The organism is Mesorhizobium sp. STM 4661 (assembly GCF_000359125.1).
In the GTDB taxonomy this organism is placed as follows: domain Bacteria; phylum Pseudomonadota; class Alphaproteobacteria; order Rhizobiales; family Rhizobiaceae; genus Mesorhizobium.
The window spans coordinates 219,031-276,701 of record NZ_CAAF010000073.1 but is presented as its reverse complement, the minus strand read 5'-3'; the positions used below and the strand labels follow the sequence as shown (position 1 = coordinate 276,701).

The 57,671-nt window shown below is 61.4% G+C and carries 48 protein-coding genes; 19 read left to right on the top strand and 29 right to left on the bottom strand.

Annotation, left to right across the window (positions count from 1 at the left end):
- Positions 1–461: 461 nt before the first annotated feature.
- The 4 genes from MESS4_RS25555 (at position 462) to MESS4_RS25535 (ending at position 4,265) form a co-directional block, all read left to right on the top strand.
- Complete coding sequence (locus tag MESS4_RS25555) at positions 462–1,124, top strand: hypothetical protein (RefSeq protein ID WP_244441215.1); 663 nt, start codon at positions 462–464, stop codon at positions 1,122–1,124.
- Between the two features lie 792 nt (positions 1,125–1,916).
- Entirely contained in the window at positions 1,917–2,108 is a 192-nt protein-coding gene (locus tag MESS4_RS25550; RefSeq protein ID WP_036242091.1) for a CsbD family protein, read from the top strand.
- A 63-nt stretch (positions 2,109–2,171) separates the two neighbouring features.
- A complete protein-coding gene (locus tag MESS4_RS25545) occupies positions 2,172–2,504 on the top strand; it encodes a hypothetical protein (RefSeq protein WP_244441214.1) in 333 nt (110 codons plus the stop codon).
- A 1,128-nt stretch (positions 2,505–3,632) separates the two neighbouring features.
- The gene (locus tag MESS4_RS25535) at positions 3,633–4,265 is read left to right on the top strand and encodes a hypothetical protein (protein WP_006337245.1); all 633 of its coding nucleotides are present in this window, start codon (positions 3,633–3,635) and stop codon (positions 4,263–4,265) included.
- A 678-nt stretch (positions 4,266–4,943) separates the two neighbouring features.
- On the opposite strand, the gene MESS4_RS25530 is transcribed toward MESS4_RS25535, so the two are convergent.
- Both MESS4_RS25530 and MESS4_RS25525 read right to left on the bottom strand, forming a co-directional pair.
- Positions 4,944–8,147 carry a multidrug efflux RND transporter permease subunit gene (locus tag MESS4_RS25530; protein WP_006337242.1) on the bottom strand — a complete coding sequence of 1,068 codons (3,204 nt, stop codon included), beginning with the start codon at positions 8,145–8,147 and terminating at the stop codon, positions 4,944–4,946.
- A complete protein-coding gene (locus MESS4_RS25525; protein WP_051070926.1) occupies positions 8,144–9,250 on the bottom strand; it encodes an efflux RND transporter periplasmic adaptor subunit in 1,107 nt (368 codons plus the stop codon). The genes MESS4_RS25530 and MESS4_RS25525 overlap by 4 nt, the downstream gene beginning before the upstream one ends.
- A gap of 670 nt (positions 9,251–9,920) precedes the next feature.
- On the opposite strand from MESS4_RS25525, the gene MESS4_RS25520 reads away from it, so the two are divergent.
- The 9 genes from MESS4_RS25520 (at position 9,921) to MESS4_RS35060 (ending at position 21,741) form a co-directional block, all read left to right on the top strand.
- Positions 9,921–10,901 (top strand): helix-turn-helix domain-containing protein, encoded by a 981-nt coding sequence (locus tag MESS4_RS25520; protein WP_006337240.1) that lies wholly within the window; start codon positions 9,921–9,923, stop codon positions 10,899–10,901.
- Between the two features lie 104 nt (positions 10,902–11,005).
- Complete coding sequence (locus MESS4_RS25515; protein WP_006337239.1) at positions 11,006–13,033, top strand: hydantoinase/oxoprolinase family protein; 2,028 nt, start codon at positions 11,006–11,008, stop codon at positions 13,031–13,033.
- 3 nt (positions 13,034–13,036) lie between these two features.
- The gene (locus tag MESS4_RS25510) at positions 13,037–15,004 is read left to right on the top strand and encodes a hydantoinase B/oxoprolinase family protein (RefSeq protein WP_006337238.1); all 1,968 of its coding nucleotides are present in this window, start codon (positions 13,037–13,039) and stop codon (positions 15,002–15,004) included.
- 163 nt (positions 15,005–15,167) lie between these two features.
- Entirely contained in the window at positions 15,168–16,019 is an 852-nt protein-coding gene (locus tag MESS4_RS25505; protein ID WP_006337237.1) for an FAD binding domain-containing protein, read from the top strand.
- On the top strand, positions 16,016–16,513 hold the full coding sequence (locus tag MESS4_RS25500; RefSeq protein ID WP_006337236.1) for a (2Fe-2S)-binding protein: 498 nt from the start codon (positions 16,016–16,018) through the stop codon (positions 16,511–16,513). The genes MESS4_RS25505 and MESS4_RS25500 overlap by 4 nt, the downstream gene beginning before the upstream one ends.
- Positions 16,506–18,854, top strand: a complete 2,349-nt coding sequence (locus tag MESS4_RS25495; RefSeq protein ID WP_006337235.1) for a xanthine dehydrogenase family protein molybdopterin-binding subunit — start codon at positions 16,506–16,508, stop codon at positions 18,852–18,854. Before MESS4_RS25500 ends, MESS4_RS25495 begins: the two co-directional genes overlap by 8 nt.
- Before the next feature lie 12 nt (positions 18,855–18,866).
- On the top strand, positions 18,867–19,598 hold the full coding sequence (locus MESS4_RS25490) for a LamB/YcsF family protein (protein WP_006337234.1): 732 nt from the start codon (positions 18,867–18,869) through the stop codon (positions 19,596–19,598).
- A 95-nt stretch (positions 19,599–19,693) separates the two neighbouring features.
- Positions 19,694–21,076 (top strand): aspartate aminotransferase family protein, encoded by a 1,383-nt coding sequence (locus MESS4_RS25485; RefSeq protein WP_006337224.1) that lies wholly within the window; start codon positions 19,694–19,696, stop codon positions 21,074–21,076.
- Positions 21,073–21,741 (top strand): nuclear transport factor 2 family protein, encoded by a 669-nt coding sequence (locus tag MESS4_RS35060; protein ID WP_006337222.1) that lies wholly within the window; start codon positions 21,073–21,075, stop codon positions 21,739–21,741. Before MESS4_RS25485 ends, MESS4_RS35060 begins: the two co-directional genes overlap by 4 nt.
- A gap of 174 nt (positions 21,742–21,915) precedes the next feature.
- On the opposite strand, the gene MESS4_RS25475 is transcribed toward MESS4_RS35060, so the two are convergent.
- From MESS4_RS25475 to MESS4_RS25430, 10 genes are all read right to left on the bottom strand, one after another.
- A complete protein-coding gene (locus MESS4_RS25475) occupies positions 21,916–23,109 on the bottom strand; it encodes an ABC transporter substrate-binding protein (protein ID WP_006337221.1) in 1,194 nt (397 codons plus the stop codon).
- Between the two features lie 41 nt (positions 23,110–23,150).
- A complete protein-coding gene (locus MESS4_RS25470) occupies positions 23,151–24,242 on the bottom strand; it encodes a branched-chain amino acid ABC transporter permease (protein WP_006337220.1) in 1,092 nt (363 codons plus the stop codon).
- Between the two features lie 4 nt (positions 24,243–24,246).
- Entirely contained in the window at positions 24,247–25,152 is a 906-nt protein-coding gene (locus MESS4_RS25465; protein WP_006337219.1) for a branched-chain amino acid ABC transporter permease, read from the bottom strand.
- A gap of 1 nt (position 25,153) precedes the next feature.
- Complete coding sequence (locus MESS4_RS25460; RefSeq protein ID WP_006337217.1) at positions 25,154–25,888, bottom strand: ABC transporter ATP-binding protein; 735 nt, start codon at positions 25,886–25,888, stop codon at positions 25,154–25,156.
- Entirely contained in the window at positions 25,885–26,637 is a 753-nt protein-coding gene (locus MESS4_RS25455; protein ID WP_006337215.1) for an ABC transporter ATP-binding protein, read from the bottom strand. The genes MESS4_RS25460 and MESS4_RS25455 overlap by 4 nt, the downstream gene beginning before the upstream one ends.
- A 251-nt stretch (positions 26,638–26,888) precedes the next feature.
- Positions 26,889–27,860: a 5-oxoprolinase/urea amidolyase family protein gene (locus MESS4_RS25450; protein WP_006337212.1), complete on the bottom strand. Its 972-nt coding sequence runs from the start codon at positions 27,858–27,860 to the stop codon at positions 26,889–26,891.
- Positions 27,850–28,725 (bottom strand): carboxyltransferase domain-containing protein, encoded by an 876-nt coding sequence (locus MESS4_RS25445; protein WP_006337209.1) that lies wholly within the window; start codon positions 28,723–28,725, stop codon positions 27,850–27,852. Before MESS4_RS25445 ends, MESS4_RS25450 begins: the two co-directional genes overlap by 11 nt.
- A 10-nt stretch (positions 28,726–28,735) precedes the next feature.
- Entirely contained in the window at positions 28,736–30,100 is a 1,365-nt protein-coding gene (locus MESS4_RS25440; RefSeq protein WP_006337207.1) for an acetyl-CoA carboxylase biotin carboxylase subunit, read from the bottom strand.
- On the bottom strand, positions 30,100–30,333 hold the full coding sequence (locus MESS4_RS25435; RefSeq protein WP_006337206.1) for an acetyl-CoA carboxylase: 234 nt from the start codon (positions 30,331–30,333) through the stop codon (positions 30,100–30,102). Before MESS4_RS25435 ends, MESS4_RS25440 begins: the two co-directional genes overlap by 1 nt.
- 66 nt (positions 30,334–30,399) lie before the next feature.
- Positions 30,400–31,122, bottom strand: coding sequence for a LamB/YcsF family protein (locus tag MESS4_RS25430; protein WP_006337205.1), 723 nt, complete (start codon positions 31,120–31,122; stop codon positions 30,400–30,402).
- A 135-nt stretch (positions 31,123–31,257) separates the two neighbouring features.
- Between MESS4_RS25430 and MESS4_RS25425 the strand changes: the two genes are divergently transcribed.
- Positions 31,258–32,163 carry a LysR family transcriptional regulator gene (locus MESS4_RS25425; RefSeq protein ID WP_006337204.1) on the top strand — a complete coding sequence of 302 codons (906 nt, stop codon included), beginning with the start codon at positions 31,258–31,260 and terminating at the stop codon, positions 32,161–32,163.
- An 886-nt stretch (positions 32,164–33,049) separates the two neighbouring features.
- On the opposite strand, the gene MESS4_RS25420 is transcribed toward MESS4_RS25425, so the two are convergent.
- The 6 genes from MESS4_RS25420 to MESS4_RS25395 all read right to left on the bottom strand — a co-directional run bounded on the left by MESS4_RS25420 (position 33,050) and on the right by MESS4_RS25395 (position 40,986).
- Positions 33,050–34,765 carry an ABC transporter permease subunit gene (locus tag MESS4_RS25420; RefSeq protein ID WP_051070921.1) on the bottom strand — a complete coding sequence of 572 codons (1,716 nt, stop codon included), beginning with the start codon at positions 34,763–34,765 and terminating at the stop codon, positions 33,050–33,052.
- Entirely contained in the window at positions 34,758–35,837 is a 1,080-nt protein-coding gene (locus MESS4_RS25415) for an ABC transporter ATP-binding protein (protein ID WP_006337187.1), read from the bottom strand. The genes MESS4_RS25420 and MESS4_RS25415 overlap by 8 nt, the downstream gene beginning before the upstream one ends.
- Before the next feature lie 36 nt (positions 35,838–35,873).
- Positions 35,874–36,986, bottom strand: coding sequence for an extracellular solute-binding protein (locus MESS4_RS25410; RefSeq protein ID WP_006337184.1), 1,113 nt, complete (start codon positions 36,984–36,986; stop codon positions 35,874–35,876).
- A 234-nt stretch (positions 36,987–37,220) separates the two neighbouring features.
- Positions 37,221–38,495, bottom strand: a complete 1,275-nt coding sequence (locus MESS4_RS25405; protein WP_006337183.1) for an FAD-dependent oxidoreductase — start codon at positions 38,493–38,495, stop codon at positions 37,221–37,223.
- Positions 38,496–38,503: 8 nt separating this feature from the next.
- Positions 38,504–39,028, bottom strand: coding sequence for a flavin reductase family protein (locus tag MESS4_RS25400; RefSeq protein ID WP_006337181.1), 525 nt, complete (start codon positions 39,026–39,028; stop codon positions 38,504–38,506).
- A gap of 161 nt (positions 39,029–39,189) precedes the next feature.
- Positions 39,190–40,986 carry a sigma-54-dependent Fis family transcriptional regulator gene (locus MESS4_RS25395; RefSeq protein ID WP_198292800.1) on the bottom strand — a complete coding sequence of 599 codons (1,797 nt, stop codon included), beginning with the start codon at positions 40,984–40,986 and terminating at the stop codon, positions 39,190–39,192.
- 525 nt (positions 40,987–41,511) lie between these two features.
- Here MESS4_RS25395 and MESS4_RS25390 point away from each other — a divergent pair.
- From MESS4_RS25390 to MESS4_RS25375, 4 genes are read left to right on the top strand one after another with little or no spacing between them, the layout of a single operon-like run.
- Positions 41,512–42,621, top strand: coding sequence for an LLM class flavin-dependent oxidoreductase (locus tag MESS4_RS25390; protein WP_006337176.1), 1,110 nt, complete (start codon positions 41,512–41,514; stop codon positions 42,619–42,621).
- Positions 42,622–42,646: 25 nt separating this feature from the next.
- Complete coding sequence (locus MESS4_RS25385; RefSeq protein ID WP_006337174.1) at positions 42,647–43,912, top strand: D-arabinono-1,4-lactone oxidase; 1,266 nt, start codon at positions 42,647–42,649, stop codon at positions 43,910–43,912.
- Positions 43,913–43,950: 38 nt separating this feature from the next.
- Positions 43,951–45,426 (top strand): aldehyde dehydrogenase family protein, encoded by a 1,476-nt coding sequence (locus tag MESS4_RS25380; protein WP_036242086.1) that lies wholly within the window; start codon positions 43,951–43,953, stop codon positions 45,424–45,426.
- An 11-nt stretch (positions 45,427–45,437) separates the two neighbouring features.
- Entirely contained in the window at positions 45,438–45,797 is a 360-nt protein-coding gene (locus MESS4_RS25375; RefSeq protein ID WP_006337170.1) for a RidA family protein, read from the top strand.
- A gap of 194 nt (positions 45,798–45,991) precedes the next feature.
- Here the strand turns inward: MESS4_RS25375 and MESS4_RS25370 are convergent, their stop codons facing one another.
- From MESS4_RS25370 to MESS4_RS25350, 5 genes are all read right to left on the bottom strand, one after another.
- Complete coding sequence (locus MESS4_RS25370) at positions 45,992–46,780, bottom strand: SDR family oxidoreductase (protein WP_006337168.1); 789 nt, start codon at positions 46,778–46,780, stop codon at positions 45,992–45,994.
- A 14-nt stretch (positions 46,781–46,794) separates the two neighbouring features.
- Entirely contained in the window at positions 46,795–47,754 is a 960-nt protein-coding gene (locus MESS4_RS25365) for an ABC transporter permease (protein ID WP_006337166.1), read from the bottom strand.
- On the bottom strand, positions 47,751–49,277 hold the full coding sequence (locus tag MESS4_RS25360; RefSeq protein ID WP_006337165.1) for a sugar ABC transporter ATP-binding protein: 1,527 nt from the start codon (positions 49,275–49,277) through the stop codon (positions 47,751–47,753). Before MESS4_RS25360 ends, MESS4_RS25365 begins: the two co-directional genes overlap by 4 nt.
- Positions 49,274–50,284, bottom strand: coding sequence for an ABC transporter permease (locus tag MESS4_RS25355; RefSeq protein ID WP_157385670.1), 1,011 nt, complete (start codon positions 50,282–50,284; stop codon positions 49,274–49,276). The genes MESS4_RS25360 and MESS4_RS25355 overlap by 4 nt, the downstream gene beginning before the upstream one ends.
- A gap of 111 nt (positions 50,285–50,395) precedes the next feature.
- Positions 50,396–51,493 (bottom strand): sugar ABC transporter substrate-binding protein, encoded by a 1,098-nt coding sequence (locus MESS4_RS25350; protein ID WP_006337163.1) that lies wholly within the window; start codon positions 51,491–51,493, stop codon positions 50,396–50,398.
- Between the two features lie 305 nt (positions 51,494–51,798).
- On the opposite strand from MESS4_RS25350, the gene MESS4_RS25345 reads away from it, so the two are divergent.
- A complete protein-coding gene (locus MESS4_RS25345) occupies positions 51,799–52,884 on the top strand; it encodes a LacI family DNA-binding transcriptional regulator (RefSeq protein WP_006337161.1) in 1,086 nt (361 codons plus the stop codon).
- Positions 52,885–53,084: 200 nt separating this feature from the next.
- Here MESS4_RS25345 and MESS4_RS25340 read toward each other — a convergent pair whose 3' ends face one another.
- From MESS4_RS25340 to MESS4_RS33765, 6 genes are all read right to left on the bottom strand, one after another.
- The gene (locus tag MESS4_RS25340) at positions 53,085–53,630 is read right to left on the bottom strand and encodes a cytochrome b (protein WP_006337159.1); all 546 of its coding nucleotides are present in this window, start codon (positions 53,628–53,630) and stop codon (positions 53,085–53,087) included.
- A 97-nt stretch (positions 53,631–53,727) separates the two neighbouring features.
- A complete protein-coding gene (locus tag MESS4_RS25335; protein ID WP_006337158.1) occupies positions 53,728–54,270 on the bottom strand; it encodes a VTT domain-containing protein in 543 nt (180 codons plus the stop codon).
- 6 nt (positions 54,271–54,276) lie between these two features.
- Positions 54,277–54,858, bottom strand: a complete 582-nt coding sequence (locus MESS4_RS25330) for a methyltransferase domain-containing protein (protein ID WP_006337156.1) — start codon at positions 54,856–54,858, stop codon at positions 54,277–54,279.
- A gap of 85 nt (positions 54,859–54,943) precedes the next feature.
- On the bottom strand, positions 54,944–56,434 hold the full coding sequence (locus MESS4_RS25325; RefSeq protein WP_006337154.1) for a HAMP domain-containing sensor histidine kinase: 1,491 nt from the start codon (positions 56,432–56,434) through the stop codon (positions 54,944–54,946).
- A complete protein-coding gene (locus MESS4_RS25320) occupies positions 56,431–57,174 on the bottom strand; it encodes a response regulator (RefSeq protein ID WP_006337152.1) in 744 nt (247 codons plus the stop codon). The genes MESS4_RS25325 and MESS4_RS25320 overlap by 4 nt, the downstream gene beginning before the upstream one ends.
- Before the next feature lie 175 nt (positions 57,175–57,349).
- Positions 57,350–57,538 (bottom strand): hypothetical protein, encoded by a 189-nt coding sequence (locus MESS4_RS33765; protein WP_006337148.1) that lies wholly within the window; start codon positions 57,536–57,538, stop codon positions 57,350–57,352.
- Between the last annotated feature and the right edge of the window lie 133 nt (positions 57,539–57,671).

Sequence of the window (57,671 nt, the reverse complement as noted above, 5' to 3'; positions counted from 1 at the left end):
GAAACATCCGATCGAATTAAGCGCCGACAGACAACGCTGACCCGAAATGGGTCACATCGCTTGGCATCGCAATTGCAAGGATTTTGTAGGGGGCTTTGCGGGGTGGAGGGCTCGTCGGTTCGCAAATGGGCCGGCGGGCTCTCTCGCAGATAGGCAGCAGAGCAGCATTTGCCCCAATGATCGGAGTTTAATAATGCCAAGCTACGTCGTCGAAGAAATACACGACAGTGCGGTAACAGCGTCTCAAGGCATTGTCGCGCCTTCGGCGTTGAGAGCTGCCGCCAACGCGACTGGCCGCCTGATCACCCTGTGGTCTGGCGAACCAGCTTGTGTGCGGGTGACTGAAATAGGGATGCGGCGCTCACACACTTACGCTTATTGCACTAGTTTCTAAGGGCGAGCCTCTTGACGCTATGCCCTTCGGCTGCGCCTTCAATTAACCGCTTGTTGAAGTCCAGTAGATGAAAGACCTATTTAACGCCATGACCGGGCGTCAGAAAATGGGTTTGGCTGAGACACTGATCAAAGAGTGGACGCTACCCGCCGCCTCCACGCTTGGATCGTCGGTGAGGGCCAAAGGAATTCTTCTCGAAGTTCGTACCCGTCTTCCATTGGCAGCGAGAAAGTGGCTCAAAGTCGAGGCTGGAGCACTCGTCTTGCGCGTGGCGGAGGGCGCCGATGATGATGATATTCAGTCGTCTTCGGCAAAAGTGTCCAAGACGCTCGAGGACATCGAAGGCCTGCCCGTCATTCCCCGTGAGGTTGAGGACATCCTGACGATCTCAGCGACCGAACGGCATCGGTGGCTTAAGGATGGTCGCTTGCAAACCGCCGGCACACGGACGGTGAAACTTCGAGGGCGCGCAAGGAAGATAACCTTTCACGTGTTCGACCCACGTCACATCGAGGACGTGCTTGATCGTGACCTGGTTGCAGTCTGGCGCGAAGAAGACGCCAAGACTGCTGCGGAGAACAGGCGAAGGGCCGCCGGGAAGGCGGCCTTGACCAAGGCGCGAAAGACCAGCCGCAGTGACCCATCTCCAACTGACAACATGCGGGACGAGATTTCGCGTCAGAAACTGCGGGGCTGGGAAGAGTTCGATAGCGATGGGCTACTCCGCTGACCCTGCGTCGGTGGCGAAGAAGACACATGCACCGTTTGAACGATGCACATCGACGCCGCTATTGGGTACAGTAAGGGTTGCCCTCCTTTCATCGCTCGAAAGGCGAAGCCGGCATGCGAGAAACGTAACTCAGAATGGTAAGCGAATCTCGTCGGTCGGCGCGGGCAATGGCCAACCGATGTCCTTCTGAACCTCAGGCGGCAGGCTGTTCAATGCGCGTATCGTCTTTTTGTTGGCGCGAGCACGCCGAAGCGCGGCCCTAATACGACTGAGGCTTTTAAACATGGACCCGTTAGCTCCTAGGTTCGGGGGCGAAGAGCCTTCCCTGTGATCTTGGTGCTGGATTTGCGCCGAGTTTATATCCAAGCAATTGCGCGAAAGCGGTGAAGCGCTTCACAAAACAGGTACTCACAATGAAATTTGCTCACGAACAACGAAATTGATTGCGCCCTTGTAGCGGGACGTCGCCAGACAAGGCTTGTTGAGGCCGTGTGGCATATGAGGACGAGGTTGACCGCTTCTTAGCTAGGCCAGCGCCATATTAGCGGCAGTGAAAGTTGGTCAGCGTCTCACAGGGATCCAAGCCGCCTGCTACCTTCCCCGCCAACACAGATTTCGCATCCGTTGGGCTACCATATGCGGGACTTAGACCTCCCAATTGGGGTCGTTGCAGATGATGTCACACTGGGCTGTTCGCTAACGGCTCATGCTTTTGGGAAACGGAACCAATTGCCGATCTCCAGCTTTCATTCAGGCGCACTACTCGCCGCAGCAACAAAAAGGGGTCCCTGCATGGCAAGCACATCCGACAAGATCAAAGGCAAAGCTAATGAGGTCGCCGGTAAGGCACGTCAGGTTGTTGGGAAAGCCGCAGACAATCATGAGGAGCAGATGAAGGGCAAGGTCCGGGAAACCAAAGGCAAAGCCCAGGTCCTCAAGGGCGAAGTAAAGGATGCGGTGAAAAAGGTCGTCGATAAGGCTTAGGTTACAAGCTGCTTTCACCTTCCAGCCCGCGGAGACGCGGGCTTTCATTTAAGGACCGACATGTTGAATCAAAAACTGGTGGCAGCATCCCTATTTTTCGCACTCACTACAGGGATCTGCTCTGCACAGTCCTCCGACCCAGCTGTTGCCGCCTGCAAATCCACCGGTCTGTTGGCTTTGCAGGAGAAGTCAAAGGACATTAGCGATCTGGTCGTTGATATGGAAAGCGTTGCCGTGAGCAAGGCCGATACTCGGGTGGAAGATGTGCAGGTCAAAACTGTCGTTCTCGGTGAGGCCTACATTGCTCGAAACGGCAAGACCGGCACCCCCGACCGCTTTGTTTGCCTACTTGGGGAAAAAGGCAAAGTCCTCCTGACGTTTTTCACTGCTCAATGATGGACTTTGCACACCTGGTGTCGTGACGTAACCAAGCGATGACACATCGGCGTAACATCTAGCTCCAACCTTCACATGGACAACTGACGCGGCGCTAACATCGCACTGCTGCTTAGGTCGGCAAAGCCATCGCCCGGGACCACGTCGAGAATTACACCGCCCCTAACGCCAGCATTGTCACTCCGGGACTATTCCAACGAATTGTGACGTCTGCTTTTAGGAACCTGCATAACAGTCCGCTATGACCGACATGACGCGCATATCAGACATCAGCAGCTTACCTTCTGCGCGCCGGTCGCCTCATTCGTTCCGCATCATCGATCGGAGAACGGCTTGCATATGCTCTGCGAGGTCGAGTTCACCGCGCGCCTCAACCTCTAAAAGATATCGGGCCTTGGCCAGGCGATCCCTTTCCCTAACCGCAGCGTAGCCGCAGATGGCGAGCAGCGCCCTCTCCTCCTCCCGGCTGGCTCTGTGGGAGCCGCTGCTACCACCGCCTATGTCATGCAGGGCCTTACCGAACGCAGCATAAGCTGTCTTGTGCGCCTCAACCAGCGCTCGCAGATTATTGGAGGGCTCTTGGTGTCGGCCCGGCGGCTCTGCACCGGGCGCCGTTGCCGCAACCGTCGAGGCGACCACTGCGCTGCCGGAGTGGAAGAGCAAGACGCGGCGATTGATCCTAGACGTGGCAAACTCTCCCATTTCCTTGATAGCGATCAGGCCAGTGACGTAAAACCACTAGACCGTAACACGACGGGTTGCGCATTAGTGTCAGGATGGATGGACCCCTGGCAGCCGACAGCCAGTGCGGCTGCCCCCGCGTTTGCAGAGCTGCCAGCCATGGCGGAGCAATCATCACCGACAACGAGGAAAGACTCGCCACGTTCTTTCATACGCCGCGACCGGCACATGACGCATATTACGGACCGCGAGCTAAAACCCCATCAGTTTAGAAACGACTTCTGCGACGGCCAGAGCAGCAAAAGCGTGTGCGAGGCAGAAAATTCGAAGGGCTTCCTAGAACCCGTAGCCAACAAATTCACAACAAAAATAATGATATGATGGGGAAATTCTCCCTTAATTTTTTGCATCTCTAAGCTTATGAGAGGTCCTGCACGAGGCCGCGTCATGCCCACCGATAGCCAATACATTCTCGAAAGCATCAACCAGGGATGCGCGACGCTTACGGATGACGAGTTCGTCATCGACAGGCTGGTAAAGTACTTCGGTAACGGGAGGATCCGGTGGCACGTCGAAGTCCGTGGGCATCGCATCGAACTAACGACGGGCCAGATCAAGAATCAGCCTACCTTTCGAAGGAAGATACTCGAACAGGCTGGTGTGCTGCCGCCCCAGCGTGTCGGGGCCAACTACCGGCGATGGGCTATCGACCTGAGGAAGAATGCCATCGAGCTTCCCTGGCGGGACAGGCCGGTCGATGCCGGTTTCGCCATTGATAGGCTCGCCAGCCATGGGGATGGGCGCTGGACGGTTGAATACGAAGGCAAGGCGATCAAGTTCACGACGACCAAACTTCGGAGGCAAGTCAGTTTCCGCAAACGCATGCTAGCCAAGGCCAAGGTGCTGCCGCCTCAACTGGACCCGGCTGCCTATCGGAAGTGGGTGGACTGGCTCATTCAAAACACCACTGAGGCTGCATCGCAGGCCGAGGATGCCTCGATGACAGAGAAAAGCTGGCTTGATGACCTACCGGAGCTAGCCGGCTGGCGAAATGAAGCACCGCCCGAAGCGACCAGCTAGGGCGGCAGTTTCCTAAGCAGAAGCAATCGAGCCAAAGGCAGCGGACGGTGTCCTGATCTCTAAAGAACAGCTTGATCTGGTGCTCCAGACAGCGCGCCTGACTCGTCCATATGCGTCCGACCTTTCCATTATGCCCGTCTAGAAAAATCGCCCGAAAGCCACCTATCTACGGAGCGTGCGTTTCGTCCGTGCTTCGTGCGTGGGTGACGAATTTCGTTTAAGAAGCGACTTTTACATTCACTGCAACGGAGACAGTTTTCCCTGCTTTTCAAGACAAATTCCCTGATCGTTTTGCAAGGGAATTTGATGTCTAAGCAATTGAAATTATGTGCAATTCTCGACTGGAATCAGCCGGCTCATTGCCTTTTTGCCAAATTTCCCTGATTTTCGGCCGTTATCAGGGAATATCAGCCAGAGACGGGTTCGCTGCAGACTGCCTCCACCACCAAAACGACCGCGTAAGTGGCTGATTTTTATACTATTTTCTGAAGGGGGCCACGACGTGGACTCGACCCCCCCTATTTCTGACCAAGCACTTATTGGTCTCACGTCCGCCAGTAACGAAGATGTTGAGGCAGACAACTGACCCCAATCTGATCGTTTGTTGGGGGCGTGTGCAGCGCGTCGCGCCGATTTTCTGGAGTGATAAGCCGCGCCCGACGCGGCGAATTCGTAACCCTACTCGGCGGCCGTCTCCGATGGCGCCTCTGCCGGCTCCGAAGGCTCGGCCTCGGCACAGGGCTTGCGCCGTGAAAACAGCGACCTGAGCGTGACGTAGAACACCGGCGTCAGGAACAGGCCGACGAAGGTGACGCCGAGCATGCCGGAGAACACCGCGGTGCCGAGCGACTGGCGCATTTCTGCGCCCGGGCCCGTTGCGATCATCAGCGGCACGACGCCGAGGATGAACGAGAAGGCGGTCATCAGGATCGGCCGCAGCCTGAGCCGGCAGGCTTCGACGGCAGCCTCGGCGGCCGACAGGCCGCGTTCCTGCGCCTGCCGCGCGAATTCGACGATCAGGATCGCGTTCTTGGCGGCAAGCCCGATCAGCACGATGAGGCCGATCTGCACGAGGATGTTGTTGTCCAGCCCTCGGAACGACACGCCGAGCAACGCCGCGAGCACGCCGAGCGGCACCACCAGCACAATGGCGAACGGCAGCACCCAGCTTTCATATTGCGCCGCCAGCGCCAGGAACACGAACAGCACCGACAGTCCGAAGATATAGACAGCGGCATTGCCGGTGTTGCGCTCCTGATAGGCGAGCTCGGTCCATTCATAGGAGGTACCGGCCGGCAGCGTCTTTGTCGTGATCCCTTCCATCAATGCCAGCGCGTCGCCCGTGGAAACGCCGGCCGCGGCGTTGCCTTGCAGCGGCACCGAGACGTACATGTTGTAGCGCTGGACTAGCGCCGGGCCGGTGACGTCGCGGATCTCGATCAACGTGCCGAGCGGAACCAGCGCGCCGGTCGCCGAGCGCACCTTCAGTTTCAAGATGTCGGCGCGATCGAGGCGGAACGCCTGGTCGGCCTGCGCCCGCACCTGGTAGACGCGCCCGAAAGCGTTGAAGTCGTTGACGTAGGCGGTGCCCAAATTGATCGACAGCGTCTCGAAGATGTTGGGGATCGGCACGTTCAGGATGCGCGCCTTGTCGCGATCGATCGCCAGGAAGAATTGCGGGCTCGACGCGGAGAACGTGGTGAACACGCCCGTCAGCCCCGGCGTCTTGTTGGCGTTGCCGGCGATTTCGTAGGCAAGCGCCAGGATCTGCCGCATGTCGGCGCTGTTGCGCTCCTGGATCTGCAGCTTGAAGCCGCCGGCATTGCCGACGCCGCGGATCGGCGGCGGCGGCAGTGCGATAATGAAGGCTTCCTTGATGCCTTGCAGGCTGCCGAACAGATTGCCGATGACCTGGGTCGCCGACTGGCCGGCTTTCAGTCGCTCGTCAAACGGCTTGAACCTGGCGAAGATCACGCCCGCGTTGCTGGCGTTGGTGAAGGTCGCGCCGGAGAAGCCGGCGAAGGCGACTGCGTAGTCGACGCCTGGCGTTTTCTGGATGATCTGCGACGCCTGCTGGATGACCGCATCGGTCCTCGACAGCGAGGCGCCGTCCGGCAACTGGACGACGACGATCGCATAGCCCTGGTCGAGCGACGGAATGAAACCGCGCGGCACCGTCTGCACCATGTAGACCGTGGCGTAGATGAGGGCCGCGAAAACGGTCAGCATGGCGGTGATCGCTATCCACGAGCCGACTAGCACGCGGATGATGCTCGAATACCGATGGGCGACCCTGTCGAAGCCGCGATTGAAGCCGTCGGCGAGCGCCCGTCCGAACCGCGCCAGGAAAAAGCGCGGCGGCGCCGCCGCGGCGTGGTGCGGCTTGAACAGCAGTGCGGCCAGCGCCGGCGAAAGCGTCAGCGAATTGAATGCCGAGATCGCCGTCGACACCGCGATGGTGATCGCAAACTGCAGGTAGAACTGCCCGGAAATGCCGGGGATGAAGGCTGTCGGTACGAACACGGCTATCAGCACCAGCGAGATCGCGATGACCGCCGTTCCGACTTCGTCCATGGTCAGGTGCGATGCCGGATTGGGCGCCAGCCCTCTGGCGATATTGCGCTCGACGTTTTCGACCACGACGATCGCATCGTCGACGACGATGCCGATCGCCAGAACGAGGCCGAACAGCGTCAGCATGTTGAGCGAGAAGCCGGCGGCGTAAAGCACTGCCAGCGTGCCGATCAGCGACACGGGGATCGCCACGATCGGCACGATCGCCATGCGCCACGATTGCAGGAAGACGATGATGACGATGATGACCAGCACCATCGCCTCGAGGATCGTCTTGTAGACCTCCTCGATCGACTCGGCGACGAACTCGGTCGGATTGTAGACGATGTCGTAGCTCAATCCCTTCGGGAAGTCGCCTGAAAGCTCCTTCATCTTGTCCTGGATCTCCGCGGCTGCGGCGAGCGCATTGGTGCCCGGCCGCTGGAAGATGGCGAGCGCCACCGCCGGTTTGCCGTTGAGATAGGAGTTGGTGACATAATCCTTGGCGCCGAGCTCGATGCGCGCCACGTCCTGCAGCGAGATCAGACGGCCGTCGTCGGTCGATTTGACGATCACGTATCGGAAGTCGCGTGCGTCGTTGAAGCGGCCTTGCGTGGTGACCGTGTACTGGAACGCCGTGCCGGTGTTGGTCGGCGGCGCGCCGATCGAGCCGCCCGACACCTGGACGTTCTGGTCGCGCAGCGCCTGCACCACATCGCCCGAGGTCATCCCCAGGGCGGACAGTTTTTCCGGATCGAGCCAGATGCGCAGCGAATATTCGCGCTCGCCGAAGATGATGAGGTCGCCGACGCCGTCTAACCTGAGCAGTATGTCGCGCACCCGCGAGCGGGCGTAGTTCGAGACGTAGAGCTGGTCGTAGGTATTGTCGGGCGACAGCATGTGCACGACCATCATCAGGTCGGGCGAGCTCTTGGTGGTGGTGATGCCGAGGCGGCGGACTTCTTCGGGCAGGCGCGGCTCGGCGACCGAAACGCGGTTCTGCACCAGCACCTGCGCCTGGTCGAGATCGGTGCCCAGCTTGAAGGTGATGGTCAGCGCCATCGCTCCGTCGCCCGACGAATAGGACGACATGTAGAGCATGCCCTCGACGCCGTTGATCTCCTGCTCGATCGGCGTTGCCACCGTCGCTGCGACCGTCTCGGCGTCGGCGCCCGGATACTGCGCGCGAACGACGATGGTCGGCGGCGCGATCTCGGGATATTGCGCGACCGGCAGCTGGGTATAAGCAATCCCGCCGAGGATCAGCAGGACGATCGAAACGACCGATGCGAAGATCGGACGGTCGACGAAGAAATGTGCGAACCTCATGGCTGCAACTCGGCGGTCTCGGCCTTGGGCGGCAACGTCACCATCTCGACCTTCACCTTGGTGCCGGGCCTGGCGTGCATCAGCCCGTTGACGATGATCGTCTCGTCGCCGGTCAGGCCCCCGCGGATCACCCGGTAGCCGTCGAGAAGCGGGCCGGTGCGCACGGGCTTCGCCGACACCATCCCGGCCTCATCCACCAGGAACACGATGCGGCGATCCTGATCGGCGCCGATCGCCTCGTCGGGCACCAGCACGCCGCTATGCGGCAGCGACCCCGGCACGTTGATGCGCCCGAACATGCCTGGCTGGAGAATGCCGTCGGGGTTGGGAAACCTTGCACGCACCCGCATGGTGCCGGTCGCGTTGTCGATCCGGTTCTCGGCAAAATCGAGCTTGCCTTTGAATACCGCCTCCGCGCGGTCGGCGACGCGAACCACCACCTCGAGCCCGCCGGCGCCTTCCTGCATGCTGCCGCCGCGCTCCTTCGCGTCGCGGGCGTAGCTGAAATACAGGCGCTCATCAACGTCGAAATAGAAGTCGATCGGGTCGCGCGTAACGATGGTCGTCAGCAAGGTGGAATCCGGCTGCACAAGGTTGCCGACTGACACCAGCCGGCGGTCGATGCGGCCGGACAAGGGCGCCTTGATCTCGGTGAATTCCATGTTCAGGCTGGCCGTCGTCAGCGCAGCCGTCGCGCCCTGCATCTGCGCCTGCGCCGAAAGGTATTCCCGCCGGCGGTCGTCGACCGTCGCGGTTGAGATATTGCCGGTCTTAGCGAGTTCGTCGGCGCGATCCAGCTGCATCTTGGAGAATTCGAGCAGACTCTTGGCGACGTCCACTTGCGACTTGGCGGCATCATAAGCCGCCTGGTACGGACGCCGGTCGATGGTGAAGAGCAGGTCGCCCTTGTTGACCAGTGCGCCGTCCTGGAAGCTGACCTTGTCCAGATAGCCGCTGACGCGCGAGCGGATGGCGACCTGGTCGACGGCTTCGAAGCGCCCGACGAACTCGTCGTCTTCGACGATTTCACGGACCACCGGCTTGGCCGCCGTCACCTCGGGTAGCTGCTGGTCCTGCGCAAACGCGGTGCTGCTGGATGCCATGCCGAGCAGGAATGCCGCCGACACGGCGGCGCGGGCAAGCCAGCCGGCCGATCGACAGGGTCGCCCGCCCGCGTCGCCATGCAATTGCCCATTCTCTGGGGTGTCCATTTGCGTCCTCGCTCGCTGGACCCGGAGGTCAATTGATCCGCTTCTACGCTCAGGCTTTTCGTCGAGATCAGAGCACTGCAGTGTTGTGCATGGCAACATGATCATTTTCCATGTGGGCTGAAATGTCCACCCTGTGGCTGCCCCGCCACCGGCCCAATTGCCGCCGGTCTGGAGCGTGTCTCCGAACGTTCGCAAACGAGGTTAGCTACAGTCGACTGTTTGGCGTCACGGGAGCATGCGGAACGATACGGGAAGATTTCTGATTTTGGCCCACGAAAAGCCAACAAAATCAACGATGTTGATACGCCCTCCGGGCCCACCATTATCGTTATTTTTCAATAATTTAGCTTAATTTATTTGCCTCGGTTAGCCAATTCAGGTTGGCGAACCACCATACATCCCATTGAATTCCTTGATCTATGGTGGGCTCCCGAGGACCACGCCATTGGCAGCTGCCAAACGACCACATAAATTTATTCGTTTTTGACCAATACGCGCCGGTGGATTCCTGTAATCTTCAGAAAAACACCGGAACAACCGGGCCAAACAGAAAGGTCGGGGAATGAAATACGTCGTCGATACGATCGGCGGTCCCGCAGGCGGTGATGCCTGGCAAGCCGCTGTTACCGAAGCCTATTTTCCGCTCGACACCGAGTATCGGAACCGTCGTGAATTTTCAGGCACGCTGGAAACCTTCTCCCTCGGGCTCGTCAGCGTGTCTAAAATGCGCTGCGATGCTGTAAGCTATCGCCGCCATCGCCGCCACTTCCTCAACGAGCGTGACGCCAGCCTGCTCATCACCATCCCGGAGATGTCGGAGGTGAATTTCTCGCAAGGGTCGAGGACCGTCAATTGCGGTCCGGGGGGCTTCCTCCTTGAGAGGGGAGATGCGCCTTACGAATTCTGGCACGGCAAGCCAAACGCGCTGTGGGTCCTGAAGGTGCCGTCATCGAGCGTTCGGGCACGGATCGGATCCGCCGAACGGCTCAGTGCGCTCAGTTTCGACGCGACCCAAGGCATCGCCGCGCTCTTTCTCGATACGGTGCGAACCACGATCGGCCATGTCGATGAGATCACTGAAGTCGCTCGTGAGATGATGGGCAGGCACATCCTGGAAATGCTGTGCCTGTCGATCGTGAGCGACGATCGCGTGCTGGACAGCAGCATCTCGTCGATCCGGGCCGGCCATTTGCATCGCGCCGAGCAGTATATTCGCGACAACCTGAAGAATTCTGGCCTCGGCCCGCAGGCGGTGGCTGATGCCTGCGGCATCTCCCTGCGTTACCTGCAGGTTCTTTTTCAGGACAGCAACCAGTCGATCAACGGCTTCATCCGCGACGCCCGGCTTGAACTTTGCTCCGAGGAGCTGATGTCGGTGACCAACATCAGCAGCGTTGCCGAGATCGCTTACCGCTGGGGCTTTGCCGACCAGTCTCAGTTCTGCAAGCACTACCGGACGCGGTTCGGTTGCGCACCGACCGATACCCGTCGCGAAGCAGCGAACCGGGCAGGCCGCACTTCGACCTCAAGAGACCGGCACTAGACCCGACGAAATCCGGGCCAATTCCACCATGTATTACGACGTCACCCCGGCAAGCGGCGGCGAAAGCCGGGCCTTGCCCGCAAAGCCCCTGCGAAGGAACTGTCATGAGCCGAATAAGAGTTGCCGTCGATGTCGGAGGGACCTTCACCGACATCTGCATCATGGACGAAGATAGCGGCGCGATCCGCATAGAAAAGACCGCCTCCACGCCTGACGATCCCATGCAGGCCATCATGAACGGCGTGGAGCAGGGCCGCATCGATCTTTCCCAGGTGACGATGTTCTCTCACGGTACGACGGTCGCCACCAATGCGTTGATCACCCGCCGCCTGCCACGCACCGCAATGATCTGCACCGAGGGTTTCCGTGACGTTGTCGAGATACGTCGCGCCAACAAGGAAGACCTCTGGGACACCTACAAGGATGTCGCCAAGCCCTATATCCCGCGCCGCGACCGGCTGACAGTCCGGGAACGGGTCAGTGCCGAGGGCACGATCCTGGAAGCGCTGAACGAGGAGGCTGCGCGCCGCGTCGCGGAAATTCTCGTGAAACGGCAGGTCAAGTCCATCGCCGTCTGTTTCATGAACTCCTATGTCAACGGCGCCAATGAGCGCCGCATGCGTGAGATCCTGAAGGAGGCAATGCCGGATCTGCCGGTCTCGATCTCCTCGGAGGTCATGCCGGAAATCTTCGAGCACGAGCGTTTTTCCACCACCATGGCGAACGCCGTCTGCGCCCCGGTCGTCGTCGACTACGTGTCGCGTCTGGGAGAAAAGCTTGCCGCGGCCGGATACAAGCGAGATCTCCTGCTCCTGCACAGCGGTGGCGGAGTCATGACACCCGCAAGCGTCAGGGATTTCTCAGCCCGGCTCGCAGGATCGGGCATCGCTGCCGGCGCGATCGCAAGCCGCTTCATCGGAAATCTCTGTGGCTTCCCAAACTCGATCGGCTTCGACATGGGCGGCACCAGCACCGACGTCTCGCTCGCATGGAACGGGGAGTCGCGCATCACAAAAGACTGGTACATCGAATTCGGATATCCGATCCGCTTCCCCTCCATCGAGGTGCTGACCATCGGTGCGGGCGGCGGGTCGTTGGCATGGCAGGACGAAGGCGGCAGCTTGCGCAACGGACCGCAGTCCGCCGGTGCCATTCCAGGTCCGGCCTGCTACAAGAATGGCAACCGCACTGCCACCAACACCGATGCCAATGTCGTGCTCGGCCGTCTCGGCACCAGCCTTGCCGGCGGCAAGATCACGCTCGACCCTGCCTTGGCCGCCCGGGCGGTGCAGGAGACGGTGGCGGCACCCTTCGGCATGGAACTTCACCAAGCGGCCGAGGCGATCATCGCCGTCGCCAACGCCAATATGGGCAATGCCGTCCGGCTTCTCTCCATCAGCCGAGGCTATGACCCACGAGACTTTGCACTCGTCGCGTTCGGCGGTGCAGGCGCTTTGCACGGAGCGGCCGTGGCGAAGGAGCTTTCGATTCCAACCGTGATTGTGCCGCCCAATCCCGGCGTCACCTCCGCGCTCGGTTGCCTTCTCGTCGACGTGCAGCACGATTTCTCCGAAAGCTTCATGGCCGATGCTTCGACTGTCTCGCCTGCCGAGATGCAGATAGCGTTTGTTCTAATGGAGGAACAGGCCGTTGAGCGTCTGGCCCATGAGGGCGTGGCGCAGGAAGACATGGCGCTGCAGCGTACGGTCGAGATGATGTACCAGGGCCAGTGGCGCTCGCTTGCGGTGTCGGCGCCGGCGCGGATCGAGAGCATCTGCTCACTGATCGAGGCGTTCCACAACGAGCACGAACGCGAGTTCAACTACCGCCGCGAAGAGGCGCCGGTGTCGATCTTCCGCATCGCGGTCAAGGCGATCGGCATCGTCCCGAAAGCCGAGATACCGCGCCACGAAGTCTCGCAGCATGTGCCCGAGCCTCTCGGCCGCCGCGGCGTCTGGTTCGACGGCGTATCTCATGACGCGGCCGTGTATGAGCGTGACCAACTCAGCGCCGGCGCTGCCTTTACCGGGCCTGCCATTGTCGAACAGTTCGATTCCACCACCGTGGTTCCGCCGGGAATGAGCGCGACCGTCGATGGCTTCCTGAACATTCTCATCGTGACGAAAGGCTGAGACATGACAAAGCTGATTGAAACGAGCCCTGGCCTCGATCCGGTAACGTTCGAGGTGCTGAAGAACTCCTTCATCACCACCGTCGACCAGATGGCCGAACAGATGCTTCGCACCTGCTATTCCTTCGTCATCTACAACCGAGACTTTTCGAACGCCCTGCACGACGCCGATGGCAACTCCGTCGCCCAGGGCAACTACGACATCGCGGTCCATGTCGGCACACTGCACAACACGTGCAAGGAGGTGATCCGGGTCTTCGAAGGCGATATGGCACCCGGCGACGTCTACGCAATCAACGATCCTTATGCCGGCGGTACGCATTTCAGCGACGTTCGGCTCGTCCGGCCGATCTTCGACGAAGACAAACTGATCGGCTTCTCCCAGTCGAACGGCCACTGGTCGGATCTCGGGGGCTCCGTGCCGGGTTCCTTCGACGTCACCGCCCGCGACATGTTCCGCGAAGGCCTGCGGATCACGCCGGTGCGCCTTTTCCAGCGTGGCCGCTTCTGCTCCGATGTCGCCAACATGATCGCGGCCAATACGCGCGATCCGGCATCGATCATTGGCGACATCCATTCCCAGGCGCAGGCGACGCAGGCGGCCGAGCGTGAACTGTTGCGGCTGGTCAAGAAGTACGGGCGCGACCAGGTCATGCGCGGCATGGAGGAGGTTCAGGACTACGTCGAACGTGCCGTGCGAAAGCGTCTCTCGGAGCTGCCCGACGGCACTTGGGAGACGGTCGACTACATCGATCGGGATCTCGGTGCCGGCGAAGGCATGATCCCGATCCGCATTAAAATGACGATCAAGGGCGACACGATCCACTACGATTTTACGGGAAGCCATTCGACCATTGCCTCGATGTACAATTCCGCGCCGGGCGCGACCTTCTCGGCCGTGGTCGCCGGTATGAAGACCTTCTTCCCGGACCTTCCACTCAACAGCGGGTTTTACCGGATGATCGAGGTGACCGCGCCGAAGAACAGCGTCGTCAGCGCGGAATGGCCGGTGGCGGTGACCGGGTTCCTGATGCCGTTCGAAAAGATCATGAACGCGATCTTCGAGATGTGGTCGAAGATCATGCCCGAACGCGCTATCGCCTGCGCCTTCAACCTCGAATATCTGCTGGCCGGGGGACGGGACGCGCGTAAACCCGAAAAGCCGATCTTCATGTTCTACGAATGGCTGCCCGGCGGCTGGGGCGGGCGCAACGGCAAGGATGGTGCCGATGTCACCACTGCCTGCTTCGGAACGGGGCTGATGTCGCAACCGAACGAAGGCAACGAGCGGGTGAATCCGACTCGGACGATCGAGTTCCAGATCAAGCAGGATTCAGCCGGTCCCGGCAAATGGCGGGGCGGCGTCGGCGTGCAGAAGACCTCGTTGTTGCTTGAGGCCGAAAATGCCGTCATGTCCTATATTTGCGACCGCGAGCGCGCTGTCGTCTGGGGTGTCGAAGGAGGCCTGCCATCGATGCCCCACGGCTTGACCATGAAGCGCGCCGGAGAAGAGACCGAGACCTGGCTCGGCTCCGTGTTCTCCGATTACTCCGTCTACACAGGCGACCAGTTCGCTCGTCCGACGGCCGGCGGCGGTGGTTTCGGCGATCCGCTGGAGCGCGAGCCCCGCAAGGTGATGGAGGACGTGATCGACGACTACGTTTCTCTGGAGCGCGCCAAGACTGACTACGGCGTGGTGATCCGCGAAATCGACCGCGACCTGTGCCAGTACGAAATCGACGAGACGGCAACCGAAGCCTACCGTGCCGACATCCGGGCGAAACGGAAGGACCGGGCACGTATGGATCCTGAGGTGGTCGCGCGCAAATACCGCTCCGGCGAGATCGATACGCTCGATGCGGTTCGGCACTATGCCGTGATCCTCGACTGGGAGACTGGCGAACTCCTTCCCAAAACCACCGCCCAGTTCCGTGAGAGCTTTGAGAAACGGACGGTCGCCCACTGGGCCTGAGCGCTAAAGAGCGCGCCGCAAACCTTGGGGGCGCTCGCAGGATGCCAGAGTTATCTGTTTTTTCGATACCAAATTCAAAGAATTACTATTTCACAGGAGCCTGAAGCTGGAGCAACAATGCCGCAGCGCCGCGAAAGACGGCTGCTTCCGAGGGGTATGACAGATGGCACCAAGCGTGGAACGATTGTTCACCGCAGCCAGTACTATTGAAGAGGCATTGGCCGCCCGCCGGCAAGGTGCGGCGGTGCTTGCCGGCGGCACCTGGATGATGCGTGATCCACGGCGCGGGGTCGACCTTCCCGAGGCGGTGGTCGCACTCCACCGAATACCGGCCTTGTCCAAGGTCGAAATCGAACCGGACCATATCGTGATCGGCGCAGCTGTTACCCACGCAGTACTTGGCCGCGCGTTGCACGGGGCAGCGGGCTTCGAAGGTCTGGTTGCCGCGGCGGAGGGTGCGGCCAATCCCGGCATCCGAAGGGTCGCCACCGTGGGCGGCAACCTTTGTGCCCTCGACTTTGCTGCCGCCGATCTCGCCCCTGTGCTTCTCGTCTGTGAGGCGACGGTGGAACTGGAGACGTTCGAAGGCCCAAAACTCCTTGGTATTTCGGATTTCCTCAAAGGCAGGCATACGCTGCTGACAAAAGCGATTGTGACGAGAATTCATCTGCGCCGCGACCTGATCGCAAGTGCTCATATCCGCCTGCCGCTTCGGAAAGCCGGCGACTACCCGGTCGCCATCGTCTCCCTCGCGGTGGACAAAGACAAACGATGTCGCATTGCCGTCGGCTCGGTGGAGCCGGTAGCGCGGCGCTGGACGGCGCTCGAACAGGCCATGGAGGCAGGCCCGGCCTGCGCGCTCGATCCGGAACGCGCCGCCGGGCTTGCACTGGAGCACAATGATTTTCAGGGCCGCGACGGCAAGGAAGCGGAGGGTTGGTACCGGCGCCAGGTTCTTCCGCCGCTGGTCAAGCGCGGTGTTGCCGCACTTCTCAAGACCGAGGGCCTGGCATGACTGTGACATTCCGGCTGAATGGCGAGGACTGCCGCTTTCATGGCGATCCGATGACGCCGCTTGTCGACATCTTGCGGCAGGAACGATTCCTGACCGGGACCAAAGCCGTCTGCCGCGAAGGCTTCTGCGGCGCGTGCACGGTGCATGTCGACGACGAAGCGATGCCGTCCTGCTTGAAGCCGGTTGGACTCGTCCAGGGATGCGCGGTGACGACCATCGAGGGATTGAGTTCCGGAAACCAGGCGCCGCACCCGCTCCAGGCCAATTTCGAGGCGGCCGATGCCGTGCAATGCGGCATGTGTTTTCCGGGAATGGTCATGAGCCTTTCGGCGTTCGTGCGTGACAATCCGCATGCGAGCCGTCCCGAAATCAAGGCCGCGATGGTCGGCAACATCTGCCGCTGCACGGGATATGAGCGGATCGTCGACGCCGTGGCCGACTGCCTCGACCAAGCGCGGAAGGCCGGCCAGTCGGTGGGAGGCATCAATGTCTGAGCTGTCCGCCACGGTGATGAATCTTCCCCGCCGCGATGCGCAGGACAAGTTGCGCGGGCGGACGAAATACACCAACGACCGGATTCGTCTCGACATGTTGCATGCCGTGCTGCTGCGGTCGACTGTTCCCGCGGGGCATATCCGCAAGCTTGACGTTTCGGCGGCACTTCGCTGTCCTGGCGTGCGCGCGGTGGCGACCGGCGCCGATGCGCCGGGGCTCTACGGCATCGGCATTGCCGACCATCCGCTCTTGGCCATCGACACGATCCGCTATCACGGCGAGCCAATCGCCGTCATCGCTGCCGAGACGGAGAAGCAGGCGCGGGCGGCACTTGCCGCCATCATGCTCGAGGTTGAGCCGCAGGCACCGGTCTTCGCCATGGCCGAAGCGCTCCAGCCCGCAGCCCGTCTCGTCCACGAGGGCTGGCGCGGCTATGATGTGATCACGCAAGGCGGTGCACGTGCCGGCAACATCGCATGGGAGGCAAAATCCAGTCGCGGCGACGTCGACGCTGCCTTCGCCCGTCCCGATATACGCATTGTCGAGAGCAGTTTCACGGTCGGCCGGCAGAGCCATGTGCCCTTCGAACCGCGCGTTGCCATCGGCTCCTGGGAGGACGGCCGTGCTCACATCCAGACCTCGACGCAGGTGCCTTGGACAGTGCGCAACGTCACCGGAAGGGTCATGCAGCTTCCACCCGGGCGTGTGCGGGTCACCGTGCCCCCTGTCGGTGGCGGGTTCGGCCTGAAATTCGATGCTTCAATCGAGCCGATCACGGCACTTCTGGCGCGGATGACCGGGCGCACCGTGGTGCTGGAAAACACCCGGCAGGAAGAGATGGCAACCTGCCTCTGCCGCGAGAATGCGGAAATCCGCATTCGGTCCGCTGTCACCGCCGAAGGATACATCGCCGGGCGCGAGGCGGTCGTGCTGATGGACTGCGGTGCGTATGGCGGCGAGCAGGTCTTCCTGACGACGATGACGGCGCACACGCTGGGCGGCAATTACAAGGTCGGCGCAACGCGGCTCGTCAGCCGCGCCGTATACACCAACACCCCACCCAACGGCGCTTTCCGAGCTTGCAACGGCGTCTACAACACCTTCGCGTTGGAGCGACATACCGACGAAATCTGCGATGCGCTAGGCTTCGACCCGATGGAGTTCCGGAAGAAAAATGTTCTGGGAGATGGCGATCTCGGTGCCACGGGCCAGGTTTTCGAGGCCGACGTGCTGGGTCCGATGCTCGATCGTATGGAGGCGTTGCGTGCCAGTACCGGAACTTCAGAAGCGAAAGCCGACGGCAGGCTCTATGGAATTGCGACTACGGTCGGCACATGGTTCGTTTTCGTCGGGCCTTCGGCGGCGACGGTGAACTTGAACGCCGACGGCAGCGCAACGCTGGTCACGTCTGGTGTGGAGATCGGATCGGGCACGATGGTGCAATCCCTGCCGCAGATCGTGGCTGGGCAGCTCGGCCTTGCTCCCGACCAAGTGATCGTGCGCGAAGCCGATACCGACGCAGCCGGCCTCGATGTCGGCGTTGGCGGTGGGCGCACCACAGTGTCCATTGGTGCTGCGAGCATCGCCGCCTGTGCAGAGGTGCGGGAGAAGCTGCTGCAGACCGCCGGTGAGATGTTGCAGACCCGGCCGGAGGACTTGGTGCTGCGGGACGGCCGTGTCGAGATCACGGGACGTCCCGGTTCCGGTATGTCGATACCCGCCGTCGTCGCCCATGCCCAGGCCATCACAGGTCCGATATCCGGCAGCGGCGCGTTCGCGGCCAAGAACACTCCGGCAATGTCCGGCTGCGCCATGGGGCACTTCATCGATGCGCTCGACATCCCCGTCTTCGTCGTTCACGAGGCCGAGGTGGCGGTTGATCCGGACACCGGTCATGTCGAGGTGCTGGCCTATCGCGTGGTTCAAGATGTCGGCCGCGTGCTCAACCCGCGCGCCATCTTGGGCCAGATACAGGGCGGCGTGGTGCAGGGGCTGGGCTATGCGTTGCATGAGGAGGTGACGCTCACCGCCGACGGACGCATCGCGCAGGACGATTTCGAGACCTATCGCCTGCCGCTGGCGCAGGACGTGGTTCCGGTCGCCGCCGACCTCTACGAGGGCGCACCGTCGATGGGGCCGCTCGGCACCAAGGGCGCGGGCGAGGTGCCAATCCTGGCCGTGGGCGCGGCGATCGGCTGCGCGGTGGCACGCGCCATCGGCAAGCCGGTGCGGCAGCTGCCACTGACGCCGCCGCGCGTGCTTCGACTGCTGCACGAGCGCGAACCACCGCCGGAATTCCCGCACATCGCCCCCGGCTGGGCAGCAAACACTCTGGGCTGAGGCAGGCAAACCATGGTCACCCTGAACTGCGACATGGGGGAAAGTTACGGCAACTGGCGCTTCGGCGACGATGCCGGCATCATGCCTCATATCGATTGCGCCAACATCGCCTGCGGCTTCCACGCCTCCGATCCATGGACGATGCTGAAGACCGTGCGGCTCGCGCTTTCGCATGGAAAGCAGGTTGGCGCGCATCCTTCCCTTCCCGATCGTGAGGGGTTCGGTCGGCGCGAAATGAAACTTCAGCCGGAGGAACTGACAGCCGCCTTCCTCTACCAAATCGGTGCTCTGACAGGGATGCTGGCCGCCGAGGGCGGGCAGCTCAGTCATGTCAAGCCGCACGGCATCATTTACGGCATGGCCGCGCACGACATGGACACTGCCCGGGCAATTGCCGCGGCGGTCAAGCCGTTCGGCGTCCCGCTCTTCGGCATGGCGGGAACCTGTCACGAGACGGCAGCAGCTGAACTCGGCGTTGCTTTCGTGGGCGAGTTCTTTCCCGATCTTACCTACGCTCCCGGCGGCAGCCTGATCATCCCCCGCGTACAGTCGGCCATCGACCTGACGCTTGCCGAGCACCGCATGGTGGGGGCGCTTACCCGACGCGAACTCGTCACGACAGACGGCACGGTCCGCCCGGTCGACTTCGACACCGTCTGCATCCACTCCGATCCGCCGAATGCGCGCGACGTCGCCGCGTTGATGCGGCGGGTCATCGACACCCATTCCAAAGGCCTCCCATGATTCATTTTTCCGAATCATGAAGGCTCCACGCATGGGATCGAGGAATATCTCGAACTCACAACCCGAACCATTTCCACAAGCCGCTGAGGACTTCCATGGAAGCGCTTTCCAACTCTCTCGTCGTCGCCGACATCGCTACCACCATGCACCCCTACACCAACCTGCGTCAGCACGAAAAAACCGGGCCGCTGATCATTAGCCGCGGCGACGGCATCCGTGTGTATGACGAGCGCGGCAAGGAATATATCGAAGGGCTCGCCGGGCTCTGGTCGGTGGCCGTCGGCTTTTCGGAAAAGCGGTTGGCCGACGCTGCCTATCAGCAAATGCTGAAGCTGCCTTACTACCACACCTTCTCCTCCAAGGCGCATGAGCCATCCATCCGGCTCGCGGAGAAACTCGTGGAGATGACGCCGGCAAACCTGACGCGTGTCTTCTTCACGTCGTCGGGCTCGGAAGCCAACGACACCATCGTCAAGATGATGTGGTTCATGAACAACGCGCTGGGCCGGCCCAAAAAGAAGAAATTTCTGGCACGGACCAAGGGCTATCACGGCATCACCGTCGCCTCCGGCAGCCTGACGGGCCTGCCGATCAACCATCGCGACTTCGATCTGCCGGCGATTCCCGTTCGCCACCTGACCTGTCCGCACTTCTATCGTTTCGGCATGGAAAGCGAAGACGAAGCGGCGTTCACGGCGCGTCTGCTCGCCGAGCTGGAAGCGGTGATCGCGGAAGAAGGGGCTGACACCATCGCAGCCTTCATAGGAGAGCCGCTTATGGCAGCTGGCGGCGTTCTGCCACCGCCGGTCGGGTACTGGGAAGGCGTGGAGAAAATCTGCCGGGCAAATGATATCATTCTAATAGCAGATGAGGTGATCTGTGGTTTCGGGCGGCTCGGCACGCCCTTTGGCTGCCAGAAATTCAGCTTCACGCCTGATATCATGACGCTTTCCAAGCAGATCACCTCCTCCTACATGCCGCTGGCCGCGGTGGTGTTCTCGGAGGTGATCTATCAGGCGATCGCCGACAACACCGCAACGATCGGCAATTTCGGCCACGGCTTCACGGCGTCGGGTCATCCGGTCGCCACGGCAGTGGGTCTCGAAAACCTCGCCATCTTCGAGGAGCGGGACTTGATCGGAAACGCGGCCCGCCTTGAGACGTCGTTCCAGGCCGGCATCCGCTCATTCACCGATCACCCGCTTGTCGGCGAAGCGCGGGGCACCGGTCTGATCGGCGCCGTTGAGCTGGTGGCAGACAAGGCGACGAAACGCCCCTTCGCCAAGGTTGGGCGCGCAGGGACTATCGCGGGAGGGATTGGCCAAGAGGAAGGCCTCATCTTCCGCGCCATCGGCGACCAGCTCGCGCTCTGTCCGCCGATGATCTCGACAGAAGACGATGTGAAGGAAATCATGACGCGCATGGGCCGGACGCTTGAGCGCCTGACCGGTGCGGTCGCCAAGGAAGGACTTGAATGACCCGCATGAAAGCCGAACCGGTCGTCCATATCGACGACGAACGCTTTCGGGTCACCGAATGGCGCTTTGCCACCGGGGCCGAGACCGGCTGGCACATCCATGGTCATGACTACGTCATCGTGCCGCTTACGGACGGCAAGCTCGGTCTCGAAGGCCCAGATGGCGCGCAATCGCAAGCCGCGCTCGCCCAAGGGGTGCCCTATTCGCGGCGGACGGGTGTGGCTCATAACGTCATCAATGCCGGCGATGCGCCGCTCGCCTTCCTGGAGGTCGAGGTCGTGGAGGCTGGCGACCTCTCAGCCAGGCGGCTCGCCGTGCTCGACCGGTTCCTCGCGGCCTGGAACGGCCGCGACGTGGGCGCGCTGATGGACTGCATGGCTGAGAATTGTGCTTTCCACGGCTCGGCTGGTCCCGATGCCGAAGGGCGCAAGCATATGGGGCGTGACGCCGTGCGTGTCGCCTATGCAGCACTCTTCGATGCCTTCCCGCAAGCCGTGTGGACCAGGGGACGGCACGTCGTGACGGGCGACACCGGACTGTCATCCTGGCGCTTCGTCGGCACCACGGCAGCGGGGCGGCAAATCGAAGTCGACGGCTGCGATATCTTCGCTTTCTCGGGGGAGCTCATCGCGCGCAAGGATTCCTACCGCAAAGCGCGAGGGTAGCGAAAATCTGAATTCATCGGGCGACAAGGGCGGTCCAAGCGGGGGCGGTCCAAGCGGGCCGCCCTCATTTTTTGCCCAAAGGCAACGTCCTCAAAAGACGAAAGGCCCCGGTCATCCCAACGGGAGCAGGGCCTTTCGCATATGAAGGGCCGAAGTTATCCGGCCCATCTTCCATTACTTGAGCAAGGCTTCCATCGGTACCGGCTCGGAAATCGTCCAGTTGCCTACAACACCCGGTTTGCCGGCCTTGGTCTCGACGATCAGGTAACGCGTCTGGTTCTGGTGATGCAGTTCCGGCGTGAAGGTACGAGGCCCGAACAGCGTCGGCTCATCCTTCATCTTTTCCAGTTCCGCGACGACTTCGTCGGCATTGGTCGTGCCTGCGCGCTCCACCGCCTTGGCCCAGAGGTCGACCATGACGTAACCCGGAAAGACATACTGGCTCGAGGGATCGGCGCCTGTCTTCTCCTTGTACGTGGCATTGAACTTCAGCACGGCCGGATTGGGATCGTCGCCATAGATCGATCCCTGAACGGGGACGTAGAAGTTCGTCAGATCAGGCACAGCCGAGAGCCAATAGCTACCGTCGACGCCCGAGCCGTTCAGGATCATGGAGTTGATGCCCGCGGCGCGAAGCTGCTTGATGGCCGAGACAGCGCCCGGCATCATCGTGCAAAGCATGATGGCATCCGGCTCCTTCGGCAGAGACTTGATGCGGGTGATCTGTGCGGCGATGGAGGCGTCCTCGTTCTTGAAGGTGTCTTCACCGACAAGCTTCGCGCCCTGGGTTTCGAGCTTCGGCATCATCCAGTCGAAGCCGTCGCAGATGCCCTTGTTGTAGGCCGTCCATGTATCGAGCAGACGGTAGAAGTCCTTTGCACCCTTTTCCTTGAATGCCCACTCGGCCATGGTCGCTCCCTGCACGGCCGCCAGCACCGACGCCGAGAAGCTGCGCGGGCCGACGCCCTGGATACCGGCCTTGACCGATTCCGCGCACAGGAAGAAGGAGATATTGCCTGCGTCCTCGGCCGCGAGCGCAGCCGGCGATCCGAAGTCGTAGTCGCAGGAGACGACCACGAGATCCGCGCCCTGGTCGAGCACGGAGAGGCCCGCCTTGGCGCCTTCGGCACGGTCGGACTTGGTGTCGGCCTTGACGACCTCGATCTGCTTTCCAAGCAGACCGCCGGCCGCGTTGATCTCGCCGATGCGGATCATGGCCGCTTCCTGGGCGGGCTTGTCATAGGCTTCCATGAAGCCCGACTCCGCAGTGGCGAACCCGATGACGATAGTCTTGTCATCGGCCAGGGCCGGGTATGCGATGGAAATCGAGGCCAGAGCGGTTGCGACAATTCTCATTTTGTATGTCATGCACGTCTCCTTTTTGCTTTCCGGTCGGCTTGTGCCGCCGGTCACTTGTTGCGGCTGCCGAGGGTTAAGGTGAGCTCGCGCCTGCCCATGAGTCCGGATGGGCGAAGCGCGAGGATCACGATCATGATGACGCCGAGGGCTATTTCCTGAACCCCTTTCGGGAGGGCGAAAGTGGACTCGCCGAGCGATACGCCTGCCTCCAGCCAGCGCAGCGCCTGGATGAGGGCGGACAGCAGGACGACACCCACCACACCCCCCGACAGGCTGCCCATGCCGCCGATGACGAGCATGGAAAGGGTGATGAAGGTGAGACCGAGATAGAAGGTGTCGGGTGTGACCACGCCGATGGAATGAGCCATGAGCGCACCGCCCAGTCCCATGACCGCGCCTGATACGACGAAAGCCACCAGCCTTTCCTTGGGAATGTCGACACCGGAAGCCGCGGCGGCGGTGGGCTCGTCGCGGGCAGCACGAAGGGCCAGGCCGGACCGGGAGATCGCGTGCGCCCAGGCGATGAAGATTGCGACCACGGCGCCGATGAGATATGGCCAGATCACGCGCACGATCGGAATGCCGACGACAGAAGAAGTCGCTCCGGTCACGCTCTCCCAGTTGGAATAAACTGTGTTGATCATGGCGAGCATCGCGAAGGTCGCGATCGACGCTGCGATGCCCGATAGCCGCATCAGCACCCGCCCGAAAACGAGGGCGGCGAGGGCGGCGAATAATGCCGCCAGCACAGCCGATTGCCAGTAAGGCAGACGGGTTTCCAGCAGCCATTCGGGCAGTCCTGGCAGCGAACCGCGCTTCATCATCGGGTTGATGGTGAGCCACGCGGCCGCGTAGGCGCCAAGGCAGGTGAAGCCGATATGCCCGAAGCTGAGAACCCCCGAATTTCCGATAAAGATGTATAGCCCCACGACGAGGATGACACGGACGAACACGTCGATCACCGTCTGGTTGAAGGGCCGCGATCCGGTCATCACCGTGATCAGCGCGATGGCCAGCAGCAGCAGCGAAAGCAGGACCGGCGTCAGGACGGTACGGCGGGCAAGCGCGAAGCGTGCGGGCTTTCGCTCGGCAACTGCGGCACTGGGAACGGTAGAGTTGGCAAGGGAGGCGGCGGCACCCATGAAATCAGACCCTTTCCTTGGTGCCGCGCGCGGCAATAAGCCCTTGCGGGCGGAAGAGGAGAACGAGGATGACCGCTCCATAGACAAAGGCATCGCGGAATGGCCGGGCGTCGATGGGCAGCATGACTTGCATGATCACCGACGCGGCACCTAGCAGGAAGCCGGCGAGCACTGCCCCCCCAAGGCTGCCGAGGCCGCCAATGACGGTGGCGATGAAGGCCATCAACATGATCGAGGCGCCCATCTGGATGTCCAGCGTGCCTGTCTGGATGCCAAAGATCAGCGCAATGGCGGCGGCCAACGCGCCGGAGAGGGCGAACGCGCCCATGATAACCCGGTTCGCACGCACACCCAGCATGCGGGCCATCGAAAAGTTCTCGGCCGCGGCCCGCATCTCCAGGCCGAAGCGGGTTTGACGCAGGAACAGCGTCAGGCCGATCAGGATGACCATCGTGGTGACGATCGTTATGAGCTGGAGGAGGGGAAGCCGGGCACCAAGGATCTCCACCGGTTGGGATAGTTCGGGCAGCAGCGAGATCGATTTCGGTCGACTCGAGAACAGCATGAGCAGGAAGTAGCGAATTACGAAACCGAGCGCGAAGGAGGCGATCATCATGGTTGCCGGATTTGCCTGGCGGAACCGCCTGAAGACGATGATTTCGCACAGCACCGACAGCCCGGCCCCGCAGAGGAGCACGAAGGGCACCAGCAGGTACCATGGCAATTGGCCAGCGAAGACGATGGCCATTGCGTCCGTAGACGGCCACAGCAGTGCGAAGACGCAGAAGGCGATGACGTCGCCATGGGCGAAGTTCACGAGCCGCATGACGCCGAAGATGAGGGCAATGCCGAGCGCCCCGAGCGCGTAGAGCGAACCCAGCGAAAGTGCGTCGAACAGGATCTGGAGCATCTCAATGGTCCTCGTAACCGAAATAAGCAGCCTGGATCGCCTCGCCGTTGCCGAGCTCCCGGGCGTCGCCATCGAGCACGATCTGTCCGCCACGCATCAGGATCATCCGCCCACCCACCATCATCGCCCGGGCCGAGCTCTGCTCAACGATCAGGAGCGTGAGCTGACGCTGAGCGCGCAGCGCGATCAGCCGCTCGTAGACCTGGTCGTTGATGTTGGGGGCGAGGCCCAGCGAAGGCTCGTCGATGGCTACAAGCCGCGGATTGGTCATCAGCGCGCGTCCGATGACCAGCATCTGCTGCTGCCCGCCGGACAGCAATCCGGCCTGTCCGTGCCGCCTCTCTTTCAGCATCGGGAAGGTTGCGTAGACGGCTTCGAGTTCGCCGGCCGCGCGGCTGCGCCAGCCGCGTTCGCGGGCGTGCATGCCAGTGCCGACCAGAAGGTTCTCTTCGGTCGTCAGCGAGCCGAAGACATCGCGCCCCTCCGGCACCATCGAGAATCCGAGCCGGGCGATGTTCTCCGGCGCCTGGCCGGTGATCTCATGGCCCGCAAGGTCGATCCGGCCGCCCGCCACCGGCGTCACACCGGCGATCGCGCGCAGCAGCGAAGACTTCCCGGCCCCGTTCGGGCCGGTGATGAACAGGATTTCTCCCTCGTCCATGGAGAAGGAGACGTCGCGGACCGCCGTGAGACGGCTATAGCGGATCGTGATATCGGAAAGGGCGAGCAGGCTCATTCCATCACCTCCAGCACAGGCAGGTCGGTGTTAGCGGCTGTGCCCATATAGGCGTGGCGCACCTTCTCGCTGTCGCGGATCGCCGCGGGCGGGCCTTCCTCGATGATCGCTCCGGAATCGAGCACGACGATATGCTCGCAGAGGCCGAGCACCAGCCCGACATTGTGCTCGATGAGCAGGACACCGCAGCCGAGATCGCCGGCGATGTGTCTTATCAGGGCCGAAAGCTCCCGCGCCTCCGGCGTGCTCATGCCAGCCGCGGGCTCGTCGAGCAGGATGTATGCGGGCCGTCCCATCAGGGCACGGCCAATGGCGACACGGCGCTCATCCGTATAAGGCAACGTTCCGGCGATGCGGGAGCCCAGCGCGCCGATGCCTATCCAGTCGAGCATCGCTTCGGCTTCGGCGATGGCAGCGCGCCGGCTCATTCCGAGACCAACGCCGGTTACCTCCAGGTTGTCCAGCACAGGCAGGTCGCGGAAGAGCCGCCCACCCTGGAAGGTGCGGGCGATGCCGCGCCGCCGGACCTGATGCGGCTTGAGACCCGTGAGTGCTGCCCCGTCGAGCTTGACGGTGCCTTCCGTCGGAGCCTGGAAGCCCGTCAGCACGTTGACGAGCGTGGTCTTGCCAGCGCCATTCGGGCCGATGAGACCACTGATGCGGCCAGGTGTAATTTGGAGGTCTACCGATGACAGGGCCTTTAGCCCCGCAAACGACACCGAGACGTTCTCCGCGCTCAGATGACTCATGTCCCTTTCCTTCTTTTTGCCGACGGAAAGGCGCGAAGCATCCGGCCTTGCGGCCAGTCACGTTGCCAATGTCTTCCCCTGTCGGTTCCGGCGGTCTCTAACGGACTGCTCGGATGGCCAAATTCACGCCGTTGCCCGGCGTCGTCTTGTCGTTTCGCGCACCGGATTTTGTCTTCCGCCACGCGCGGGTCGGTTTTGACCGACCGATCTCCTCACCTCCGGCTCCTCCGCCGGCATTTTCCCGGCTGACGTCAGCCGGCCAGATACCCTTCAGCACGCGCCAGCGCGGCGCGCTGTTCCGCTCGCGCGGCAAGCGCGTCTTCCAGCGTCACCGGAACGAAGCGCGCCGGGGTGTGCGGCTGGAGCTGGGCGATCAGGTCCATGTCGGCCGATATTACCACACCCAGCATCATGTAGCCGCCACCCGAAACCGCGTCCCGGTGAAGAACGATAGGCTCTGTGCCACTCGGCACCTGGACGGATCCATAAGGGTAGCAGGCATCGACGATGTTCGAGGGGTCGGAGCCTGCGCCGAAAGGCTGCTCGCGCTCAACGAACTCCAGCGGCGTTCCTCCACGGAAGCGATAGCCGATGCGGTCAGCTTCGGGCGCGACCTTCCAGGTTTCCTCAAAGAACCGATTGCCGGCAGCTTCAGTGATCCGATGCCAGTACATGCCGGGAAGCATTCTGAGTTCCGCCGGACTGTTCCGCGCGCGGCGCAGATTTGCAGGCAGCGAAAGACCGGCCTTGCCGGAACCTTCGCCGACGGGAAGCTCATCGCCCGCCTTCAGCGCGCGGCCCTGATGGCCGCCGAGTGCGCCCAGGATATAAGTCGAGCGCGAGCCGAGAACCACGGGTACGTCGATGCCGCCGGAGATGGCCAAATAAGCGCGCGCGCCGCCCTTGAGGAAGCCAAAGGAAAGCCGGTCACCCGCCTTCACCGAAAAGCTTTCCCAGGTCGGCCGTTCCTCGCCATTAAGTTTGGGTGGAAGCTCTCCACCGGTGACGGCGATGACTGCTGATTGGGTGAATTCGAGTTCGGGCCCCATGAAGGTGGCTTCGAGCACCGCAGCACCCGGATCGTTGCCGACAAGCAGGTTTGCGATGCGTGTGGCAAAGCGGTCCATGCCGCCGCCTTCGGGAATGCCGACATGATAGTGGCCTGGTCGGCCAAGGTCCTGCACGGAAGTGGAGAGGCCGGGAGAGATTACCTTAACGGCCATTGATAAGCTCCATCAGCTTTGCATTGGTGCCGTAAATATCGCCGTTGAAGTCCGTCAGGCTGAAGGTGCACTGGCGAACCGTCGGCTGCCACCGATTGGCTTCGATTTCCTCGAGCGTGGCGTCGTAATCATCGCGGCCAATGGCCTTGAACTTCACGATGTCGCCTGGCTTGAACAGGCACATATCATCGGAGAGGTAGCGCACCTTCCTGGTAGGGTCGTAGATCGGAGCCGGGGTTATGCCATACATCTGGTAGCCGCCGGCGCCGCGCACCGAATAGATCGCCGCAAAGCAGCCGCCATGGCCGATGGTGAGCTTGGGAGTGTCAGTGCGTGGACGCAAATATTTCGGCGCCTGAATCTGTTTCTTGCGCTCAACCATCTGGTACAGGAAGGGCAGTCCGGCGACGAAGCCGACCATGGATACGAACCAGGGCTGGCCGGAATAGGCCGCGATAAACTCTTCTACCGTGGCGTAGCCGCTGATGCGTGCCGAATATTCAAGATCGGTGGAGGACGGGTCCTGATGGCGCTCGCGGAAGCGCAAGCAGGTTTCACGCGTCCATGGATCCTGGAAATAAACCGGCAGTTCGATGATCCGGGTCTTCAGCACCGGGTCTGCCTTTGAGGCCGCCTCTTCCATCGACTTCAGTTCGCTGAGCAAATCCTGCGGCTTGACGATGTCGGGGTTGAAGCGAATCTGGAAGCTGGCGTTGGCTGGGCATATCTCGGTGACGCCTAGGATGCCTGCCGTACGGACCGCGTTGGTCATCGAAAGGCCGGTAAAGAACGAGGTGAGCGACATTTCCTCGGACACCTCGCCGAAGATATGTTCGTCACCGCCGAAGTTGAATCGTATCGACATCGGTCCTCCCTTAGCCCGCCAACGCTGCGGCGTTTTCGCTGAGCCAGCCTTCCAGCCAGCGGGTATGCACGTCTCCTGCCCGCACCGCAGGATCGGCGGCCAGCGCAAGAAACAGCGGCTTGGTGGTCTTCAGCCCGCCGATCTTCAACTCGTGAAGCGCGCGGATCAGGCGGACTATCGCCGCCTCGCGCGTCTCTCCATGCACGATCAGCTTGGCAAGCAGCGAGTCATAAAAGGGTGGCACCTGATAGCCTTGGTAGAGCATGGAATCGAAGCGTACGCCCGGACCGCCGGGAATGCGAAGCTCGGCCACCTGCCCGGGAAAGGGCGCAAACTCCTTCGCCGGGTCTTCGGCATTGAGCCGTACTTCGATCGCATGCCCTTTGACGGAGACATCGCCCTGCCGAATCCGCAGCTTCTCGCCGCCGGCGATGCGAAGCATCTCTGCAACGAGGTCGATGCCGGTGATCGCCTCGGTGACCGGGTGCTCAACCTGAATGCGGGTATTCATCTCGATGAAGTAAAAGCGGTCGGCTTCATGGTCATAGAGATACTCTACAGTGCCGGCACCAGAGTATTTGACCGCCTTGGCCAAAGCGACCGCCGAAGCGCAGAGCTCCTCGCGCAGCCCGTCGGAAAGTGCGCGTGATGGCGCTTCCTCCCAAACCTTCTGGCGTCGCCGCTGCAGCGAGCACTCCCGCTCGTAGCAGTGGATGGCATCGCTTCCGTCTGCCAGTACCTGCACTTCGATATGGCGGGCCTTGCCGATCACCTTTTCCATGTAGAGACCACCGTCGCCAAAGGCGGCGAGAGCTTCTGCTTCGGCCTGCGGAAAGGCTTGCTCGAATTCGGCGAGCGAGTTCGCAATGCGGATGCCCCGCCCGCCGCCGCCTGCCGCTGCCTTGATCATCACTGGAAAACCGGTTTCGGTCAGCACCTCGCGGCCAGCCTTGAGGCCCTCGACCCGGCCCGCCGAGCCTGGCACCACAGGGACACCTGCAGCGGCAGCGGCCGATCGCGCCGAGACCTTGTCTCCCATCAGCCGGATCGCATCTCCCGACGGGCCGACGAAGACCAATCCAGCGCCTGTGACCGCGTCGGAAAACGCGGCATTCTCGGCAAGGAAGCCATAGCCAGGATGCACGCTGTCGCAGCCGGTGTCGCGGGCAGCCTTCAGAAGCGCTTCGACGTTGAGATAGGACTTCTTTGCTGCGGGTGGGCCGATGTTGACCGCTTCGTCCGCAAGCTGGACGTGGAGCGACTCGGCGTCCGCGGCTGAGTACACCGCCACAGTGGCGATCCCCAGATCTTGTGCGGCCCGGATGATCCTGACCGCTATCTCGCCCCGGTTGGCAACCAGAAGCTTTTTCAGCATCAGTCGAGATCCGCAAGAGGTGCGCCGGCCATGATGGGGTCCTCATTGTCGGCAATAAAGCGGATGTTCGTACCGGCCGTCTCGGCCCTCACTTCGTGGAACGACTTCATCACTTCGATGAGACCGATTACATCTCCGGCGGAAACCGCGTCGCCATCCGCCTTGTAGGGCGGCTGGTCTGGCGAAGCGCTCCGATAGAAAGTGCCGGGAAGAGGAGAAAGAATCTGGGCCATAAAAAGCTCCGGAAAACTGCAGACGGACTAATTTGGAACCGCCTGTGCGGGCGGTTTCGGTCGACTTCAGTGCCAAGGGGCGATTGCGGTGCGCACGGCCCTGGCTATTTCGATGGCGTTCGGCGTATCGGAATGCACGCAGATGGTTTCGCAGCGTACGGGGAAGAAACTGCCGTCCTCTGCCGTTCCCTCGCCCTCGCTGATGGCGCGCACGCAACGCTCGGCCATCTCTGCGGGGTCCTTGGCGTCATGAACGCGTGTCAGGATCAGCTTGCCGGAGGCATCGTAGTCGAGATCGGCATAGAACTCGGCGACGAATGGGATACCGCGCTCTTGATAGATCTTCTCGTGCAGGGTGCCCGTCATGCCGAAGAGGGGTACGCCGAAAACCTCTGCCGCGTCGCACACGCCATGGGCGACTGCCTCCTGCTGCATGGCCATGAAGTAAAGGCTGCCATGCGGCTTGATATGGTGGAGTTCCACACCCTCGGCCTTGAGGAAGCCGGCAAGCGCTCCCACCTGGTAAATAATGGTGTTTCTGACTTCGTCGCGGGTCATCCGCATCTCGCGCCGGCCGAAACCCTGAATGTCCGGCAAGCCTGGATGGGCGCCGATCTTTACGCCACTCGCCTTGGCGCTGCGGACGGCGGCGTGCATGTGATCGGGATCGGAAGCGTGAAACCCACAGGCGACATTCGCGACGTCGATGATCGGCATCATGCCCACATCATCGCCAACCTTATAAAGGCCAAAGCTTTCGCCCATGTCACAGTTTAGCGTCACCGCCACCGCATTGTTACCCCTCGAAGCTGCCGTCTTTGCGGCGTTGCAGCATTTTTTGCGCATGCGGGGGCATTTGTGAAATAGTAGTTTATTGATTGTGATATCAAAAAAACAGATAAAGGTTCTGGGCCGGAGTGCACCATGACCATCACCTTGAAACAGCTCGATTATTTCATCGCGACCGCCGAGAGCGGACAGGTCAGTCATGCCGCGGTGGAACTCAACATCTCACAATCGGCGGTCACCGCGGCGATAAAGACGCTGGAGGCTGACCTGGGTGTACGGCTTTTGGAGCGTAACCACGCTGGCGTAAGGTTGACGATGGAGGGGGCGCGGTTTCTTGAGCATGCGCGTGTTATCACCGGGGCCGTCGCAGCCGCTGTCCGAAGCCCGTTGCGCGATAGGAAAGGCCTAGCGGGCAAGCTGCGGCTGGGCATGACCTACACGGTCGTCGGCTACTACATGTCGCGCCACTACGCGCGGTTCCGAAAGACCTATCCCCAGATCGAGGTCGAGGTGCTGGAACTTCCCCGGGACGCTCTCGAAATCGGCTTGATGTGCGGGGAGATCGACATGGCGGTGATGCTGGTGTCCAACCTGGCGCACACCGAGGAATTGGCGCAGGAGGTCTTGATGCGGTCGAACCGCCGGCTCTGGCTTTCGGCCGATCATCATCTGCTCGCGCGGCAGGAAATCAGCCTGGCCGATGTGGCGGCGGAAGATTATGTCATGCTGACGGTGGACGAGGCACGCACGACTGCCGCCCGTTACTGGGATGCCGCGGGGCTTTCGCTCCGCGCAGTCCTTACCACCAGTTCGGTCGAGGCCGTGCGGTCGCTCGTGGCTGCCGGCATGGGCGTCACTGTCCTGTCAGACATGGTCTACCGACCATGGTCCTTGGAGGGGCAGCGCATCGAAGTGCGCGGGCTTGTCGAGCCGATCCCCAGTATGGATGTCGGCCTGGCTTGGTCGCGTGACAGACAAATCGACCCGGCGGCGGCGGCCTTCCGGGCCTTTATGTCCGTGACCATGGGCGGCGGCGGCTAACCGCCGGCCCGTCAGACAGGCGCTTTACCTTAGGCTCGCTGGTTGAACAGCGGGTAGCCTACAAGCACGGAGCGTGCCGCAAGCGTTGCCATAGCCGCCTGAGCAGGTCGCCCGGAATGAAAGCAAGCGACCCATAGGCCACGGCAGGGCTTGCCAACACCCTCGGCACGCGCGCCATAGGAGCCGGCACGACCCTCGGCCCGAATATGACCTGGGCTACATCGCTGCCGAGACGATCCTGCATCAAAACCGATCATCGCGGAACCATACGGAACGACACGGGAAGATTTTTGAATTTGGCCCGCGAAAAAGCCAATGAAATCAATACCCATAGGATATCCTCCGGGCCTACCATAACCATTATTTATCAATAGGTTAGCTGTCATTTTTTGTCCGGCTAGCCAAGTCAAAGCAGGCGAACCATCATGCATCGCGTTGATTTCATTGATTTATGGTGGGCTCCCGAGGACTGGCGTGAAAGGAATATCTGTCAGACACGCTCTTTCGACCGGTTCCAGACAGTCACGTGGTGGCCTGCCTTGGCCAGTGCCTTCGCGACCGCTGTCCCCATACTGCCAACGCCAAGCACGGCAACGCGGTGGCTGGTTGTCTGCGACGTCTGCATATGACTGCTCCCAGTGATCATGTCAGAGGCCAATCGAAAGCCGGCCCCATCTTGAAGTTGGCAAACTCCGTGCCAAGCTGCGAATATGCGAAAGTTGCAACGATGTCCTAGGTTGCCGATAAGAACCGTGATCGCTACCAAACGCGCATTGCGTCTTCGGCCCTGCAAGATCCCTATCGGGCATGACGGGGATGGCTTGATTCTGGGCGGCAAGCCGTAAGCTTCTCGTCGGATCGAACGACCATTCGGCCGGGTGCCAAGTCAATCGATCGCGCGGCGTCGCGAGATGAATTGCCCGATCAACACCGTCGAGAGCGCGAACAGCCCAAGCAGAGTGAACACCGCGTTGACCGACGGGGTGAAGCCGAACCGCATCTGATTGAAGACCCAGATCGGCAGTGTCTGTGACGGCCCTGCCAGAAATAGCGTCACCATCACTTCGTCCGCCGACAGCGTCACGCCGAGCAGCATGCCGCCGATTGCCGCGCCGCGTATGAGTGGCAGCACGACGTGCACGAAGCTCTGCAAGCGGCTCGCGCCGAGATCGAGAGAGGCTTCGAGCAGCGAGGGATCAAGGCGCCGGAGCCGAGTCAGCACCAGAAGCATGGTGATGGGCATGATGAAGCTTGCCTGGCCAATGACGATTCGCGCCAGTCCCGGCGGAACACCCACGATCTCCGTTCCAAGCACCATGACGATGCCGAGGACGACCGAAGGCATGGCAAGCGGCAGGGTCAGCAGGAGCTCGATGGCGCGAGAATAGAGTAAGTTGCGATAGTGGAGGATCAGCGCGAAAGATGTTCCGACGATGCTGGAAACGAGAACGACGCAGACGGCGACCACCAGCGAGCGTTGCGCGGCTGCTATCAATCCCGAATTGCCCGCGAGTTCGGCATACCATTTGAATGTCAGGCGCTGCAGCGGGAAGGCCTGCAAGGTAGAATCGTTGAACGAGAACACGACCATCAGCAGCAGGGGTGCGTAGAGGAAGGCGACGACCACGCCGTAGAGGATGGAGCCGCCGATGAAGCCGAGGCGCGGCCTCGCACCTGGCGGCGGCCCACCCGAAGGCGTCTCGTCTCCGGAGAAGACCCCCCGCTGCGGGCACGACCACAATGCCACGCCAACGACCACCGATACGGCCACGATGAGCGCGATCGACAGGGCCGCTCCGAAAGGCCAGTTGCTGGCGATGCCGAATTGCGAGGAGATCAACACGCCAAGCGTGGTTCCGTTGATCCCGCCGACCATGGACGGCGTCACATAGTCGCCGACGGTCACCAGAAAGGCGAGGCTGAAGCCGATGGCCAGACTGCGCCGGGTGAGCGGCCAGATCACGTGACAGAAGGTCTGGACCGTCGTCGCACCCAGATCCTGCGAGGCTTCGATCAGCGATTGCGGGATCTTCTCGAACGCATTGAGCGTTGAAACGAAGATGAACGGGATGGATATGTAGGCGAACGTCAGCACCACCGACGAGCCCGTGTATAGGAATGCCGAAGATGGGGTATCCAGGATTCCACTCGACACGAGCGAGGAGTTCAGCACCCCGTTCTGGCCCAGGATGAGCCGCCAGGAAAACACCCTCATCAGCAGGCTGATCCACAGGGGGACGAGCACCAGCACGGTTAGGATGGAGCGGTTGTTTCGCACCGCCCGGCCGACGAAACAGGCCATGGGATAAGCTGCCAGCGCGCCGAGGAACGCCCCCAGCAGGCTGAACTGGAGCGTTTTCCAAAGCAGGCGCCAGAACCCGGCCGAGTGCCACAGGCGCACGTAGTTGCCCAAGGTCGGCTCGAACTTGATGCGCCCTTCCGCGACTGACAGGAAACTCGTCCCGATCAGCAAGAGGTTCGGGATCAACACGACCAGTGCCAGCCATGCGTATACCGGCACCTGTGGCAGGTCGATACGGAACCTGAAGCGCGCGGGCACGGCTGGTGTGGCGAACAGTGCCATGTCGGCCGATCTAGACATGAAAGACGCTTGCGTCTGCGAGATCGAGGCCGATGGAGACGGCCTGGCCGGCAACGATGCTGTCGGCACGGCCGGCCGGCAAGCTGCCCATGATCCGCAAGTCGCCACAACGCATGTCGACCTCGATGTTGGTGCCGAGAAAAAGCACGTTCTCTACGATACCCGAAAGCCTGCTCGTCCCTGAGTTCTCCTTGGCGGGGTAGATGTGGACGTTGTCATAACGCACGGCCACACGTGCCTTGCCAGACTTGTCGCCGCGCATTTCCGGAAACGTCACCCCGCCGATCGATCCGACATAGGATCCGTGATCGGCGGTGAACTCTACCGGCAACATGTTGGAATTGCCGACAAACTCGGCCACAAACTCGGACCTCGGCTTGAAATAGAGGTCTTGGGGTCTTCCTAGCTGCGCGATCCGGCCCTCGCGCATAACCAGGACCCGGTCGGACATCGAAAGCGCTTCGCCCTGGTCGTGCGTCACATAGACGAAAGCTATGCCGAGCTCCTTCTGCAGTGAAACAAGCGTATGCTGCATCTGCTGACGCAGACGCAGGTCGAGCGCGCCGAGCGGTTCGTCGAGAAGCAGCAATTGCGGCCTGGAGACGACGGCACGGGCGAGTGCGGCGCGCTGCCTCTGACCACCGGAAAGCAGATGCGGCAAGCGGCCGGCCAGCGGTTCCATGGCGACGAGTTCCAGCGCCTCCGCGGCCTTCCTTGTCCGCTCGAGCTTACCCATGCCGGACATTCGCAATGGATACTGAACGTTCTCACCGATCGTCAGATGCGGGAACAAGGCATAGCTCTGGAACACCGTGCGAAGGTCGCGACGGTTCGGTGGCAGATGCGTGACATCGCCCCCGGCCATTACTACGCGACCCTCATCCGGCTTCTCGAAGCCCGCGATTGTCCTCAGGATCGTCGTCTTTCCGGAGCCGCTTGGACCGAGGATCGAGAAGAACTCGCCCGCGGCCACCTCGAATGACACTCTGTCGAGCGCCCGTTTGGTGTTGCCCGGATAGGTCTTGGCGACATTCTCCAGGCTAAGCACGTAGCTTCCGACTGCTTGCTGCATCGCAGTGGCTCCGGTTCTGGTTGCCTGCCGCAAGGTTCAGAGAATACCTGATTTGAAATCGTTCCAGATCTGCAGGCGACGCTCCAGGTCCTCCGGCTTCTGGAAGACGACGAGCTTGTCCCAAAAACCGGAGGCCGCGGAGTCGATGATGTTGGTGATCTTCAATGCATCCTCGCTCATTCCGGCCGCACGTGCGGATTCCGCGCTGAGCACGCCGTTGTTGGTCGACTTGGTGATGAAGCGCGATTGCCACTGGGTGCTGAGATTGTCGTTCATGAATTTGTAGACGATTGGCCGGTCGCCCTGCGGCGAGATCGTGGCGCAGTCGATCCAGGTAGGTGTCCCTTCCTTCGGCAGCGCGTATTTGAAGTTCTTGCCCTTGGCCTGCAGGGATGTGACCACGGCAACGTTCTGGCAGTAACCGATTACAGCCTCACCTGCCGCATAGATGGTCGCGGCGTCGTCGAAGCCGCGGGCAATGACCCGGATCTGGCCATGGAGGGCTCGCAGCGCGTCCGTGCACTTGCCGAATTCCTCTTCAGTCAGGTTGAAGGGATCCTTGGCTCCGATATAGAGCGCGATCATCGGAAAGGTGATCGTGCAGTCGTCGAACATGTTTACCTGGCCCTTGTACTTCTCGTTCCAGAGCGTCGCCCATGTATTGCTCTCGGCCTCGGTGACGACGTCGGCATTGTACATCAGGGGCTGCGTGCCCCAGTTGTATGGCACGCCAACCGTCTCGCCATCGACCTTCGTGAAGTCCTTCCATGGCAGATGGGGAGATATGTTGGACGCGTTCGGCAGTTTGGAGATGTCGACCGCCTTGATCAGTCCGGCTTGCTTGAAGCGCGACAGCGAGCCTGTTTCGACATAGAGGATGTCCGGCTGGACCGCGCCCGAGAATGGCTGCGAGAAGAGTTCGTCCACGGAGCCGATGCGTACGGCACGCACTTCGGTGTCGTTGGCGCGGCCCCATTCCTGGATCCAGTCGTCGTCGTGATATGTTTCCCAGGTCAGCAGCAATATCTGCTCGGCAGCATTCGCCGGGCGTATGATGTTCGGCGCAAAAAGCGAACCGGCGATCGCCGCGCCACCGGCTTTGAGGACAGTGCGACGGCTGACAGCGGCTTCATTCAGAAGTTTTTTCATGCCCAGGTCCTTTCCCATGTTTGTGCCAGGAATGGAGCAAACGCCGTGCCAGAATTTCGTCGCGACGCCGAAGGACTGTCGCCGAGAGTTTGAACAACCACAAGCCATTGATTCCATAGGCTGTTGCTTCAGGAGCGTATTGCCGGGCTGGTTCATTGCCGCAGTCCTGGAGTCGCATCCGTGAAGGATCAGTCTCTTACGTGAGACAAGGGTTTTGGGCTGGGTGCGGCCGCGCTAGCCAAACCGCTGCGGCGAAAAGGGTTCGACGGGCACTCGCGGAACCTTGCCGGTGATCAGGTCTGTAACCAGGTGCCCGGTGTTCGCGCCGGCCGCCATCCCGATGTGGCCATGACCGAACGCGTAGACGACGTCGCGGGTACGCCGGGAATACCCGATCACGGGCAGCGAGTCCGGCATGCTTGGCCGAAAGCCCATCCAGACGGAAAGGCGATCCTCTGGATAGGTCTCCGCGAGGCCGGGAAAGAGCCGTTTTCCGAGCTTCAGCAGGTTCCGCGCCCGCCTCCAGTCTGGCGGAGCCTCGAGCCCGGCGAATTCGACGGTGCCGGCCAGTCGGAGACCCGTTTCCATGGGCGTGGCCACGAACTTGCCGGAGGTGTCCAATATCGGCAAGCCCGGGCTCGCCTCGGGGCTGCGGACGATGATGTGGTAGCCACGTTCGGTGTCGAGCGGGACGGAATCGCCGAGCTGTGTTGCGAACTGTTTCGAATAGGCCCCCGCGGCAACGACGGCGCGGTCGGCTGCGACAATTCCACCGTCAGTGCATAGCCCGGCAAGCCGCTCCCCGGTGAGATCGAAGCCTTGGACTTTGGCCCGCTTGATCTGCCCGCCGTTGCGAAGAAAGGCGTTGGCAAGGGCGGCGACGAAGCGCTGCGGATTGACCGTATGGCCATTGCCCGGGAGGAGGACACCCAACTGATAATCCCGAGACAAGGCAGGCTCCAGCTGCCAAAGGGCATCGCGTTCCAGCACCGTGTAGTCGATCCCGTTCCTTTTGCGCAGCTGCCAGGCAAAAGCGTCAGCCTCGAAATCGGCACGTGTCAGATAGACCATAAGGTGCCCGTCGCGCCGCAGCAGGTCGAGGGCGCCTGCGTTCTCGACCAGCGGCAGGTAGACATCTGGCGAATCCCGCAACAGGCCAGCTAGCGCGGCGGCTTGTTTCTCGACCCGCTGACGCGAACCCGCTTGCAGAAATCGCAGCAGCCAGGGCGCGATCCGAGGCAGGTAGGCCCATCGGATCGACAGTGGGCCGAGCGGATCAAGCAACCAACCCGGCACCTTGGTTATATTGCCCGGCATCGACATGGGGACGACCGATGATGGATTGAAGCATCCGGCATTGCCGAACGAAGAGCCGTTGGCGATTTCGCCCGGTTCGACAATGGTGACTGCGAAACCTTCGCGCAGGAGCCAGCTTGCCGAGCAGACGCCGATGACCCCTCCGCCAATCACCGCCACATGGATCTTGCCGTGCGTGGGTGCGCTCTGCATGGGACCACTCACGAGGTTGCTCCGGCCGATGTCGAGCAGCGGAGCCCGTCGAAGCGTCCATCAATATAGACGAGCGGGTGAAGGTCGTCGTTGATCAGCCGTGTTTCCACCACTTCGCCGAAAAGCACCGTATGCGTCTGCACCTCGACCGCTCGGTGGATGCGGCAGTCGAAGCTCGCCAGCGCGCCGGTCAGCGCCGGTGCGCCGGTGGACAAGGTCTCCCATCTGCATAGGTCGAAGCGGCGATGCCGATCCTCGGATGAGCTGAACAGCCGCGCCGTTTCCACATCCGCCTCGCTCAACACGTTCACACAGAACCGGCCAGATGCCAGCATGAGGTCGTGGCATGAGACGGATTTGTTCACGCAGACCAGAAGCAGCGGCGACGGATCCGCGGAAACAGAGGTAACGGACGTCGCCGCAAAGCCGTGCGGTTTTTCGCCATCGATGGTCGTGACGATTGAAACGCCGGCGGCCAGTCGGCGCATGGCCAGCTTGAACTCGGCCAGCTTGAACTCGATTGGGTCAGGCATGTCAGTCTCCTTCAAACTCGCGCAGGCGGCGTCCGGCGGGCAAGCCAGCCAGTGACGTCCCGTGGGTTGAAAAGAGCAACGCAAGTCACGTGCCAGCTCGGCGCGTGCGTCAATCGCGCGGAAAAGTCCGTCACTGCTTTCCGGCAATCAAGCGTGGGGAATTAAGCGCGCACGACCTTCCGCGCGACGATCTCATGCGCGCGCATCTTGCGGTAAAGCGTGGCCCGGCTCATATCGAGCGCCTCGGCGGTTCGGCTCACATCGCTGTCCAGCCTGTCCAGTGTCGACAGGATCATCCGCCTTTCGGCATCGTGCAACGCCTGGCGCGGATGCGCAGCCGAGTTGGGCATTTCCGGAGCACCCGATGCCGGTGACGCGAGGTCGGTCAACAACAAGTCATCGACCTCTATAATGCCGTTTTCGCAGACGCGCCGGGCACGCTGCAGGACATAGCGCATCTCGCGAATATTGCCGGGCCAGGCGTAAGTCTCGAGCACGGAGATCACCCCGGGACTGAGTTCGACCGCTGGGCTGATCTTGTCGGACGCGAGCAGGCGATGGGCAATGCTCAGAATGTCCTTCCGCTCACGAAGGGGTTGCATATCGACCACGACACCGGCCAACCGATAGTAGAGGTCGCGCCGGAACCGGCCTTGGGTAACGGCGGCCGAGAGGTCATTGTTGGTGGCGGCGATGACGTTGATGTCGACCGTCTGGGTCTTGGCCGAGCCGAGCGGACTGACTTCCCCGGTTTCCAGAACCCTAAGGAGACGCGTCTGCAGCGACAGCGGCATGTCTCCAATTTCATCGAGGAACAGCGTGCCGCCATCGGCCTGCTTCAAGCGGCCGACGTTGCCTTCCCGCTTGGCTCCGGTGAACGCGCCGGCCCCATAGCCAAACAATTCGCTGTCGATCAGTGTCTCCGGAATGGCCGCACAATTGAAGGCGACGAGCGGCTTGTGCGAGCGATCACCTTCCCGGTGAAGCGCACCCGCCAGTGTGTCCTTGCCGACGCCGGTCTCGCCGAGAAGAAGGATCGGCAAACCGCTGCCGGAAATGCGACGCAACAGCCTTGAAAGAACATTAAGACGAGGATGCGAACCGAGACACTGTTCGATCGTCGGCCCTTCCGAGTGAGCTACGTCGGTCGCCGGTTCGATGGCGGGGGAGGTGGCGGTTGACGGCGATTTTGCGACGGCACGTCTGCTCATCGCCGGCTTCGGGACTATCACTTCCGCTTCCCACAGCGCTTCGGATTCGATCCGCCTCAGGCCCAGCAGCCTACCTTCCCTTGTCACGCCGTCGCGCGCTTCGGGCGTGTTTTGAAACAGCTCCCACAGCGTCGCTCGGTTGAGCCGCTCGGCGATCGATCCGAATATGTGACGCGCCTGCTTGTTGGCGCCGACAATGCGCTGCTCGTCGTCCAAGGCCAGCAGAACGGTCGGCCCGTCGCCCCGGATCTTCAGGATTGAGCTGCCGGGGAAGTGATTGAGAAAGAGCTGGTTGCTGAGCCGCTCGGCGGTATTCATCGTCAAGTCGGCAGCCAAGGCGAACGTATCGGAAGTGATGCGCGGATCGCCCGTCGCAACGTTGAGAACACCGATCATTTCTGCGTCAGCCGACGTCACCGGTGCGGCGATGCAGGAAATGGAAGAGTAGGCACGGAAATAGTGATGCCTGCCCAGAACCATGACCGGGCGTCGCTCGATGATGCATGTTCCGACACCGTTCGTGCCGACAGCACCCTCCGCCCAGATCGTGCCCGGTCGCTCGAGCTTCAGATCCTCATCGTTTTGAGGATCTCCCCGGTAGCGAAGGATGATGCCGGCCATGTTGGAGAAGCTGGCACAAAAATTCGAACCACGCAGCGTCGATTGCACGAATTCCAGTTCATTCTTGATGGTTTCGAGGCTTTGATCGAACGGTTCGCAAAGTTGGACAACCTCTCGGTCGCTCAACGAAGACAGGCGTGGTTTGGCATTCGGATCGAAGTGATATCGCTCTTGGCAGCGTTGCCAGGAGCTATCGAGACTGGCCAGTCCGCTGATTGCCGTTGACTGCGCGACTACGCGGCCCAATGCTTCCATACGGAGCCTGTCCTCTCTAACGCATCGGTCCGTAAATCAGGATCGGTTTTCGGAAAGCACGATACGAAGATTCAAAATACTAGAGCATACTTCGTGCGTCAAAGTGGACGCATGTCGCCTTGGTGTCCATAAACTATGCAGCTTTGAAATCTGCCGTCAAGATAGGCAATTGGCTTCCTCGGTGAACGCGCTCCGGCGCTGTCTCCAGCACTTCGCCGCGGTTGTCTTGATGTGGCGTCAGAAATGAGACGAGTTTCGCTGCGGCGAGACGGCTTGCCCAAAATACGGTGTGGATTTCTCTCTCATCGCGCGGAAATCCGGGCACGCGCTGCTTCTTGCGATAATGGCACGGGCCTTGCTCCGCTTTCCTTGCCTGAAACGAGGAAGGGGATTGCGATGAAACTCGCATTTTTCATGATGCCAATGCACAACATGAACCGCGATTACCACACGACCTTGATGGAGGACGTGGAGTCGGTCGTGCTGGCCGAGAAGCTCGGCTTCGAGGAATGCTGGGTTGGCGAACACTACACTTGCGAAATCGAGCAGATATCGTCGCCAATAACGTTCCTGGCGTTCATCGCAAGCAAGACCAAGACCATCAAGCTCGGCACCGGGGTTCTTCCTCTGCCGCTCTATCACCCTGTCATGGCCGCCTCGCACATTGCCTTGCTCGATCACCTGACGGAGGGGAGGCTCATCCTCGGTGTTGGCACGGGCGCTTTGGGATCCGACTTCGAGGCCTTCGGCCTGCCCGACGCGAACCGTCCCGAAATGATGATGGATTCGCTGGACATCATCCAGAAAATCTGGGCCGGCAGCGCGCCTTACGAGATCAAGGGCAAATATTGGAGTGTCACGCTGAAGGATAACGTCTGGCCCGATCTCGGCGTCGGGTCCTTTGGCAAGCCCTATCAATTGCCGCATCCGCCGCTTGCGCTGTCGGTCAGCAGTCCCAACTCCAACTCGATCCGCATCGCCGCGCAGCGCGGCATGATGCCGATTTCCGCGAATTTCGTTGCCTCCTGGGTCGTAAGGACCCATTGGGAGACCTATGCCGACGAGTTGAAGAAACTGGGAAAGAAGCCCGACGGAAGCCAGTGGCGCGTGGCGCGTTCGATTTTCGTAGCGGATACGGACGAGGCGGCGGAAGCCTACGTGAAAACGCCGAACGGCGCCTATGACTGGTATTACGACTATATGTTCACCGTGTACCAGCGTCTCGGTGCGGCCAAATTGCTGGCACCGACGCCCGGAATGGACGAGAGCGAGATCACCTACGAGAAGGTGCGCGACAGCTTCGTCATCTGCGGCAGTCCTGAAACGGTGGCCCGCAAAATTCTCGAATTGCGTGACGAGGTTGGACCATTCGGCACGCTCCTGATGACAGCGCACGACTGCAAGGACAAGGCGGTAATGCACAAGTCCATGGAGCTTCTTGCCGCCAAAGTCATGCCGGCGGTTAATGCCGCGCTGCACAGCAGTCGCGTGAAGCGGATTGCCTGACGGTTCATGGAGAACGGAGACAGGAATGACGGCAGCCGGAAGTGATGTCCTGCAACCAGGCAGGCTGTGGTGGAACTGGTTCGGCGAACAGTATTTCGTGCCCGCCCACACGGTCTCGCCCCGCACCGAGGAAGACGTGCGACAAGCCGTTGTCACGGCGGCCAGGCTTGGATTGCCGGTGCGGTCCTCCGGCAAGGGGCATGCCAACCCGGCCGTCGTCCCGACATCGGGTGTCCACATCGACTTCAGCACCTTCAGCCAGGTGATAGCTGTCGACAAGGACTTGATGCGGGTGACCGTACAGCCGGGCATCAGTGTCGGCGAACTTAGCCGCTACCTGCGCACTCAAGGCATGTCGCTGAACAACCAGGGCGACATCGACACGCAATCGGTTTGCGGTGCAATCATGACAGCGACGCATGGCGCCGGCATCACCTTGCCCTGCATGTCGGCGCAACTGATCGCCGCAAGAATCGTGCTTGCCGACGGCAGCTTCCTGGACCTTTCGGCGGAAGCCGACGGCGAACTGTTCAAGGCGTTTCAGGCGTCGATCGGCATGTTCGGCGTGGTCGTCTCCATGACGCTGCAGGCGGTTCCATCCTTCAACATCCTCAAACGCTCCTGGAACGCCGATATCGAAGACTGTCTCGGCGGCCTCCACCAACGGCTGGAAGACAACCGTACCTTCTGGTTCTTCTGGCTGCCGAGGCGCGAATCCGCGGATCTTTTCGTCTTGCCGAGCGGTGTCCCCAACAAGGCCAGCCGGGATTACGACATCTGTCACATGCGCAGCTACAATGCCGTACCCGTCGATGAACCCGCACCAGCTTCCGAGCCAGGCGCACAGTTCGACCACAGCTCGGTGATCTTCCCGAACATCTATGAACCGAACTTCCGCGAGATCGAATACGCGGTTCCGTTCGACGACTTCGAGGCGACCTTCGACGAGGTCCGTCACCTCTTCCTGACCAAACACACGGACTTCACCTTTCCGGTCGAATGCCGGCCGGTGAAGGCTGACGATTCCTATCTCAGCGCCTATGCCGAGCGCGACGGCTACGCGCTTTCGGTTTCGGGACCACTGGATGTTTCGACCTGGACAATGCTCAGGGATGTCGACGCCATTTTCGAGCGACATGACGGCCGACCGCACTGGGGCAAGCATCACTTCATGACCCCCGCCAGGCTGGAAAAACTCTATCCGCGCTACGATGCCTTCAAGAAAATGCGCCGTGAGATCGACCCTGCCGGCATGTTTCTCAACGACCATCTGCGGGCGCTATTCGCATGAATTTTGAAGCGGCGCCGTCGGACCTCAAGGACAACACCATGAATCAGCACAATCTCGGACGGACAGAAATTGCCCGTAAATTGATCATCGACGGGCAATTCGTCATGCCTGTCGATGGGCAGACGTTCGGAACCTACAACCCGGCCACCGGTGAGTTGCTTGCGACCGTTGCGCAGGGCGACGCGCGGGATATCGACTTGGCCGTCGCGGCGGCAAGGCGCGCTTTCGAAGGCCCGTGGTCGAGATTCACGCCATTTCAGCGCCAGGAAGTCATCCTGAAATTCGCAGACCTTGTCGACAGGCAGTTCGAGGAATTCAGCATGCTCGACACGCTGGACATGGGTATGCCGATCACGTTGACGCGCGCCCGCCGCCAGCGCGCCATTGGCATGATCCGTTTCTATGCATCCATGTGCACCGCCATCGGCGGCCGCACGCTTCCTAATTCTCTGCCCGGTAACGTTTTTGCCTACACGCTGAAGGAACCGGTGGGTGTGGTGGGTGCCATCACGCCGTGGAACGCGCCGCTCACCTCCACGATCTGGAAGATCGGACCCGTGCTCGCGACCGGCTGTACCATGGTTCTGAAACCGGCCGAGGACGCTCCGCTAACGGCCTTGCGGCTCGGCGAACTGGCGCTGGAGGCCGGCGTTCCGCCTGGCGTCATCAATGTGGTGCCGGGGCTGGGTACCGTGGCGGGGGCAGCACTGGCTGGCCACATGGACGTCGACAAGGTCGCGTTCACCGGATCGGATGCGACGGGACGACGGATCATTGAAGCGAGCAAGGGCAACATCAAGCGCCTCATGCTTGAGCTCGGCGGCAAGTCGCCTGACATCGTGTTCGCGGACGCGGATCTGGACAAGGCCGTCGCGGGCACGGGGATGGGCATCTTCGGCAACAGCGGTCAAATCTGCAGTGCCGGATCGCGGCTGCTCGTCGAACGGTCGATCTACGACGCGTTTGTCGAGCGCGTGGCAGATTTCGCCAAGGGGCTGAAGGTCGGCAATGGCGTTGAAGCGGAGACACAGATCGGTCCGGTCGTATCGAGCCGGCAGATGCAACGCGTCCAGTCCTATCTCGGGATTGGCGTCGACGAAGGCGCCGAGGTCGTCACCGGTGGCAATCGACTTCTCGAGGGTCCGCTTGCGCAGGGCTACTTCCTAGAGCCGACAGTGATGAAGAACGTCGGACATACAATGCGGGTGGCTCAGGAAGAGATCTTCGGGCCAGTGGTCACGGCCATCCCGTTCGACGGACCCGACGACGCAATCCGCATCGCCAACGCCACCGTTTATGGGCTGGGAAGCGGGATATGGACGCGCGACGTGGCCAAGGCGCACACCGTCGCCAAGGGAATCCGCTCCGGCACGGTCTGGGTCAACTGCTATGGCATGCTCGACCCGGTCATCCCGTTCGGGGGCTACAAGATGAGCGGCTACGGGCGCGAATCCGGGCAGGATCACGTCGAGGAATATCTCGCGACCAAGGCCGTCGTGCTGCAGAACGGGTAGGGGATCCAAGCATGGCGATCAAGCGCACGGACTTCACGGGCCGGTTCCATCGGATCGTCGAGGTTGGCAACATGATTTATCTCGCTGGCGTCACCGCCAGGAATGCACATGAGGATGCGGGTGCCCAGACGTCAGACATTCTGACGCAGATCGACGAACTGCTCGCCAAGGCGGGTGCTTCCAAGCGAGATATCGTCACGGCGAATATCTGGCTGGCGGATATTGGCGATTTCACGACCATGAATGCATCCTGGGATGCCTGGGTGGAAAAGGAACATGCTCCCGTGCGAGCGACCGTGGAATCGAGACTTGCACGGCCTGAGTTGAAAGTCGAAATCCAGGTTCAAGCGACCAGGGCCAGCGACGATTGACGGTTGGCGATCTCACCCACGATTTTCACTGATGCGAAGTGGTATGCAATTGCATGGCGTTGCGTATCATTCTCGGGCGCGAATTGGGATCGTCGCCTTCGCCGTAATCGACCTCCTGCTGCCCAAACGCTTCAAGGAGGTAAGGTTCCAGCCGGCAGGCGCCTGACCTTCGCGTCCATTCCGTGATCCGCCGCTCAGACGGTTTTCAACATGCCGCCGTCGACATAATACGTGGAGCCGACGGAATAGGACGCGCGCTCAGAGCACAGGAACACGAAGAACGAGGCCAGCTCCTCCGGTTTGCCAAAGCGCCGGATCGGCGCGTACTCGTCGGCAACGCCTTGTAGATAACCTTCCCAGTCGCCGCCCGTATCGGTGGTCAGCTGCTTTGCGGTCTTGATCCAGTCAGGCGTGAGGATCAAGCCCGCATTGACCGTGTTGACCCGGACGTTGTCCTTGACGACCTCGTTGGCGAGCGTCTTGGAGAACATCATCAGTGCCGATTTGGTGACGTTGTAGATCGGCTCGTACCAGAGCGGCTGCGTCGCGCAGATCGAGGCGTTGTGCAGCACGCCGCCGCCGCCGCGCCGCTTCATCCCCGGTACGATGCCGCGCGCCAGGCGGACCGCCGCCATGACGTGCAGCTCCCAATAGTGCTGCCACTTTTCGTCGGGCGCCTCCAAGATCGTCTCGTTGCTTCCCGAGCCGGCATTGTTGATCAAGATGTCGACGCCGCCGAGCGCTTCGGTCGTGGCGATGAGCGTGTCGCAGCCAGCGGCCGTGGCGACGTCGCAGACGACCGGCGTCGTCTTGACGCCATGAGCGCTGGCGACTTTGGCTGCCTCGTCCTTCAGGCGGTCGCCTTGCCTGGCCGCCATGACGATGTCGACCCCTTCTTCAGCGAGTGCATTGGCGATCGCCAGCCCGATACCGACGCTGCCGCCGGTGATCACGGCGACCTTGCCGCTGAGATGCATGTCCATGTTGGGTCTCCACGCTATTTGACGATGGGTATCTTCGATCGGTCGATGGTTATCGCGACCGCCACGATCAGGACGACGCCGAAGACGATGTTCTGCGCGAAAATATTGACACCGAGGAACGTCATGCCGATGCGCACGACCGAGATGATCAGCGCGCCGACCAGCGTGCGCCAGATGCTGCCGACGCCACCGGTGATCGCGGTGCCGCCGACGACCACCGCTGCGATCGACGGCAGCAGAAGCTCGGCGGCAAGCGTCGGCGAGCCGCTCGCCAGCCTGCCGGCAAGAACGACGCCGGCGAGCGCGGCGAATCCCCCCGACAGCACGAACGCGAAAATCTTCTGCCGACCGACCTTTACGCCCGAAGCATAGGCCGCGGGCTCGCCGGCGCCGATGGCCGCGCTGTATCGCCCGAAGCGCGTATGGGCTTGCAGTACATGCGCAACGATCAGAACAACGAGTCCGATGATGATGACGCCCGGTGCGCCGAAGACAGTGCCGGTGATCCAGCTCTGGTATGAGCGCTCGGCATCGGCCAGCATGATCGAGCGCTCGCCCGATATGACCAGCGCACTGCTGTAGAGCACGCCGCCCATCGCCAGCGTTGCAATGAACGATGGAATCTTCAACCGGACGTGGGCGATGCCGGAAAGCAGCCCGGCCAGGAGCCCGAGCCCGATCGCCAGAGCGAAGGCGCCGTAGCCGAAGCGTGCCACCGTGAGCGCAACGACGACGCTCGCCAGCGACGCCATCGACTGGATCGACAGGTCGATGCCGCCGAGCATGATGACGAAGGTGACACCCGTCGCGAGGATAAACAGCACGGCGGTGTCACTGGCGAGCTGCAGCAGCGTGGCCGGCTGCAGGAAGACCGGCTGCAGTGCTCCGACGAGAATGACCAGGATGACGAGCGTCGTCAGCGGTAGCCATTGCCGCAGCCGGTCGATGCCCAGCCTGTCGACAAATGTGCTCATACCATGTGTCCGATCAGGTCGACCTGGCGCGGCTTTGCGCCGGGATTGGCGGAGGCGCGGTGGGTTATCTCGCCATCGCGCATCACAAGCACGGTGTGGCTGAGGCCGATGGTCTCCTCGAGCGTGTCGGAGGTCAGGATGACGGCGAGGCCTTCCGTGGTAACCGCACGGACCAAATCGTACACTTCTTCCTTGGCGCCGACGTCGAGCCCACGCGTCGGATGGTCGAGGACCAGCACTTTCGCCTTGGCGTTCAGCCATTTCGCCAGCACGACCTTCTGCTGGTTACCGCCCGACAGATTGAGACAGAGCGTGTTGATGCTGGGTGTGCGGACCTTGAGGCGCTCGACCCAGCTGATCGCCAGCCGCCGCTCCTCGCGCGCGTCGATCAGGCCGTGGCGGCTGAGGCTTTCAAGGTCGGCGAGCGTGATGTTCGCGGCGACCGGCAAAAACAGCACAAGGCCCTCGACGCGCCGCTCGCGCGGTATGTAGCCGATGCCGCTGTCCACCGCCTCGGCCGGGCTTCTCAGCGTGACCTCGCGGCCATCGACGGCTAGACGGCCGCTGCCATGCGGCGCGAAACCGGCAAGGGTGCGTGTCAGTTCCTCGCGTCCCGAACCGATTACTCCTGCAATCCCCAGAATTTCACCCCGGTGCAGTTGGAACGAGATGTCCCGGTAGGCGCCAGCGAGCGACAGGTTGTGAGCCTCCACTGCAATCTCCGCGCGGTAGGTTTTTTGCAGCGGCTCCCGGTAGTACTCCGCCTGCAGGCTGCGGCCGACCATCAGTTGGTGTAGCTCGGTGACGTCGGCCTCTGCGGCGTTGCGCTCGGCGACCACGGCGCCGTCCTTCATCACATAAATGCGGTCGGACAGCTCCAGTACTTCGTCGAGCCGGTGCGAGACAAAGATGAACGACGCGCGCGACTTCAGCGCCCGCACCCGCGCGAACAGTATTTCGATCTCGGCGCGTTCGAGAACGGATGTCGGCTCGTCGAGCAGGATGATCAAATGCCCGGCCCCTCGTTCCTCGAGCGTCAGTGCCTTGGCGAGCTCCACCATCTGCCGCGACGCAAAGTCCAGGTCCTCGGCGCGCGCGCGTGGGTCGACGTCGACCTTAACCTTGGCGAGCTGCCGGGCGGCCGCGTCGTAGAGCGTGCGCCAGTTCATGATGCCGAAGCGGGTGAACTGCTTCTCGTTGCCGAGGTAGATGTTTTCCCCGACCGAGAGGTTGGTGAGCAGCGACTGCTCCTGGAAGACCATGCCGATGCCCTGGCTGTTGGCGTCCGCGGCGTCGAGGAAACGGGTCGGCCGGCCGCCAACTCTTATCTCGCCGGCATCATGCTGATAGACGCCGGAGAGGATCTTCATCAGCGTGGATTTCCCGGCGCCGTTTTCGCCGATCAGTCCGACGACCTCGCCCGGTCTCAGATCGATCGATACCTGTTTCAGCGCGTGGACGCCAGGGAAGCGCTTGTCGACATTGATTAGCGACAGCACGGGTTCGGGCGACGACGCATTCATTTGACGATCCGCATCAGCTTGCGGTCGATCGAGAGGGCGACCGCGGCGATGATCATCAGGCCTTGCACGCCGATCTGCACGCTCGGCGGCACGCCCATCAGCACCATGCCGTTGGCGAGCACCACCACAATCAGCACGCCGACCAACGTCTGCAGCACGCTGCCTTGGCCGCCGGAGAGCGCGGTGCCGCCGACGACGACCGCGGTCACCGTGGTGAACAGGCGACCGTTGCCGATCTGTGCATTGCCGAGGCCGAGCTGCGCAGCTGCGAGGATGCCGCCGATGGCATAGAAGACGCCAGCCAGCATGAACGCCATGATACGCACACGCGCTACCGAAATTCCCGACAGCGCCGCCAGTTCCTCGCCACCGCCCAGCGCGTAGATATGGCGGCCGAGCCGCGTGTAATTCTGGACGACGAGCGCCACGCCGAGGCAGGCGAGCGCCAGCCACACCCCCCGTGCGAAGCCTAGGAAGCGCTCGATCGCCAGCCCGCGGATCATTGGATCGTTGATGCGGATCGCCATGCCGCCGAGCAAGGCATTGGCGGCACCGACGCCGATGAACCAGATGCCGAGCGTCGTCATGAACGACGGCACCTTCAACTTCACGTGGATGACGCCGTTGACGAAACCCACGGCGGCGCCGATGACGAGCACGGCCAGCACCGCGAGTAGCCCGTAGTCATTGCCGTTGGCGCCATTCAGCACGAGCATCGACAGGATGACGGCCGCGAGCGTCAGCACGCCTTCGACCGAGAGGTCGATCGAGCCCATCAGGATGATGAAGGTGGCGCCGAGACCGAGCACGAGCGGGATCATCGCCGCCTGGCTGATACGCACGAAATTGCCGAAGCTCAGAAAGTTCGGATTGATGCTCGCGATGATGATGCAGAGCAGGACGAGCACGATCACCGGCGCCCACGATGCCAGCCGGAAACGGCTGACGTGCTTTGCGGGCGTCGCGTCGGGGAGCGCCGAGGTCGCGGATGTGGTTGGGGTGCTCATCGTGGGCTGCCGATCGACGCAGGCACCGCGGCTCGGCCGCGGATGCATGAAATGCTGCCAGGGGGGCGGGGGAAGAGGGCGCGGACGGCATAACCGCCCGCGCCCGTCGGTTCAGTATTTGATCTGCCCGCTCACGCGACCCCAGATGTCGTTCCAATCAAGCCGCGGCTCGGACTTGATGTTGCTGTCGTAGAAAGACTGCGCGTTCTCGGCCGTGATGATGACGCCGGTGCCGTAGAACTCGCGGTGTTCCTGACCTTCCTTGGATGGATCGAACTTGCCGGTCTTGGCGTGGTAGCCGATCGACAATCCCATACCACCTTGCCAGTACGGGTCCCAGGCCACCGTGCCGGCCAGTTCGCCCTTCAATATGGCCTCCACGGCCAGTTGAATGCCGTCGATGCCGGTGACCGGCACCTTGCCGGCGCGGCCGTCGGCACGCAGTGCCTCGACAGCGGCAAGCGCCATGTCGTCGTTGGCTGCCCAGATGCCGCCGATCTCGTCGCCGAACTGCGTCAGCCAGGCATTGGTCTTTTCCAGCGCTTCGGTCGCCGACCAGTTGGCCACCTGCATGTCGAGCAGCTTCACGTCGGGATTGGCTTTGAGGGCCTCTTCCAGACCGGCCTTGCGTTCGATGGCCGGCACGTTGGACTCGATGCCGCCGAGCGCCACGATGCCACCCTTGCCGCCCATCGCCTTGATCAGGGCCTCGGCCATCGACTTGCCGTAGGGCACGCCGCTGAACGAAATGTGCGCGACATAATTCGGGTCGAAGTCCCAGGGATGCAGATCGGCGGGCTTGTTCCACTGCGTCACGACGTAGGCTCCAGCCGCTTTGCAGGCCTCCACGATCGGACGGGCATCCGGGCTGTCGTTGGGGTCGACATTGATGACGCAGTTGCCGCCGGTCTTGGCCAGGATCGCCTTGATGTCGGCGATGCCCTTTTCGCTATTGCCTTCGGTCACCAGCGTCACATATTCGGCGCTGACCGATTTGGCGAAAGCTTCGCCACCCTTGTTCCACGTTGCGTGGTAGGGGTTGGACAGCGACCTGATCGAGTTGACGACGGTTGGCGCGCCCTGCGCAAAACCGGGGCGCGTGATGATCGCGGGAAATGCCCCGGCCACCCCGAGCAGGGTGGCGCCCTTCAGAAATTCACGCCGTCCGAACGGACGGCCAAACGCAGTTGTAGTAGTCTTCCTCACCATAGGTCATTCCTCCCGAACGGAGGGCGCCTTGGCCTGGCGTCCTCTTGCTCCTCCAGGTCGGCAGTGTGCTCCAAAGGGTTCGCAGCGGCGTCCTGCTTCCGGGCGTCCGGCGGCTGTTCCCACCAAACGCCTGCACCGCACCATGTCGCACATTGACGAAGCCAATCCGGCGATGCATAGCTATGCACGGCCCAAAAACACTGTCAATGCCCAGCCAGGGCGGCGGCTAAGAATGAGCCGAATCAGGGTTGGCGGCTCGCACGCAAAACGGTACGGACGATTGTTGGCTGCGGGGAAGACGTGAGATGACGGCCGAGAAGAAGGCCGCAACGCCGGGGGCGGAGGACGCGTCGCCGGACAAGGACTGGCCCCGGGACTCCCTCAAGAAATACGCCTCGTCGATTGACGTCGCGCGTGTCGCGGGTGTCTCGCAATCGCAGGTGTCGCGTACCTTCAGCGGCAGCAGCAAGGTCTCCGAAAGCACGCGCAAGAAAGTGCTGGAAGCGGCGGAGCGGCTCGACTATCGGCCGAGTCTCATTCCCAGGATCATGCTCACCCACAAGTCGAACCTCGTCGCCATCGTGGTCGGCGGACTCTACAACCCATTCTATTCGGCCGTCCTCGAAGAGTTTATGATCAGGTTCCAGGCCGCCGGTCATCAGGTGTTGCTGGTTCACGTTCCAAACGACCACGCGCTGGACGACGTCATCCCCAAGCTGGCGAGCTATCGCGTCGACGCCATCGTCAGCGCGCTGGCGATCCTGTCGCCGGCCGGTGCCGCGACGCTCGCCAAGTTGAAGATCCCGGTGATCGCCTTCAACACCGCGGTCAACAACAGATGGGTCACGTCGGTGTCGAGCGAGAATTTCCAGGCCGGGCAAACCATCGCCGACCTGTTCATCGCGCGCGGCGCCCGCTCGTTCGGCTTCATCTCGGGTCCCTGGACAAGCCCGGCAAGTGCGCGGCGCCGGGAGGGATACGAGGAGCGGCTGCGTGAGACGGGTGCCGGCCCGCCGACTATTGCGCGCGGCGACTACCGCTATGAGGGCGGCTTCGCGGCGGCGCTGGGCATGTTCGGCGGCTCGTCCCGACCCGATGCCCTGTTCTGTGCCAACGACCTGCTGGCGATCGGTGCGATCGACGCGCTCAGAGAGCGGCTTGGCTTGCGGGTGCCGGACGACGTCCTCGTGGCGGGCTTCGACGATATTCCCGCGGCATCCTGGGCTTCCGTCGACCTTACGACTTTCACGCATGACGCGGCGGCGATGGTGGACGAGACGCTTTCGATCGTGCTGTCGGCCGAAAACGGCAAACCGCTCGCGACAAAACCCGTCGTCGTTTCGGCGCGGCTGATCGAGCGTGGGACAACCAGCAAGGACCTAAGGTCCTAACCGGATGGCGCGCGAATCCTACGACGGGTTCATCCAATTCGGCGAAGGCGCCGTGCGTACGGCTTCGATATCGACCGTGTCATAGTCCACACCCCAGCGCATGATGCCGCTCACGCGCTCCATGACATGGATTGGATACCTTCCGTGCGTGCCCAGAACGGGCGCCACGTCGCGTTAAACCTCCTTGGCACGACCTGCAATCACATCGGACGCATTCGTGTCAAAAGTCCGTCCTTGTCCCAGAACTGGTGTTTCAGTGCAGCCAGGACATGCACAATCACTAAAAATTTCGCCACTCTAAACAAGAGCCAGTGCACATTGCCTGCCCAATCTCTCAGGTTGGGCATGAAGGCGACTGGGAATAATTTGAAGAACGTTACGTGCTCAACATTCAGCCGTTCCGCGCCGTATGGCACAATGGCCAAGAGACCCGTCACGGGAATTGCAACCATCAATGCATAGAAGGCCCAATGGGTGGCGTGAGATACCACGACCTGCCAACGGGGCATCGTTTGGGGCAGGGCAGGTGGTGGATTTCCAAGTCGCCATAGCTGACGCGCCAAGCCGAGCAGCAAAATCAGAATCCCAAATGACGCATGGGTCGAAGGTGCCCACCCTGCGAGAGACGCGCCACGTGGCACTTTCATATAACCCTGACCGATAAAGAGCATGAACAGCATGAGAACAGCGGTGATCCAGTGCAGCCAAATGGCGGGTTTTGCGTAGCGTGTGGTTTGCCTACCCATAATTATTACTCACAGCGGTTTCGCGAACATCAAGTCTCGCCTCGCATAGAATTGATTCAAGACTAGTCTTTCGCTCACAAGGATATGCCAACGAGCATTATTGAAAGAATGCTTCGGCGCTGATTTGGGGAAAGCTGCTCGCTCCCCATGTACTCAGGAGGTATCCAAGAATGATGAAGGGCGTATTCCAGAGCATTACGCCGATCATGGTCGCTGCAAGGAAGGGCAGGAAGGTAACGCCGGCCGTGCCCGCGGAGAGTGCCAGATAGTTGCGGACAACAGGTATGACCTGGCCAAAAAGCGTGATGGGAAATTGTCTGCGTCGGTAAGCGATTACAAGATGATCGTAACGGCTCATCGGCAGAAGTGCGTATCGGCCGAAGCGCTGAATGAATCGACGAATGGTTTGAGCCTCGACGAATCGCCCTAGCGAGTACATGGCCACGGCGCCGAGCGTGGAGCCGGTTGTGGTCGAGAGCGAAACCAGCCATGCGTCAGCGGGATCTCCCGCCACGGTCACTCCGACGAAAATCAGGAAAGCCGATGACGGAAACATCGGCACGAACTTTTCGGCAAAGGTGAAGAGCACGAGGCCGACCATGCCACAACCGACGATGGACGCAAAAAAAGACTGGTCCATGACAGATCACACCTGTTCGGCGCTACGCGGCCGCCTTTTGGTGAACCGATAGATCTGTGCTGGCGGCACGTTGGCGAGAACCCAGCTGATCCTCTGGGCCTTGAGGTCCAGCTGATCGAGCACGTAGCGCGAAACTGGGCAGCGCAAGCTGTACGTGAACTGATAGAACGCACCCCCGGGGCGGAGATTGCGGAATGCCCCGTCGAGTATGGCGAACGCCTGCCGCGTCGGCATGGAAAGTATGGGCAGGCCGCTGACCACCGCCCCGGCTTTCCCGACCTTGAATTGCTGGCTCAAAGCCGCTGCAGCATCCGCTTGCAATACGGTCGACTTTGGAAATCTGTTTCTCAGCAAGGTCGCGAAGTTGGCGCCGTACTCGATCAATACCAGCCGGTCCTCTGGCACGCCGTTTTCCATCAATTGTCGGGTGAATACACCGGTGCCTGGCCCGAGTTCGATGACAGGAGCCTGGTCGAAACCAATCTCCCTGGTAATTCCCTCCGCGAGGGCTTGTCCGGATGGAACGATCGACGCCACGCGGAGCGGGTTCGACATCCAGGCGCGAAAGAATGAAACCGTATCTGACAAGTCGACTCTCCATGATTTCGCGGCGAACCAAATCGCCCACCAAAGAGAGGCTACCGAAGAAATCGATGGCGTATTTCAAGTGATGTTAAGAGATATTGCTGGCTATCAGAACCTTGGTTGCAGCCTTGCTCGCCGTCGAATATTCGGGGGCAAAAGGCCACAGAACTACCGGCTCAAACTTCGGCAACGGCTGCTGGCTGCCAGTTTTTCGCAGTTCCACGCGTGTGGCTGTGCTGTCGATCGTGGCGGGTAAATCGATGCGGACCGTCAAGCCGCTTGGAGTTCCGGCGAGCAATTGCATCGAGCCGCCATGGCTTCGCACGATGTCATTGACAATGGAGAGGCCGAGGCCAAACCCTCCGGGACCGTTGGCGGGGCGAGCACTACTCGCCTTGAAGAACGGCTCAAGCACCTTTTCGCGAAGATTAGCCGAAATCCCTGGACCGTCGTCGGCCACGAATATCTGTACTGATCCATCTGAATGGACGACGAGCCGGACCACGACAGCACCAGCGAATTTTGTGCCGTTGTCGATCAAATTGGTGATGGCACGCGTTAGAGCACGAGGCTTGCACAGATAGGCAAAACGACCCGGCCCCTCGTAGGTCACCGCAAACCCAATATCGGCAAAATCCGCGCAAACGGTTTCGACAAGGCTAGGAAGATCGGCTTTTACCGGTGCCTCCGCATTAACATTTTTGCTGAGATAGGTGAGCGTTTCCTCGATCATGTCATTGATGCGCTCAATGTCCTTCAGCATTGCGATGCGCAGATCAGGTTGGACCGAGCGCTCAGCTCTGAGTCGCAGCCGCGTCAAGGGCGTTCGCAAGTCGTGACTGATGGCCCGCAACATGTGGGTGCGGTCGTTGATCATCCGCCGGAGGCGATCGCGCATGTCGTTGAGCGACGTGGCGAGCACTCGCATTTCCCGCGATCCGCCCTCCTCGAACGGGCGAGCCTGACCTTCGTCCCGGTCGATCGACTGCGCGGCGTCGGCAAAGCGCGTCAACGGCCCCGTAATCAAGCAACCGGCATAGTAGGATGACAGCATGACCAGCAGGATGGCCACCAATGCCTTCTGCATGAAATTGAGCTGCTTGTCGCTGAACAGCGGAGCCGGACCGCCGAGCGCGGGCGCGAAAGCCAGGGCGGTATCGTTGTTCACCTGCGCGACGAGAACATTGGAAAGCGCGCCATCCCGAGTTCTGTCGCGCAGCACCGAGTGCAGCGAATCGGGAAGAAGCCCCCGTGCGAGGTTGCGTACATCGCCGTCGGCAACCACGTCCTGGGGTGTGCCATCAAGTTCAGCCGCTGATACGACCTCGACGGGCAGCCCTGTCTTGCTGACCGCGTCGAGGATTGCGGCGACCTGGCCCGGCGCATCGGATGCCCGCACCTGGTCGACGACGGTCTCGATTGTGATCGCAGTCCTCTCCGCGAAGGAGGTGCTTTCATAGGTCGTGGGCGCCAATGGCTGGATCGCAACGAGGAGAAGCGCCAGGACAATGATGGGGGCCACGGCCAGGGCGGTTATTTGCCTGCCAATCGGGCCAGATCGAAACCAGGCGGTGATCATAGCGGATCCACCTCCGGAGTGAACATATAGCCGCCCAGCCGCACCGTCTTGATGAAGGTAGGCTCACGGACATTTGGCTCGATCTTCTGACGAACGCGGCTGACATGAACGTCGATACTGCGTTCCACAGGGCCGGCGAGACCGGCATGGGTGAGCGCAAGCAATTGCTCGCGTGTCAGCACGCGCCCCGGGTTGAGGCAAAATGCCAGCAGCACGTCGAATTCCGCTGTGGTCATAGAGACATGCACATTTTCGGGGCTGCGCAATTGGCGCGATACTGGATCGATGCGCCAGCCGGCAAAAGTCAGCGGCTCATGGCGTTCGCGACGCTCCGCCCCATAGGACGAGCGCCGCATCAAGCTCCGGATTCGGGCAATCAGTTCCCGCGGATTGAACGGCTTTGTAACGTAGTCGTCCGCGCCCAGTTCGAGCCCAACGATGCGATCGACATCATCTCCGAGCGCCGTCAACATAATGATCGGTGTCTCAGCCGATGCACGCAGTCGCCGGCAGATGTTGAAGCCGTCCTCCCCCGGCAGCATGGCGTCGAGGATGATCAGGTCAAAGGCCTGTCGGCGCATCGCACGATCCATGTCCGTGGCGGATTCGGTCGCCACCGCGTGAAAGCCATTCTCGGCCAGCATCTCGATCAACATCGCTGCGATTTCCGCGTCATCCTCGACGAGAAGGACGCGGATGATCGCATCAGGCGCAGCCACGTGCTTTTGGTGAGTGGTCATGGAAATCACGTTCTTTCTAGCTTTCCGGCCTTGGGCCCTCTCTGTTCAATACTTTCCCATGCAACTGCTGTCCTTGTCATCTCGGCAGGTATTTAGTTTTGTTACAAAGCCACCAGACATCGACCGCACCACCTGGCGGAGATCATTACCGTTTGGAATGTCGACCTGCTCCTCTTTAGAAGGAAGCGACGTAGGGACTTGTCGCGACGACGCGCGGTTCGCTGTTGGCAAAAGGATCGGTGGGCATGGTGGACGATGCATAAAGCAGTGCGAGGGCGGCAAAAATCGCGCCAGGAATGATGCTGCCGGCGATCATCAGACCAATGGGTCGGAAGCTGGATCCGGTATGTCGGCGTCTGGCCATGTCGAAATCTCCTGAACTATCAGTGACAGCGCGCTTTCGCGGCCATTCTGACCAGACAATCGACGATTTTGGGGCCCAACGGCGTTAGCAAATGTTAAGAGATATTATTCGAAACCTTTGACGCCGAAATTGG

Bases quoted from the DNA above. Each gene is read 5' to 3' on its own strand.
- MESS4_RS25555 (WP_244441215.1), top strand. From the start codon at position 462: ATGAAAGACCTATTTAACGCCATGACCGGGCGTCAGAAAATGGGTTTG.
- MESS4_RS25550 (WP_036242091.1), top strand. From the start codon at position 1,917: ATGGCAAGCACATCCGACAAGATCAAAGGCAAAGCTAATGAGGTCGCC.
- MESS4_RS25535 (WP_006337245.1), top strand. From the start codon at position 3,633: ATGCCCACCGATAGCCAATACATTCTCGAAAGCATCAACCAGGGATGC.
- MESS4_RS25530 (WP_006337242.1), bottom strand. From the start codon at position 8,147: ATGAGGTTCGCACATTTCTTCGTCGACCGTCCGATCTTCGCATCGGTC.
- MESS4_RS25525 (WP_051070926.1), bottom strand. From the start codon at position 9,250: ATGGCATCCAGCAGCACCGCGTTTGCGCAGGACCAGCAGCTACCCGAG.
- MESS4_RS25520 (WP_006337240.1), top strand. From the start codon at position 9,921: ATGAAATACGTCGTCGATACGATCGGCGGTCCCGCAGGCGGTGATGCC.
- MESS4_RS25515 (WP_006337239.1), top strand. From the start codon at position 11,006: ATGAGCCGAATAAGAGTTGCCGTCGATGTCGGAGGGACCTTCACCGAC.
- MESS4_RS25510 (WP_006337238.1), top strand. From the start codon at position 13,037: ATGACAAAGCTGATTGAAACGAGCCCTGGCCTCGATCCGGTAACGTTC.
- MESS4_RS25505 (WP_006337237.1), top strand. From the start codon at position 15,168: ATGGCACCAAGCGTGGAACGATTGTTCACCGCAGCCAGTACTATTGAA.
- MESS4_RS25500 (WP_006337236.1), top strand. From the start codon at position 16,016: ATGACTGTGACATTCCGGCTGAATGGCGAGGACTGCCGCTTTCATGGC.
- MESS4_RS25495 (WP_006337235.1), top strand. From the start codon at position 16,506: ATGTCTGAGCTGTCCGCCACGGTGATGAATCTTCCCCGCCGCGATGCG.
- MESS4_RS25490 (WP_006337234.1), top strand. From the start codon at position 18,867: ATGGTCACCCTGAACTGCGACATGGGGGAAAGTTACGGCAACTGGCGC.
- MESS4_RS25485 (WP_006337224.1), top strand. From the start codon at position 19,694: ATGGAAGCGCTTTCCAACTCTCTCGTCGTCGCCGACATCGCTACCACC.
- MESS4_RS35060 (WP_006337222.1), top strand. From the start codon at position 21,073: ATGACCCGCATGAAAGCCGAACCGGTCGTCCATATCGACGACGAACGC.
- MESS4_RS25475 (WP_006337221.1), bottom strand. From the start codon at position 23,109: ATGACATACAAAATGAGAATTGTCGCAACCGCTCTGGCCTCGATTTCC.
- MESS4_RS25470 (WP_006337220.1), bottom strand. From the start codon at position 24,242: ATGGGTGCCGCCGCCTCCCTTGCCAACTCTACCGTTCCCAGTGCCGCA.
- MESS4_RS25465 (WP_006337219.1), bottom strand. From the start codon at position 25,152: ATGCTCCAGATCCTGTTCGACGCACTTTCGCTGGGTTCGCTCTACGCG.
- MESS4_RS25460 (WP_006337217.1), bottom strand. From the start codon at position 25,888: ATGAGCCTGCTCGCCCTTTCCGATATCACGATCCGCTATAGCCGTCTC.
- MESS4_RS25455 (WP_006337215.1), bottom strand. From the start codon at position 26,637: ATGAGTCATCTGAGCGCGGAGAACGTCTCGGTGTCGTTTGCGGGGCTA.
- MESS4_RS25450 (WP_006337212.1), bottom strand. From the start codon at position 27,860: ATGGCCGTTAAGGTAATCTCTCCCGGCCTCTCCACTTCCGTGCAGGAC.
- MESS4_RS25445 (WP_006337209.1), bottom strand. From the start codon at position 28,725: ATGTCGATACGATTCAACTTCGGCGGTGACGAACATATCTTCGGCGAG.
- MESS4_RS25440 (WP_006337207.1), bottom strand. From the start codon at position 30,100: ATGCTGAAAAAGCTTCTGGTTGCCAACCGGGGCGAGATAGCGGTCAGG.
- MESS4_RS25435 (WP_006337206.1), bottom strand. From the start codon at position 30,333: ATGGCCCAGATTCTTTCTCCTCTTCCCGGCACTTTCTATCGGAGCGCT.
- MESS4_RS25425 (WP_006337204.1), top strand. From the start codon at position 31,258: ATGACCATCACCTTGAAACAGCTCGATTATTTCATCGCGACCGCCGAG.
- MESS4_RS25420 (WP_051070921.1), bottom strand. From the start codon at position 34,765: ATGTCTAGATCGGCCGACATGGCACTGTTCGCCACACCAGCCGTGCCC.
- MESS4_RS25415 (WP_006337187.1), bottom strand. From the start codon at position 35,837: ATGCAGCAAGCAGTCGGAAGCTACGTGCTTAGCCTGGAGAATGTCGCC.
- MESS4_RS25410 (WP_006337184.1), bottom strand. From the start codon at position 36,986: ATGAAAAAACTTCTGAATGAAGCCGCTGTCAGCCGTCGCACTGTCCTC.
- MESS4_RS25405 (WP_006337183.1), bottom strand. From the start codon at position 38,495: ATGCAGAGCGCACCCACGCACGGCAAGATCCATGTGGCGGTGATTGGC.
- MESS4_RS25400 (WP_006337181.1), bottom strand. From the start codon at position 39,028: ATGCCTGACCCAATCGAGTTCAAGCTGGCCGAGTTCAAGCTGGCCATG.
- MESS4_RS25390 (WP_006337176.1), top strand. From the start codon at position 41,512: ATGAAACTCGCATTTTTCATGATGCCAATGCACAACATGAACCGCGAT.
- MESS4_RS25385 (WP_006337174.1), top strand. From the start codon at position 42,647: ATGACGGCAGCCGGAAGTGATGTCCTGCAACCAGGCAGGCTGTGGTGG.
- MESS4_RS25380 (WP_036242086.1), top strand. From the start codon at position 43,951: ATGAATCAGCACAATCTCGGACGGACAGAAATTGCCCGTAAATTGATC.
- MESS4_RS25375 (WP_006337170.1), top strand. From the start codon at position 45,438: ATGGCGATCAAGCGCACGGACTTCACGGGCCGGTTCCATCGGATCGTC.
- MESS4_RS25370 (WP_006337168.1), bottom strand. From the start codon at position 46,780: ATGGACATGCATCTCAGCGGCAAGGTCGCCGTGATCACCGGCGGCAGC.
- MESS4_RS25365 (WP_006337166.1), bottom strand. From the start codon at position 47,754: ATGAGCACATTTGTCGACAGGCTGGGCATCGACCGGCTGCGGCAATGG.
- MESS4_RS25360 (WP_006337165.1), bottom strand. From the start codon at position 49,277: ATGAATGCGTCGTCGCCCGAACCCGTGCTGTCGCTAATCAATGTCGAC.
- MESS4_RS25355 (WP_157385670.1), bottom strand. From the start codon at position 50,284: ATGAGCACCCCAACCACATCCGCGACCTCGGCGCTCCCCGACGCGACG.
- MESS4_RS25350 (WP_006337163.1), bottom strand. From the start codon at position 51,493: ATGGTGAGGAAGACTACTACAACTGCGTTTGGCCGTCCGTTCGGACGG.
- MESS4_RS25345 (WP_006337161.1), top strand. From the start codon at position 51,799: ATGACGGCCGAGAAGAAGGCCGCAACGCCGGGGGCGGAGGACGCGTCG.
- MESS4_RS25340 (WP_006337159.1), bottom strand. From the start codon at position 53,630: ATGGGTAGGCAAACCACACGCTACGCAAAACCCGCCATTTGGCTGCAC.
- MESS4_RS25335 (WP_006337158.1), bottom strand. From the start codon at position 54,270: ATGGACCAGTCTTTTTTTGCGTCCATCGTCGGTTGTGGCATGGTCGGC.
- MESS4_RS25325 (WP_006337154.1), bottom strand. From the start codon at position 56,434: ATGATCACCGCCTGGTTTCGATCTGGCCCGATTGGCAGGCAAATAACC.
- MESS4_RS25320 (WP_006337152.1), bottom strand. From the start codon at position 57,174: ATGACCACTCACCAAAAGCACGTGGCTGCGCCTGATGCGATCATCCGC.
- MESS4_RS33765 (WP_006337148.1), bottom strand. From the start codon at position 57,538: ATGGCCAGACGCCGACATACCGGATCCAGCTTCCGACCCATTGGTCTG.